This window comes from Streptacidiphilus sp. MAP12-20 (assembly GCF_041262525.1).
GTDB lineage: Bacteria > Actinomycetota > Actinomycetes > Streptomycetales > Streptomycetaceae > Streptacidiphilus.
In genome coordinates this window covers 224,842-281,958 of record NZ_JBGCCK010000003.1, presented here as the reverse complement: position 1 = coordinate 281,958, position 57,117 = coordinate 224,842, and the positions used below count along the sequence as shown (strand labels likewise).

Here is a 57,117-nt window from a genome sequence, read left to right as displayed (position 1 = left end):
CGAAGGTCAGCCCGAGCCCCAGCGCCAGCTCCGCGAAGACGACGACGTACGCCATCGGTTTCGGCCGCGGCGCGACGATCCGGTCGAAGGACGTGCGGACGAAGCCCCAGCGGTGCCGGGCGGCGACGCCCTTGGCCCAGTCGATGCCGGTGGAGCGCTGCAGCCAGCCCTTCTTGTCCTTGTGGCGCCAGCTCTCCAGCCACCAGAGCCCCAGGCCTATGCGGAGCACCGCGAACGACTCCCCCGCCGACAATCCGTAGGTGTGCACTGTCTGCACCCGCGGTCACTCCTCTCCAGCCCCCGTGCCGATTGACTGACGATGCGTCAGTTTTACGTCTTCCTGCCAAGCTGCCCCAACAGTAATCTGATGGTACGTCAGATTTTCTCGTCAGCAAGGATCGGAGGAGCAGCCATGCGGGACACGGACAGCGACACCGACACCGACGTGAGCGGCCGGCCCCTGCGCCCGCGCACGGTCGATCTGGACCGCTTCTTCCGCCCCGCCGCCGTGGCGGTGATCGGCGCCTCGGACACGGAAGGACGGCCCAACACCGGGATCACCCGCCAACTGCGGGCCTGGTCGGAGCGGGTCGGTGCGCGGATGCACGCGGTCAACCCCGGACGGCAGGAGGTCGACGGGCAGCCCTGCTACCCGGACCTGGCGTCCATCCCGACCGCGCCCGGCGAGGGCCCGATCGACCTGGCGGTGATCCTGCTGGCGGACCCGGCAGCGGTCGTGCCACAGCTGGTGGAGGCCAAGGTGAAGTTCGCCGTCGCCTTCGCCTCGGGGTTCGCCGAGACCGGCGACAGCGGGCGGGAGGCGCAGCGCAAGCTGGAGCGGCTGATCGCGGACGCGCCCACCGGGCTGCGGCTGCTCGGTCCCAACACCAACCTCAACGCCTTCGAGCGGTTCCGCGACGACCTGACCGGACCGGCCGTCGCGCTGATCACCCAGAGCGGCCACCAGGGCCGGCCCCTCTTCACCCTCCAGCAGCTCGGCATCCGGCTGAGCCACTGGGCGCCCACCGGCAACGAGGCCGACCTGGAGGTCGCCGACTTCGTCCAGTGGTTCGCCGACCAGCCCGAGATCGGCGCGATCGCCGCCTACATCGAGGGCATCAAGGACGGCCGCGGCTTCCTGCTCGCCGCCGACCACGCCGCGCGACGCGGCGTGCCCGTCGTCGCGGTGAAGGTCGGCCGCACCGACGAGGGCGCGCGGATGGCGCAGTCCCACACCGGCAAGCTGACCGGCTCGGACGACGTGGTCGACGCGGCCTTCCGGCAGTACGGCGTGATCCGCGTCGACGGCCTGGACGAACTGCAGGACACCGCCGCGCTGCTGGCGCGCGCCAAGCCGCCGCAGGCGAAGGGCGTCGTCGTCTACTCCATCTCCGGAGGGACCGGCGCGCATCTCGCGGACATGGCGTCCGCGGCCGGGCTCACCCTGCCCCGGCTGAGCCAGACCAAGCAGGACGAGCTGCACCAGTGGATCCCCGACTACCTGAGCGTCGCCAACCCGATCGACAACGGCGGGCACCCGGTGGGCGACTGGCGCGGTCGTAAGATCCTGGACGCGATCGTGGCCGACTCGAGCGTGGGCGTGCTGATCTGTCCGATCACCGGGCCGTTCCCGCCGATGAGCGACAAGCTGGCGCAGGACCTGGTCGAGGTCGCCGAGACCACGGACAAGCTGGTCTGCGTCATCTGGGGTTCGCCGCTCGGCACGGAGGACGCGTACCGGACGACGCTGCTGGGATCCTCCCGGGTCGCGGTCTTCCGCACCTTCGGCAACTGCGTGAAGGCGGTCGCCGCCTACCTGGAGCACCACGACTTCGTGCGCGGCTACCGCTCCCCCTTCGACGCGGCCCCGCGTGAGGCCTGCGCGGGCAAGGTGAAGGCGCAGCGGGTGCTGCGCGGCGGGGAGCAGCTGAGCGAGTTCGCGGCCAAGCAGCTGCTGCGCGCGTACGGGATCAGGGTGCCCAGGGAGCAGCTGGTCACCAGTGCGGCCGGCGCGGTGCGGGCGGCGGGCGTGGTCGGCTACCCGGTGGTGCTGAAGGGCTCGGCGCCGGGCGTCGCGCACAAGACGGAGCTGGGCCTGGTGAAGGTCGGGCTGACCAGCGCGAGCCAGGTACGGGACGCCTTCCGCGAGCTGACCGACAACGCGCGGGCGGCGGGCATCCCGCGGCTGGACGGCGTGCTGGTCTGCCAGATGGTGGAGGCAGGGGTCGAAATGGTCGTCGGCATCGGCCAGGACGTCACCTTCGGGCCGACGGTGACGGTGGGGATGGGCGGCATCTTCGTGGAGGTGCTGCGCGACTCGGCGGTCCGGGTGCCGCCGTTCGGACAGGACGAGGTACGCGGGATGCTGCGCGAACTGCGCTGCTGGCCGCTGCTGGAGGGCGTGCGGGGACTGCCTCCGATGGATGTGGAGGCCTTGGTCGACGTGGTGCTGAAGGTGCAGCGGATGGCGCTGGAACTGGGCGACGAGCTGGCGGAGCTGGACATCAACCCGCTGGTGGTGCTGGAACGCGGCAAGGGCGTGGTCGCGCTGGACGCACTGGCGGTGTGTCAGTGAGCGCGTCGTTGCTGGTGGAGCGCGGGGACGCCGGCCTGCTGCGGCTGACGCTGAACCGGCCGGAGGCGTTGAACGCCGTGACGGCGGAGCTGCGGGAGCGGCTGATCGCGGAGCTGGAGGCCGCCTCGGCGGACCCGCAGATCCGGGTCGTCGTGCTGACGGGCGCCGGGCGGGCGTTCTGCTCGGGCGCGGATCTCAGCGGCGGCGCGGGCGGGGAGAGGGCCGCGGGCGACGTGGCGCGGATGCTGCGGCGCGGCGTGCAGCGGATGGTGGCGGCGGTGCTGGACTGCGAGAAGCCGGTGCTCTGCGCGCTCAACGGGGTGGCGGCCGGGGTCGGCGTGCAGCTGGCGCTGGCCTGCGACCTGGTGGTGGCCGCCGAGAGCGCGTCGTTGGTGCAGGTCTTCGCGAAGCGCGGTCTGGTGCCGGACGGCGGCGCGGCCTGGCTGCTGCCCAGGCTGGTCGGACCGCAGCGGGCCAAGGAGCTGCTCTTCTTCGGCGAGAAGGTGCGCGCGCCGGACGCGGAGCGGCTGGGCCTGGTGAACCGGGTCGTGCCGGCGGACGAGTTGGAGAAGACCGTCGCGGACTGGGCGGAGCGGCTCGCTGCCGGCCCGACGCGGGCCTACGCGCTGACGAAGGCGCTGGTGAACGCGTCGCTGGACGTCGACCGGGCGACGGCCTTCGAGGCGGAGGCGACCGCGCAGGAGATCAACATGACGACGCGGGACGCCCAGGAGGGCGTCCGCGCCTTCGTCGAACGCCGCGAGGCCCGCTTCGACGGGCGATGATCCGACGGGCGGTGATCCGTTCGGCGGTGATCCGTTTGGCTCGACCATCGCTCTTCCGCTCTGAAGAAGTGTCATCTTCAATGGAAAACACGACGACCGGAGGACTCCATGGGTCACGAGGGAATGGCCGTGGCGGCCGTCCGCTACCTGCGGGAGAGCGGCGCGACGCCCGCGGTGCTGCGTGCGGTGGAACAGTCGGTCGAGCGCGCGGATCTCACCGTCGGCCCGGAGGAGGGGAACGCGCCCGCGCTGCGGGACGCGCTCGGGCACTTCGCGACCGGGGTGACCGTGATCACCGCCGCCGGGGAGGACGGGCGACCGGTCGGCTTCGCCTGCCAGTCCTTCGCGTCGCTGTCGCTGGATCCACCGCTGATCTGCTTCAACGTGGCGAGGACCTCCGCCAGTTGGCCGCGGATCGCGCGAGCGGGGGCGTTCTGCGTCAATGTGCTCGCGGACGACCAGGGCCCGCTCTGCCGCTCCTTCGCCGTCAGCAGCTCGACCGGTGCGGACAAGTTCGCCGGGGTCGACTGGCAGCCCGCGCCCGCGACCGGCTCGCCACGGCTGGCGGACGCGCTGGCCTGGGTCGACTGCACCATCCACGCCGTGCACACCGGCGGGGACCACCTGATCGTGCTCGGCCGGGTCCGCGAGCTGGCCGCCCCGCGCGGGGGCGAGGCGGGGCCGCTCGTCTTCTACCGCAGTTCGTTCAGGCAGTTGCTGGAAGGCTGACCCCGGCGGGCGGCTGCTGCTTCGGACGGCGCAGCAGCACCGAGCAGGTCGCCGCGACCGCGCAGAGCGCGCCCGCGCCGTACCAGGCGAGGTCGTAGCTGCCGAGCTGGTCGCGGATCACGCCGGCTGCGGCGGCGACGATCGCCGCGCCCGCCTGGTGGCCGCAGAGGACCCAGCCGAAGACGATGGGTGCGTCCTCGCCGAACCACTCCCGGCACAGGGCGACGGTGGGCGGCACGGTGGCGACCCAGTCAAGGCCGTAGAAGATGATGAAGACCACCATGCTCGGGTGCACGGTATGCGCGAAGAGCACCGGCAGGAACAGCAGCGAGATGCCGCGCAGCAGGTAGTAGACGCCGAGCAGCTTGCGCGAGTCCATCCGGTCGGTGAGCCAGCCGGAGAAGACCGTGCCGACGACGTCGAAGACCCCGACCAGCGCGAGCAGGCTCGCAGCGGCCGTCTCCGCCATGCCGTGGTCTCCGGCGGCGGGGATGAAGTGGGTGCCGACCAGGCCGTTGGTGCTCGCGCCGCAGATCGCGAACGAGGCGGTCAGCAGCCAGAAGGCCTTGGTGCGCGACGCCTCGCGCAGCACGCGGAGGGCGCGCAGGCCCTTGCCGGTGTCGACGGCGGGCTCGGCGTAGTCCTCGGGCGCGCCGTAGGGCAGCAGGCCGAGGTCGGAGGGGCGCTCGCGCATCAGCAGGGCGACGATCGGGACGACGGCGACGGCGCAGATCGCGACGGTCATCGAGGCGCTGCGCCAGCCGTACTGCTGCACCAGCCAGGCCAGCACCGGCAGGAAGACCAGGTTGCCGGCGGCACTCGCGGCGGTCAGCACGCCGGTGACCAGCCCGCGCCTGGCGACGAACCAGCGGCCGGTGACGGTGGCGCTGAAGGCGAGCGCCATCGATCCTGAGCCGAGGCCGACCAGGACGCCCCAGGAGAGCAGCAGTTGCCACGGCTGCGTCATCAGCAGGGTGGCCCCGGAGCCGAGGGCCATCATGCCGAGCGCTGCGGAGACGACGCGGCGCACCCCGAAGCGGTCCATCAGCGCGGCGGCGAAGGGCGCGGCGAGGCCGTTGAGCAGCATGTTGATCGAGACGGCCGCCCCGACCAGGCCGTGCGACCAGCCGAACTCGTGGTGCAGCGGCTCCATCAGCAGCGCGGGGGTCGACCGGAACCCGGCCGCGCCGACCAGCACGAGCAGGGCGACGACGGCGACGATCCACGCGTAGTGCAGGCGCGGACCGCGGGCAGCCGGGGGTGCTTGAGGGGTGGCGGTGGTGGCGGCGGGGGTCAGCTGATCGGTCACGACAGGAGCATGGCGGAGCGACGACCGGACCATCGAGTGGCTGGATGGCCACCTTGCGCAAGGATCGGGCCAGGGGGAGAGTGGAGGCATGACGCACGCAACCGCCCCCGCACCGCCGCACGAGGTCGCGATCCTCGCGCTGGAGGGCGTGGTCGCCTTCGAGCTGGCGACGCCTTCGCGCATCTTCGAGTCGGCCCACGAGCGCGGCGCCGCACCCCTTTACCGGGTGCGCACCTGCACTCTGGACGGCGGTCCGGTGCGCACCGGCAGCGACTTCCGGATCAGCGTGGACCACGGCCCGGAGCTGCTGGCCGAGGCCGACACGGTGGTCATCCCGGCCTCCTTCGAACTGGGCCCGGTCTTCACGGAGGGTCGACTCTCACCCGAGCTGGAGTGGGCGTTGGGCCACATCCGGCCGGGGACGCGGCTGGTCTCCATCTGCACCGGCTCCTTCGTGCTCGGCGCGGCCGGGCTGCTCGACGGCCGCCGGGCCACCACGCACTGGCGCTACACCGAGCAGTTCCGGCAGCTCTTCCCGAAGGCGCAGCTGGACCCGGACGTGCTCTTCGTCGACGACGGCGACCTGCTCAGCTCCGGCGGCGTCGCGGCGGGCGTGGACCTCTGCCTGCACATCGTCCGCCGCGACCACGGCTCGGCGGTCGCCAACTACGTCGCCCGCCGCTGCGTCGTCGCCCCCTGGCGCGAGGGCGGCCAGGCGCAGTACGTGGACGCCGCCGTCCCCCAACCCGGCGTCGAGGGCACTGCCCCGGCCCGGAGCTGGGCGCTGGAGCGATTGGAGCAGCCGCTGACACTCGGTCAACTGGCGGAACAGTGCTCGATGAGCGTGCGCACCTTCACCCGCAGGTTCCGCGACGAGACGGGCCAGAGCCCGGTGCAGTGGCTGCTGGTGCAGCGGGTCCAGCGGGCCCGGCAGCTGCTGGAGCACGGCGACCTGACGGTGGACCGGGTCGCCCACGAGGTGGGCTTCGGCAGCGCGGCGTCGCTGCGCCAGCACATGCAGACGGTGCTGGGCGTCTCCCCGACCGCCTACCGCCGGACCTTCCACGGTTCGCCGTAGGTCGCCGGCTTCGGTCCCCGGCTTCGGACCCCGACTTCAGGCCCCCGCCGCGCCCGGCGCCGGGGCCGCCGGGGCGCCGGTGGCGTCCGTGCTGTTGCGGGCGTCGGGTCCCTGGGACAGCACCTGGGCCTGCTGGTCGACCAGCCGCGTGAACGCCTGCTGGACGAAGCCGAAGACCACGGCGTAGAGGGCGTCGCGGCTGTCCGAGACGGCGACGCCGCCGGAGCCGTCGATCACCTTGACCGCCAGGACTGCAGTGGCCGCTCCGGCGACGAGCTTCAGAAGCCCCTGGGCGGGGACGAGGTTGTAGACGCCGGTGCCCCCGGACTGCTTGTCGGCCAGCACCACCACCGAAAGCGCCCCGGACAGCGCGCCCAGGCCGACAACCGGCCCGCCGGTCACCCCGGTGACCCAGAGCGCGACGACCAGCGCGGCGCAGACTCCGAGCAGCGCGTAGAGCGCGTTGCGCGTCCGGCGCACCTGCTGGTGGCGGGCGTCGGAGACGGCGTGGTGCGCCGCCAGGATGCGCTGGGCGACCAGCGGGTCGGGCGCGACGGCGGGGTCGCGCCACGAATCGAGGGTCTGGATCTCGGACTTGGCCCGGTCCGGCGCGAAGGTCGACCGGGCGATCTCCTCCAGGCGCGGGACCTGGGCCCGCAGGCTCTCGGCGGGCTGGACGGTGACCAGGGCACGCTGCGCACGGTGCAGCGCTCCCCAGGCAATCTCGACGCTCGCGCCGGTGGCCCAGTCCATGAACCGGCTCCACCAGCCCCCGCCTCCGGCCGCCGCATCGCGGGCCACGGTGAGGTCCCCCTCGACCTGCGCGCGCGGGGCCGCCGTCGCGGGCGTCTGCGCGACACGCCCGAGCTCGGCCTCCAACTGCTGTGCCTGGCGCAGGACTCCCACCGTGAACGACGTCTGCCCCATGGCCGGGCTCCCTTCTACGCGCGGCACCCTAGTGGCGTGAGCCGTACGCGTCACCCGGTCGGATGGGTTCCGCTTCCGGGTCAGAAGGTCAGCACCGCCCGCGCCACACCGCCCGTCTCGGTGGCCTTCGCCGCCTCCTCGAACTGGTCGATCGGGAAGGTGCAGGTCACCAGCTCGTCGAGGAGCAGGCGGCCTTCGGCGTAGAGCTGCGCGTAGCGGGCGATGTCCAGCTGCGGGCGGCTGGAGCCGTAGCGGCAGCCCAGGATGGACTTGTCGAGGAACAGCTCCACCGGGCGGAAGGACGCCTCCGCGTCCGCCGCCGGCATGCCGAGCAGGACGGCCTGGCCGTGGCGGTCGAGCATGTCGATCGCCTGCCGGGTGAGCTTGGTCGGACCGACGCACTCGAAGGCGTGGTCCACTCCGTTCGGCAGCAGCTCGCGGACGGCCTCGACGGTGTCCGCGACGGCGCGTGCGTCGATGAAGTCCGTCGCGCCGAAGGTCCGGGCGATCGACTCCTTCTCCGCCACGGCGTCGATCGCGATGATGCGCGAGGCGCCCGCGATCCGTGCGCCCTGGATGACGTTGAGGCCGATGCCGCCGCAGCCGATGACGGCGACGGTGTCGCCGATGTCGACCCTGGCCCGGTTCAGCGCCGCGCCGACGCCGGTGAGCACCCCGCAGCCGATCAGTGCCGCCGAGGTGAACGGGATGGCCGGGTCGATCGGGACGACCTGGACCGCCTTGACGACCGTCCGCTCCGCGAAGACGGAGGTGGAGGCGAAGTTGTAGAGCGGCTGGTCGCCCCGGGTGAACGGCTTGCCGGGGAACCCGATCGCCTTGCGGCACATGGTCGGCCGCCCGCGTCCGCACTCGCGGCAGGTGCCGCAGCTGGCCAGGGTGGAGAGCGCGACGTGGTCGCCGGGCTTGACGTGGCTGACGCCCGCGCCGACCGACTCCACCGTCCCCGCGCCCTCGTGCCCCAACACCACAGGCACGGGGAACGGGATGGTCCCGTCGATGACGGAGAGGTCGCTGTGGCAGAGGCCAGCCGCCGCGATCTTCACCATCACCTCGCCCGGCCCCGCTTCACGGACCGTCAGGTCGTCGACCACCTGAGGGGACTTGCCGTCGAAGATGACGCCCTTCATTGTGTGTTCTCCCAACTCCGGTGGTGCTCAGGACTGCCAGACGAGGGCCTGCTGCTCGCTGTACGCGTGCAGGCCGAAGGAGCCGCCGTCGCGGCCGACGCCGCTCTGCTTGAAGCCGCCGAAGGGCGTCTCCGGGTGCCGCTGGGCGGTGTTGATGCCGACGTTGCCGGTGCGCAGGCGCGCGGCGAGCGCGTAGGCGCGGGCGGTGTCGCCGGTGAAGAGGTAGTCGTAGAGCCCGAATTCGGTCGAGTTGGCGATGGCGATCGCCTCCTCGTCGTCCTCGAACGGAATCACCACCACGACCGGCCCGAAGACCTCCTCGCGAGCGATCGTCATCGCGGGGGTGACGTCGGCCAACAGTGTGGGCGCGACGAAGAAGCCCGCACCGGGCAGCTCCGGCGAGTCCGCGGTGTGCTCCTTGCGGGTGCCGCCGAAGACCAGACGGGCGCCCTCGCTGATCGCGCCGGAGATGTAGCCCTCGACGCGGTCGCGGTGGGCCGAGGAGATGACCGGCCCGACGACGGTCGTCGGCAGCAGCGGGTTGCCGACGGACAACCGGGACGCGTAGCGCGCGAGCCCGGCGACGACGTCGTCGTAGCGGGAGCGGTGCACCAGCGCGCGGGTGGGCGCGGTGCAGATCTGCCCGGAGTGGAACGCCCAGGTCGAACCGATCGCCTGGATCGCCTTGCCCAGGTCCGCGTCCTCCAGGACGATCGCCGCGCCCTTGCCGCCGAGCTCCATGAGGAGGCGCTTCATGGTCGCGCCGCCGTCGGTGGCGATCCGGCGGCCGACGGTGGTCGAGCCGGTGAAGCTGATCATGTCGACGTCGGGCGAGGCGACGAGCGTGGCGCCGGCGGCCGCGCCGGAGTCGGTGACCACGTTGAAGATCCCGGCGGGCGCGCCCGCCTCCAGGAAGATCTCGCCGAGCTTGAGACAGGCGAGCGGGTCCTGCGGAGCCGGCTTGGCGACGACGGTGTTGCCCATCGCCAGCGCGGGCGCGAGCTTGCCGGCGAGGTTGACGATGGGGAAGTTGTAGGAGGTGATGCAACCGACCACCCCGACCGGCCGCCGCGCGGCGGCGGCATTGGTCAGCCCGCCCGCGGCCAGCGCGGTCGCCGCGACGGGCAAGGCGGGGAACGGCTCGACGGTGGACTCGAACGCGCCGCGCGCGTAACGGCGGAAGCGGTCGGCGACGACGGGCAGCTGCATGGTCGACGCGACACGGATGGTGGCCCCGGTCTCCGCCTGCAGGAGCGGCACGAAGTCTGCCGCGCGCTCCAGGACCAGGTCGGCGATCCGGTCGAGCAGGGCCGCTCGGGCGGACGGCGAGGCGCCCGCCCATTCCGCTTGCGCGGAGCGCGCGGCGGCGATGGCGTCGGCGACGTCGGAGGGGGAGGCCTCGGGCGCGGCGCCGACGAGGGCTTCGGTGCCGGGGTTGACGACGTCGTAGGTTCCTGCGGCGCCGTCACGGTATTCGTTGTTGATGAAGAGGCGATGTGCGGTCATAACGTGCACGTCCTTCAAAAGAGTTGGTTGCAACACCTCAGGGGCGCGAGGAACTGCGCGACAAGCCACCCACGCAGGTACTGATCCGAACGAGCAGGGCCATCCGCACGCCGGTGGTTTCTCGCGCAGTTCCCCGCGCCCCTCAAGCCGCTAGCGCGGCAGCCCGAGGACCCGTTCGGCGATGATGTTGCGTTGGATCTGGTCGCTGCCGCCGTAGATCGTGTCCGCGCGGGAGAAGAGCAAGGTGTGCTGCGCGACGGTGAGTGGGTAATCGTCCACACCATGCGCCGCTCCGTCGGCGAACGCACCCGCCAGGCCCCGCACCTGGACGGCCAGTTCACCCAGCCGCTGGTGCCAGCCTGCCCAGACCAGCTTCGCCACCGCCGCAGTCCCCGGCTCCGCCGTGCCCAGCGTGCGGAGCGCGTTCGCGCGCATGACCTGCAGCGAGGCCCACTGCTGGAGCAACGCCTCGCGCAGGACCGGATCCCGGTCCGCGCCCGAGTTGGCCGCCGCGCGCAGCACCGCGTCCAGCTCGCGTTCGTAGCCGATCTGGCGACCCAGCATGCCCGCTCCGCGCTCGAAGGACAGCAGCGTCATCGCCACCGACCAGCCCTCCCCGACTTCCCCCAGCACGTCGACCGCCCGTGCCTCGTCGAAGAAGACCTCGCTGAACTCGCTCACGCCGTTCAGCTGCCGGATCGGACGGACCTCGATCCGCCCCGCCTCCTGCTCCATCGGCAGCAGCAGCAGACTCAGGCCCGCGTGCCGCTGCGAGCCCGGCTCCGTGCGGGCCAGCACGAAGCACCAGTCCGCCCACTGCGACAGCGAGGTCCACGTCTTCTGCCCGCTGACCAGCCAGCCGTCTCCGTCTGCAGCAGGAACCGCCACCGTCCGGACCGCCGCCAGATCCGATCCCGCGCCGGGCTCGCTGTAGCCCTGGCACCAGATCACCTCCCCCGAGGCGATGCCCGGCAGGTACCGCTCCAGCTGCGTGACGCTGCCGCGCAGCAGCAGTGTCGGGGCGAGCAGCTGCTCGCCCACGATGCCGAGCGGGTCCGGGGCCTGGGCGCGGGCGTACTCCTCGAACCAGACGACCTGGCGGGTCAGGCTGCCCTCCGGCCAGCCAAGTCCGATCCAGCCGCCCGCTCCCAGCTCCCGCTCCCACGCGCGGCGACGCTGCGCGTCGTCGGGGGCCTTGACCCCGCGAAGGTCGGCGAAGGCCCCGCCCGGGCCGAGCCGGGCCGTGAGCCATTCCCGCGCCCGCGCGCGGAACTCCTCGTCCGCCGCGTCGAACCCAAAGTCCATGAGACCTGTCCCGCCTACGCGTTCGGACGCTCGTTGGCGGCGGCGGCCTTGGCCATCGCCTCCAGTTGGACCAGCATCGGCATCGGGTCGACGCCGACCGTGCCGGGGAGGAAGTCGGCGATCTTCTCCGGCGTCCAGGAGCCCGACTCCGCGTACATCGCGCGCAGCTCACGAGGCTGCGCCCAGACCGCGATCTTGGGTCCGGCGACCGTGTAGACCTGGCCGGTGATCTCCTTTGCGGCCTCCGAGAGCAGGTAGACCACGAGGGCCGCCACGTCCTCCGGCTCGCCGATCTCCTTGAGCTCCATCGGCACGTTCGCCGACATCCGCGTCCGCGCCACCGGCGCGACCGCGTTGGCCGTCACCCCGTACTTGTTCAGGCCCAGCGCCGCGCTGCGCACCAGCGAGATGATGCCGCCCTTGGCCGCGCTGTAGTTGGCCTGACTGGCGGAGCCCTGGTGGTTGCCGCTGGTGAAGCCGATCAGCGTGCCGCCGCCCTGCTTGCGCATGAGCGCGGACGCCGCCCGGAAGACGGTGAAGGTGCCCTTGAGATGGGTGGCGATGACCGGGTCCCACTCCTCCTCGGACATGTTGAACAGCATCCGCTCGCGCAGGATCCCGGCCACGCAGACGACCCCGTCGAGCCGGCCGAAGGCGGAGACCGCCGCGCCGACCACGCGTTCGCCGCCTGCCATGGTGGCGATGTCGTCGGCGACGGCGATGGCCTCGCCGCCTGCAGCCTCGATCTCCTTGACGACCTCGTCCGCGACCTCGCTCGCGGGGGCGGAGCCGTCGATGCCCACGCCGTAGTCGTTGACCACGACCTTCGCGCCCTCGGCGGCGCAGGCGAGCGCCACCGCACGCCCGATGCCGCGTCCGGCCCCGGTGACCGCGATCACTTTGCCGCGCAGGAACTCAGCCACGCCGTACCCCTCCTCAAGAATCTGACGGACCGTTAGATTCTAGGCAGGCCACCAGACGGACGGGAAGAGGAGGCGGAGCTCGTGCCCGCACCCAGCGACTTCGACGAGTTCAGGGACATCGCCAAACGCGTGAACAACTGGGGGCGTTGGGGCGCCCAGGACGAGATCGGGACGCTGAACCTGATCACGCCCGAGGTGGTCCGCGCCGCCGCGGCCTGCGTCCGTACCGGCAAGCGGTTCAACCTCGCACTGCCGCTGCAGCAGTACGGCGTACAGACCGGCATGATCCCCGGCCGGGTCAACCCGCTGCACACGATGGTCGCGCTCAACTACGAGATGTTCGGGCCCGGCGCCATCGCCACCAGCGACGACGTGGCGACCCTCGGCCTGCAGGCGGCCACCCACTGGGACGGCCTGGGCCACGTCAGCCACGGGGGCCGGATCTACAACAACCGCCCCGCCGACAGCATCAACGCCCACGAGGGCGCGACCCGCTCCGGCGTCGAGAAGGCGACGCCGCTGGTCACCCGCGGCGCGCTGCTGGACGTCGCACGCGCCCGCGGCGTCGGACGACTGCCCGGCGACCACGCCGTCACCCCCGAGGACCTGGAGGCAGCCGAGGAGCAGGCCGGAACCAAGGTACGCGCCGGTGACGTGGTGCTGGTCCGCACCGGACAGATGCAGCTCTACCTCGGCGGGGACCGCGACGCCTACGCCTTCCCCTCCCCCGGCCTCGGGCTGCGCTGCCCGGAGTGGTTCCACGCCCGCGACGTGGTGGCTGTGGCGAACGACACACTGACCTTCGAGATCTTCCCGCCCGAAATCGACGGTTTGTACCTCCCGGTCCACGCCCTCGACTTGGTCGAGATGGGCATGATGCAGGGCCAGAACTGGAACCTGGAGACGCTGGCCGCCGACTGCGCCGAGGACGGCGTGCACGAGTTCCTGCTGTCCGCCCCGCCCGAGCCCTTCGTCGGCGGCGTGGGCGCGCCGGTGGCGCCGATCGCGGTGAAATAACGGTGAAATAGTCCGACTTGATGTGACAAAGCAGGTGGCACAACCCGTGACAAAGCAGGTGGCGCGGCGCCGTGCGCGGTTCTTCTCCACGCGGCACGGCGCCCCGCCATCTGCTCTCGGCGCGTGGGCCCTGACCCGCACCGAAGCGATCCGCACTCGCCAAGGAAGCAGGCAGCACGACGACCGGGCGCCCTTGGCGTCCCCTCGCAACGAATCGCTGAATCCAAGCGTGATCAGGCGGACACGTCACGTCAATGGCTTGTCCGGAATTCGGATTGGTTGCGCAGCGTTTGAGCCTTCATCTGTTTGTTGCCGTATCCCTCGTCGACACGACTCCTCGGCGACGGCGTAGCGCCGGCCCATCTCCTGCTGATGCTCGGCGTCCGGGTGCAGACCGTCGGGCAGCACGCCGCGCGCAGCGTCCGCGGCCGAGCAGAGATCGCGGCCGTCGATCCAGGTCAACGCGGTGTCGCCACGCTTGCGATGGAGTTCAACCGCGTCGTGCAACTGCTCCCTGAGCTGGTCCAGCGTCAGGTCGCCGAAGGCCTCGGACATTCCGTCCGTGAGTTCGGTCTCCCGTTCGCCACCGAACACCGGTCCGAGGACGGTGACCGGAACTTCGGGCTGACGGGAGCGAATTTCAGCCAACAGGCCGTGCACGGCGGGCAGGAAGGTCCGCTCGCGCAATGCGGCGGAGTTGTAGACATTGATACCGAGTTCCAGGGTTATGAAATCGGCCGGGCGGTTTGCCAGCATTCGCCCGACCAAGGGGTCGAGCAGACAGGCGCCGCCGTACCCGAGGTTGGTGAGATTGCGGCCCATCAGCCGGGCTGCCGTGGCCGGCCAGGTCCGGGTGGGCGTGGCGGCGAAGCCGTGGCTGATGCTGCTGCCGTAGACGCTCCAGCAGGGACGCGCATCGGGCAGCGGGAGCAGCGTCTCGCCGTCGAGCGCGCGCAGGCCGCGCAGCCGGACGGCGGGCAGGATCGGCAGGGCGATCTCGATGTCCTTCACCTCGGCGGGCAGCCCGCCGAAGACGACTCCGGCGACGCCCAGCGCGGTGGAACGGACCAGCTCTCCGTCGACGGAGAGATCGCACCAGGCCTCGAAGACCGGCCCGCCCTGGAGCTGCACGGAGACGGCGTCCAGCAGCAGCCGCGTGGACGCGGTGCGCACCCGGATCCGCACCCCGCTCGGGCACATGGCCGGCAGCACGAGGTCGCGGTGGTGCAGGTCGAGGTCGGCGACCGGGAGCCGCCAGGGCATCGCCCAGGAGCGGTCAGGGGCCCACTCGATGTCGACGACGCCTTCCAGGGCCCGGACGGTCCCGGCCGCATCCCAGGCCGCACTCCAGGGTGCATGCGAGGCCGGGGGAGAAACGTTCATGCAGAAGAGGGTTCCCCCTCGGGCGGACGATCAACCGGCAACCCCCGCGTGCGCCGTCAGCCGTCCATGGCGTGCAGCGCGGCGGCCGGGGCCTCGGCGACGACGGCAGGCTCCTCCGGCGCCAGCTCGCACCAGACGCGCTTGCCGCTCCCGTCGGGGAACCACCCCCAGCGATCCGTCAGAAAGCTCACCAGCTCAAGCCCACGGCCGTTGGTGTCCTCGTCCGGCGCGACTCTGGGCGCGGGCGGGGCGTCGCTGGCGTCGGCGACCTCGACCCGGACCGGGCGGCGCTCCGCGTCGTGGCCGACCGGGAAGAGCAGCCGCAGCACCGCCGGGGAGCCGGTGTGCACGACCGCGTTGGTGACCAGTTCGGAGACGACCAGGACCAAGGTCTCCCCCAGCGCCGCGTCCGGGTCGAAGCCGCAGCCGGTGAGCCGGCTGCGCGCCCAGCGGCGGGCGCGGCCCACTTCCGCCGGGTCGGCCTGAACCGCCGTCTGGACCTGAAGCACCTGTGCCTGAACCTGCACCTGTCACACCACCCGTGCTTGCGGGATCAGCCGGGCCGCGCGACCGCGCGAGCCGCGTACCGGCGCGTATGTGTTCAAGGATGATCCGGAGCCAGGCCGACGAGCATGGTCTTCGGGCATATTCCAGCCGAGGGGCCACCCACAGGTGCATACTGCCCCGGCCGCTCCGCCGCCAACGACGGACTGCTTGCTGCGCACCCCCGTGAGCGTAACCGAAGCGGGCCGCGACGCCGGGAATCCCAGCGGCGTCGCGACAAAAACACCCTTGCTACAAGTGTCCAGCGAGCTGGTCGAGGCAGTGTTCGCGGTCCGCCACGGCCCGTTCCCAGGCCCAGGCGCGCTTCAGCAGCAGGTGCACCGGGGCCTCCCAGGTGAAGCCCATTCCGCCGTGAACCTGCAGGCAGTCGCGGGCGTTGTGGACGGCGGCCTCGTCCGCGAGCAGCTTCGCGCCCGCGATCTCCTCGGAATCGGCGGAGACCGCCGCCGCGTACACGGCGACCCGCGCGAGCTCGGCGCGGGCGAGCATGTCCGCGCACAGGTGTTGCACTGCCTGGAACGCACCGATCGGCTGTCCGAACTGCTCGCGCGTGCGGGCGTAGTCGACGGCGTCGGCGAGGGCGCGGGCCGCGAGCCCGCACTGGAGCGCGGCCGTCAGCAGCGTCGCCTCGGCGGCGAGCCGGTCCGCGTCCGCTGCGGTGCAGAGCTCCCCGTCGGGCAGCGGACCGGTGATCTCCCACAGCGGCATCCGCGGGTCCACGGCCTGCGCGGGCCGCGCGTCGAGGCCGGCGCTGGGGACGATGCGGAGCGAGCCGTCGAGGTCGAGCAGCAGCACCCAGGTCAGCTCGGGCAGGTACGGCACGAGCACCGGCCCACGCGCGGGCACCCGGACGACTTCCGCCGTGTCCCGCCCCAGCGTGGCCGCCAGCTCCGAGCCGACCAGCGGCCCGCGCACCAGCGCCCGCCCCGCCTCCTCGAAGGCGAGCACGGCCTCCGCCAGCCCCAGCCCGAGCCCGTCCTGCGCCTCCGGCACCCGCAGCGTGAAGAGGCCGACGTCGTGCAGTCGCTCCCAGCCCGGCTCGCCGCGCGTCAGCAGCTCGCGCATGCCCTGCTGGAGCGCGCGTTGATCCTCCGTCAGTTGGAAGTGCACCGGTCAGCGCCCCTTCGGCAGGCCCAGGATGCGCTGGGCGACGATATTGCGCTGGATCTGCGAGGTCCCTGCGGCGATGGTGTAGGAGAGGCCCTGCAGCCGCTGCGCCGTCCACGGGCCCTCGATGAGCGCCTCGTCCCCGATGACGCGGGCGGCCAGGTCGTAGAGGTGCTGCCGCGCCTCGCTGAAGCGGAGCTTGAAGACGCTGCCCCCGGCCCCCGGCACGCCGCGCGAGGCGGCCTCGGAGACGTTCCACTGCACGAGCCGCCAGAGCGCGGCGAACTCGGCGGAGAGGGTCGCGAGTGCGCGGCGCAGCTCCAGATCGTCCCAGGCTCCGTTGGCCCGCGCGACGCGCGCGAGTTCGCGCACCTCGCGTCGGCAGGCCACAGCCTCACTGGCGAAGGCGGTGCCGCGCTCGAAGGACAGCGTCACCATGGTGACGCGCCAGCCGTCGTTCTCCTCGCCGACCCGGTTCGCCGCGGGCACGCGGACCTCGTCGAGGAAGAGCTCGGCGAACTCGGTCGTCCCGGCGAGCGTCCGCAACGGCCGGACGGTGACGCCGGGGGCGTCCATGTTCATGGCCAGCCAGGTGATGCCCTGGTGCTTGGGCGCGTCGGGATCGGTCCGGACGAGCAGTTCGCACCAGTCGGCGACTTCGGCGTGGGAGGTCCAGATCTTGCTGCCGGTGACGACGTAGCTGTCCCCGTCGCGGACCGCACGGGTACGGAGGGCGGCGAGGTCGCTGCCGGCGCCGGGTTCGCTGAAGCCCTGGCACCATATCTCGTCACCCCGGAGGATCGGCGGGAGGAGGCGGGCGCGCTGGGCGGGGGTCCCTTCGGCGGCGATGGTCGGGCCGGCGTGCAGCAGCCCGACGAAGCTCGCGCCGACGTAGGGAGCGCCGGCGCGCTCGGTCTCTTCGAGGAAGATGAGGTGTTCGGACGGACTAGCGCCCTTGCCTCCGGCGTCGACGGGCCAGTGGATCCCTGCGTAACCCGCGTCGAACAGCCGCCGCTGCCAGGCCGTGTCGTAGTCGCGGCGACCGGGCCAGTCGGAGGGATCGGGCGCGGCAGGAAGCTCGGGGAGAGTCTTGCCGAGCCATTCGCGCAGCCGATGACGGAAGTCGGCCTCGGCGGGGGTATCACTCAACAGCACGATGCAACTCCCTAAAGGGGCGCGGGGAACGGCGCGAGCAACCACCCGGGTCGGATGGCCCTGCGCGCTCGGGGCACACCACCTCAGTGGCTTGTCGCGCAGTTCCCCGCGCCCCTGGATAGTGCAACTAACGCTTCAGCTTTCCGTTCAGGTCCAAGTGACGGTCCAGATCCAGTTCCAACATCCTGATCGCATTGCCGCGCATGATCTTGTAGATCACCTCCGGTGACAGCCCCGCCATGTGATCGAGCGCCACCGCCTTCGTCTCCGGCCAGGTCGAGTCCACGTGCGGATAGTCCGTCTCGAAGGTCACGTTGTCCACGCCCACCGCGTCCAGCGAGGCGACCCCGTGCTTGTCACGGAAGAAGCACGCGAAGATCTGCCGGTAGTAGTACGTCGACGGCGGCTCGGGGATCAGGTCCCGCACGCCGCCCCAGGCGCGGTGCTCGCGCCAGACGTCGTCCGCCCGTTCCAGCGCGTAGGGGATCCAGCCCATCTGGCCCTCGCTGTACGCGAGCTTCAGCCGCGGAAAGCGGACCAGGACCCCGCTGAAGAGGAAGTCCGTCATCGACGCCATCGCGTTGTTGAAGCTCAACGTCGCCTGCACCGCCGGAGGCGCGTCCGGGGAGGCGGCCGGCATCTGCGAGGAGGAGCCGATGTGCATGCAGACGACCGTCCCGGTCGCCTCGCACTCGGCGAAGAACGGATCCCAGTAGCCGCTGTGAATGCTCGGCAGCCCGAGATACGTCGGGATCTCGCTGAAGCAGACCGCCCGGACGCCCCGCGCCGCGTTCCGCTTGATCTCCGCGACCGCCAACTGCACGTCCCAGAGCGGGATCAGGCACAGTGGGATCAGCCGCCCGCCGCTGTCCCCGCACCACTCCTCGACCATCCAGTCGTTGTAGGCCCGCACGCAGGCCAGCGCGACCTCCTTGTCGTGCGCCTCGGCGAAGGTCTGCCCGCAGAAGCGCGGGAAGGTCGGGAAGCACAGGGACGCCTCGACATGGTTGTTCTCCATGTCCTCGATCCGCGCCTTCGGGTCCCAGCAGCCGCGGCGCATCTCGTCGCGGGTGATGCCCTCCAGTGTCATCTCGTCGCGGTCGAAGCCGACCGCCGCGATGTTGCGCTTGTAAGGGAACTGCAGGTCCTCGTAGATCCACCAGTCGGTGGGCGGGCCGGCCGGGTCCATGCTGATGCGGTACTTGCCGCCGATGTACTCCAGCTGCCCGATGCCCGCGCGCAGCGCCTGGGGGCCGCGCTCCCGGTACTTGGCGGGCAGCCAGGTCTCGAAGAGATGCGCCGGTTCGATCACGTGATCGTCGACGCTCACCACCATCGGCAGTTCGGCGGAGCTATCGCTGTCCATGCGCGGCACCCTCTCCACAACCCTTTACCTGACGGTCCGTCAGATTCAGACTAGTGACGGACAGCGTCAGCGGCAAGCGAGCGAGGACCGGATGGGTGTAGAGCTCAAAGATCTGCTCGACCCGGCACATACGGCCGTGGTCACCTGCGAGTGCCAGCAAGGCGTGCTCGGCGAACCCGCGGTCTTCCCCGCACTCGCCGAGGCCGCCGCCCAATCCGGGCTGGTCGAGAACGTGCGGCTGCTCTGCGAGAGCGCCCGCCTCGTCGGCGTCCCGGTCGTGCACTGCACCGCCGAGCGGCGCGCGGACGGACTCGGGGCCAACACCAACGCCCGCCTCTTCGCCGCCGCCGCGCGGACGCCGCACACCGCGTTCGACCCGGCGCTGCATCCCGGCATCGGCGCGGACCCGGACCGCGACCTGGTCCTCCCCCGGCTGCACGGGCTCGGGCCCTTCCAGGACACCGGGCTGGCCTCGGTGCTGCGCAACCTCAAGGCGACGACCGTGATCGTCACGGGCGTCTCGGTCAACGTCGCCCTGCTGGAGCTGACCATGGGCGCGGTCGACGCCGGACTCCAGGTCGTCATGCCCGTCGACGCCGTCGCCGGGACCCCGCCGGAGTACGCCGAGGCGGTGCTCCGCCACACGCTCGCCCTGATCGCCACCCTCAGCGACACCCCGACCGTCGTCGCCGCACTCGCCACCACCGCCCCGAGGAGAGACTCGTGACCATCACCGACGCCGGTTCGGTCTGGGAACTTCTGGAACAACGCGTCGCGGCGACCCCGGACGCGCCGATGCTGATCCAGGCGGGTGACACCGAGGCGGACCCGGACCGCAGGCTCAGCTACCGCCAGGTCCGCGACCGGGCCGAGCGGGTCGCGGCAGGCCTGCGCGCCGAGCACGGCATCGGCGAGGGCACGCCCGTCGCCTGGCAGCTGCCGACGCGGATCGAGACCGTGATCGTCTCGCTCGCGCTCTCGCGCCTCGGCGCGGTGCAGACGCCGATCATCGCGATCTACCGGGGCGCCGAGGTCGGCCACATCCTGGGAGAGTCCGGCGCGCGGCTGTACCTCGTGCCCGGCGTCTGGCGTGGCTTCGACTACGTCAAGCTGGGCGAGGAGCTGACTCGGGGCTGGGCCGAGCCGCCCGCCGTCCGGGTCCTGTACACCGACGCCGACCTGCCCGACGGCGACCCTGCCACGCTGCCGCCCGCCCCGCGCGCGGACCTGGACGACGAGCACGCGCCGGTCCGCTGGATCTACTACACCTCCGGCATGACCTCCGCCCCCAAGGGCGCCCGGCACACCGACCGGACGCTGATCGCCGGCGGAAGCGGCTTCGCGCTGGCGCTGGACATGGGCCCCGACGACGTCGGTTCGATCGCCTTCCCCTACGCACACATCGGCGGGCCCGACTACCTGGTCGCGGTGCTGGTGCACGGCTTCCCCGCGCTGCTGCTGGAGGTCTTCGCGCTACCGGACGTGCTGCCCGCGTACCGGCGCAACGGGGTGACGATGGCGGGGGGCAGCACGGCGTTCTACTCGGCGTTCCTGGCCGAGCAGCGCAAGCTGCCCGCCGGGGAGCGGCTGATCCCCAGCCTGCGGATCATCTCCGGCGGCGGCGCGCCGATGCCGCCCGAGCTATACCGGGAGGTCACGGCCGAGATGGGCGTCGTGCTGGCGCACGGCTACGGCATGACCGAGGCCCCGGCGATCTGCATGGGCTCGCCGCGCGACACCCCCGAGCAGCTCGCCTACACCGAGGGCCACCCGGTGCGCGGCTGCGAGGTGCGGGTAGAGGAAGTAGCTGCGGCGCGAAGCGCCTCGGACAAGGGTGGTGGTGGGCGACGGGAGGGCGAAGTCTGGCTCCGCGGGCCGATGGTGTGCCGCGGCTACACCGACCCGGCGCTCACCGCCGAGGCATTCACCGCGGACGGCTGGTTCCGCACCGGCGACCTGGGCCACGTTCGCGAGGACGGCCACGTCCGGCTGACCGGGCGACTCAAGGACATCATCATCCGCAAGGGCGAGAACATCTCCGCCAAGGAGATCGAGGACCTGCTCTACCAGGACCCGCGCGTCGGCGACGTCGCCGTCATCGGCCTGCCCGACCCGGTGCGCGGCGAGCGCGTCTGCGCGGTGGTCGAGCGGAAGCCGGGCGTCGAGCCGCCGACGCTGGCCGAGGTGGCGGCGATGCTGAAGGCGGCCGGGCTGATGACGCAGAAGATCCCGGAGCAGCTGGAGGTCGTGGACGCACTGCCGCGCAACGAGACCTTGCGCAAGGTGCTCAAGCACCGCTTGAGGGACATGTTCGCGGCGTTGCCGTGGCAGGAGTCCTCCTGAAGGATCCCTTAGGGGAGTACCCCGCCGTCCGACTGTTCGGGGTTCATCCGTTGGTATGAAGAGGTTCCCTTTCCCCTGGGTAGCCTCGAAGGAGGTCTGATTTTCACCCGGTTGTCGCACCCGGAGACGGCGGGAGTTTCCTGAAGGGTCGGCGATGAGTCTCACCGGTACACCGTTCTTCGTGCTGACCATCTTCCTGATGATCGGCGCGCTGACGGCCCTGTTCCTGCTCTGGAACCGAATACCCGGGCCCACGACCCTCCGGGTGGCGGGCAGATTCGGGCTGGCGCTGTTCAGCCAGATCACGGCCGTGCTGATGGTGCTGGTCTACGTGAACAACAGCATGGGTCCGTTCTACGAGAGCTGGAGCGACCTCTTCGGCGGGAGCACCGCGCCCGTCACGACCGCCGTCGGCGGCAACCACGCCGCCCATGACGGCCGGCCGACCGACGGCAAGCTGCACTTCAGCTCGTACAGCCCCGGCGTGATGAAGGCGCACGCGGTCGGCGCGCGCTCCGGCGTCGAGGGCAGCCTGTACGTCTGGCTGCCGCCGCAGTACAACGACCCGGCCTTCGCGAACACGGACTTCCCCGTCGTCGTCCTGCTGCCCGGCACCCCGGGCACGCCGCAGACCTGGTTCGGGACCATGAAGGTCCAGGAGGAGATGCAGAAGCTGATGGCCAAGGGGCAGGCCCAGCCGATGATCATGGTCTCGGCGAAGCTGAACGTGCTCGGCGGCAACACCGATCCCGGCTGCGCCGACATCCCGGGCGTCGCGAAGACGGCGACCTGGCTGTCGAAGGACGTGCCGGAGCTGATCCGCAGCAACTTCCGCGCCGCGAAGGACCCGTCCCACTGGGGGATCATGGGCTACTCGGCGGGCGCGTACTGCGCGGTCAACCTCACGGTCCAGCATCCCGAGGCGTTCCACGCGGCGGTCAGCCTGTCGGGCTACAACGCACCCGAATCCCCGCTCGTCACCCGCGACCTCGCACTGTCCCGGGCGAACGACCCGCTGCTGCGCCTGAAGTACGCGAAGCAGCAGCCGCCGATCTCCCTGCTGATGGCCGGCAGCCTGCAGGACCCCGGTACGGTCCCGGCCGCGAAGGCCCTCCTGGGCGTCCTCCACCAGCCGGGCGCGAGCCGACTCCTGACCGTGGCGACAGGCGGCCACACCCCGGACGTCTGGCGCTCGATGCTCCCGGACGCGCTGACCTGGCTGTCGACGCAGACGAAGTAGTCCCGACGCCTCGCGAAGTGCGGCGAGCCGTCATGCCGACGTTGATGCACATGCGTCAGCTCCGGTCAAATGTGCATGACTTGTGGCGATTTGATCCCCATCCTGAGAGAGGTCTGGCCGATCCGGGGCGCCGTGTGGGCAGAATCTGATCGGCCGTGGCGGCCTGCGGGGGATGTCATGCGAAGCTGATCCGATCGGGAGCATTCCGCCGTGTTGTTCCACCCCCGCCAGTCCGGAGTCACCCCCCGGACCGACACCCCGGACAGCGCCCCGGACAGCACCCCCGACGGCGGTCTGACGAGCCGTGACATCGCCCTGGTGCGGGCGAGTCTGGCGGTGGTCGAGCCGTTCGCCGCGGATCTGGCGGTCTACTTCTACTCCATCTTGTTCACCCGATACCCGCAGGTCAGAGACATGTTCCCGGCGGGGATGGACGTCCAACGCGGGCGCCTGCTGCGGGCGCTGCTGCACATCGTCGACCTGGTCGACGACCCGGAGAGCCTGCAGCGCTTCTGCGCGCATCTGGGACGTGACCACCGCAAGTTCGGCACCGAGAACGCCCACTACGACGCCGTCGGGGAGTGCCTGTTGGCCTCCCTCGCCCGATACGCCGGCCCGGCGTGGAGCCCCGAGGTGGCTCACGCGTGGACGCTCGCCTACACCGCCGTGGCCCAGGTCATGATGCAGGCGGCGGACCAGGACGCCGGGGTGCGACCTGCCGTGTGGGGCGCCAGGATCGTGCACCGCCAGGACTTCTCGCACGGCATCGCGGCGATCACCGTGCAGCCCGACCAGCCCTACCGGTACGCCGCCGGACAGTACGTCAGCATGGAGACGCCGTGGTGGCCCAGAGAGTGGCGCTACTACTCCCCCGCCAACGCCCCGCGCGCCGACGGCACGATCACGTTCCACGTCCGCGCCCTTCCGAGCGGCTGGGTGAGCAACGCCCTGGTCCGGCGGTCCACGGTCGGCGACATGGTGCGGCTCGGACCTCCTCTGGGGGACATGGTGCTCGATCCCACCTCGAACCGCTCCCTCCTGTGTGTGGCCGGGGGCACCGGGCTGGCACCGATCCGCGCCCTCGTCGAGGAGGGCGCGCGCAGCGGCAACCCGCGCCAGATGGACGTCTTCGTCGGCGCCCGGACCGCCGACGAGCTCTACGGGCTCGACGACATGCTGCGCTTCGCTCAGCGCAACCACTGGCTCACGGTCCGGGCCGCCGTCTCCCACGAGGACATCCCCGGCCTCAGCGGGTCACTGCCCCAGGTACTCACAAAGTTCGGGCCCTGGTACCGGCACGACGCCTACCTGAGCGGACCCGCCCTCATGGTCACCGCCGCTGCCGACGCCCTGACCCGAACCGGGGTCCCACGCTCGCGCATCCGCCACGACCCGCTCGACGTGCCCGCCCTGTCCGTGACCTGAACCGGCCCGTCCCCCTTGACCCGACGAGGGGGCGCCAGCCCTGCGCTAGCCCTTCTGCCCGAGGAAGACCCTTCGGACCACGCGCTCCGCCGCGCCGCCGTCGTCCCAGGGGCAGAACTTGGCACGGAACGCCGCCCTCAGCTTGGCCGCCTCCGGGGACTCCCGCTCGCGGAGGACCGCGGCGAGCTCCTCCGGCGTGTGCGCGACCGCGCCCGGGGGTTCTGCCATCAGGTCGAAGTAGACGCCGCGGACGCGCTGGTAGTCCTCCCAGTCCGGGGCGAAGACCACGATCGGGCGGTCCAGGACGGCGTAGTCGAACATCGCCGACGAGTAGTCGGTGACCAGCACGTCCGCCGCGAGGTAGAGGTCCTCGACGGACGGGTGGCCGGAGACGTCCAGCACGCCCGCGTGCGTGGGGAGGCCCGCGTCGGCGTAGAAGTAGTGGGCGCGCATGAGCACCGTCGTCCGGGGACCGAGGCTGCGGGCCAGGGTGACGATGTCCAGCGGCGGGACGAAGGAGTCCTGCTGTTCGCGGTGGGTCGGGGTGTAGAGGACGACCCGGTGGTCCGCCGGAATGCCCAGGCTCTCGCGGACTGACGCGATCTCCGCCGGGGTCGCGTTCGCCAGGCGGTCGTTGCGCGGGTAGCCCGCCTCCAGCACCTCGTAGCGGCCCGGGTAGGCGCGGCCGAAGGCCTCGGTGGAGTGGGGGTTGGGCGAGACCAGGAAGTCCCAGCGGGCGACGTGCTCCAGCAGACGCTCGAAGTCCATGCCGTCGGCGGCCAGCGGGCGCTTCTTCAGGTCCAGGCCCAGGTACTTGAGCGGCGTGCCGTGTTGCGTCTGCACGTGCACGGAGCCAGGCCGCTTGGTCATCGTGTGCGGGAAGTTGACGTTGTTGACCAGGTACTTCGCGGTCGCCATGGCCTTCAGGTACGCGGGGGTGTTCGCCAGCACGTACGGCACGCCGGCCGGCAGCGCCGCGGCCGCGGCGCGGGTCTCCACCACCCAGACGCCCTTCACGCCCGGCGCCAGCTCCCGCATCCGCTCGTAGATGGCGGCCGGGTTGCAGGCGTAGCCGCGGTACCAGTAGGCCGCGTAGACCGCGAGGTTCTCGTTGAGCGGCAGGCGGCGGTAGCTCTCGAAGAGCCCGCGTCGGCCCGCGCCCCGGATCGCGCGCTTGAGCGTGCCCGGGAGCGTGCGCGGCAACGCGCGCAGTGGCCGCAGGCGCTGGTAGGCCCCCCACGCGCCGCGCTCGACCAGCCGGTACTGGACGCCGCGCAGGCCCTTCGGGAAGGCGTAGCCCGTCGGCCGGTGCCGGTGGAAGTGCTCGGTGGCGCGTTGGAAGAAGGACTCCCGCAGCCGGTCGGGGACCAGGCCCGGGGTGTCCAGGACGGTGACGGCCTGCTTGACCGTGCGGTCGAAGACGAGGCGGCGCAGCCGCGCCGGGATCTCCGGGTGACGGCCGAGGAAGTCGAAGATCGCGTCGTACTGCGCGAAGGCGTCCGCGTGCTTGGGCGAGGCGGTGTTGGTGATCGCCCCGGCGCGCCGGCGGCGGTAGAAGTAGACGTCGCGGTCCAGGTAGCTCAGCCGTTGGGCGGCCAGCAGCAGCGGATAGGTCACCGAGATGTCCTCGTAGTAGCCGCCGCCGAAGTGCACGTCGAGCGAGGTCAGGAACTCCCTGCGGACGACCTTGTTCCAGACCGCCATGATCATCTGCAGCAGTCCGGGGCGTTCCGCGAGCGTGAAGGTCTCCGGCAGCGGGGGCTCGACCAGCAGTCGGCGCCAGGTGTCGGGCTCGGTGCTGCCGTCGGGGTAGGTCCGGGCGAAGCCAGTGATCAGCACGTCGGGACGGACGGCGGCGAGCCGTGCGGCGATCTCGTCCACCGCGCCCTCGGCGAGCCAGTCGTCGGAGTCGACGAACCACACGTACTCGCCGGTGGCCTCGCGCAGCCCCACCTCGCGGGCGCCGCCCAGACCCCGGTTGACGGCCAGGTGCCGGACCCGCAGCCGGGAGTCGCGCGCGGCGTAGGCGTCGAGGATCTCGCCGCTGCGGTCGGGCGAGCAGTCGTCGACGGCGATGACCTCGAGGGTCGGCAGCTCGGCGGCGAGGATCGAGTCGAGGCAGCGCGGGAGGTAGTCGGCGACGCCGTACACAGGCAGCACGATGCTGAGGGAGACTCCCCTCTCTGCGGCGGCGGGGTTCAAGGCGGTCGCGCTCCCTGGTCGTGCAGTGGTGCGTACGTGCTGGGCACCCCGACTCTACTGGGCGGCAGCGGCGTCCACCGAGGTCGCTCGGCTCACCGAGGTCGCTCGTCGTCCACGGTGAAGAGGCGGTGCACGCCGAGCGCGGCGAAGACGCGGTGCACCTGGGAGGGGACGGCGCCCGCCGCGCGGTCCACCTCCGGCAGCACCAGGCGCAGCTCACCACCGCAGGAGCGCAGCAGCCGACGCGCGGCGATCAGCACGCCGACGCCGGTCGAGTCGCAGAAGCGGACCTCCGCGAGGTCGACCACGATGCGTCGCGAGCCGGTCGCGACCGCCTCCCTGACCGCCTCACGAACCTTCGAGCCGGTCCCGAGATCCAGGTCTCCGGCGACGTGCAGCAGTACCCAGCCGTCGTGCTCTTCCCGTTCCACCCTCAGCGTCGTCGTCATGGAGCCACGATTCCCTAGCATGTTCATGATGGTGATTCAGATTAGCCGCGGTCTGCGGAATCTGACACTCCGTGCCATCTTGCCTGTCCGGCGATTCTTCAAACACTCGGACGACGGGACCCGTCCGCGCTAGATTCGGCTTAAGGATTCCTTGGTCGTAGCTTGTGAAGCTCGTGAGGCGAAGCGGTGGTGCCGATGTCGAGTCCCGCGCCGATCCGCTGGGACCGGCAGATCCAGCGACGGCTGGCCCGCGGCGAGGAGTCCGCGCTGGGCGAGCTCTACGACCAGTTCGCGCCCCTGGTGCACGGCCTCGCCCATCGCGTGCTCGCCGACCAGGCCGCAGCCGAGCAGATCACCCGCGACGTGTTCACCCACGTCTGGGAGCACGCCGACAGCTTCGACCCCGGGCAGGGCTCCATGCGCTCCTGGATCGGCACGCTCACCCACCGCCGCGCGGTGGAGCGCCTGCGCCGCGAGCACGCGCTGGCCGCGGGCGACGGGGCGGAGGCGGCGGAGGGCGCGCCGCTGGAGCCGCCCAGCGTCGAGGAGGAGGTGCTGGCCGCGGCGACGGCCGCGCGGGTGCAGTACGTGGTGGCCTCGCTGCCGCAGGCACTGCGGGAAACGTTGCTGCTCACCTACTTCGGCGGGCGCACCTACGGGCAGGCCGCGAAGGAACTCGGCATCACGCCCGCGACCGCGAAACACCGGATGCGGCTCGGCCTGCAACTGCTGGCCACCGCCCTGTCCACGGAGCCGACCCGATGACCGCCACCGCGCCAGGCGCGCGAGACGCGCTGGAGCCACCCGCGCACGAGGCCCTGCGCGGGCTGCTGGGCGCGTGGGCGCTGGACGCCTGCCCGCCGGAGGAAGCCGCCCGACTGGAGGCCCACCTCGCCAACTGCCCCTCCTGCGCCGAGGAGGGCCACCGGCTGCGGGACGCCGCGGGCTGGCTCTCGGCGGACGAACCCCTCGACCCCGAGCCGAGCCTGCGGCGAGCGGTCCTCGACGGCTGCCTCGGCCGCCGCGACGCGACGTTCCACGTGCCCGCGTACGCGGAGCCCTACGTCGCCGAGACGGCCAGGCTGGACGCGCTGCTGCGCGACCTCGGCGAGCTGGACTGGCTGGAGCAGGCCGCGCTCACCTGGCACGGCGGCACGGAGCTGCGCCGCCCGGCGGAGGTCCTGTGCCACTTGGCCGCCGTCGACGGCGTCCTCGCCCGCGCGCTCGGCCTGCCGGATCCGGCCTCGGGCGACGACCTCCTGACCCGCACGGAAGAGGTGCGCTCCGCGCAGTCCCGGCGCTCCCCGGAGGCGGTCCGCGCCTTCTGGCGCGCGCAGACGCGCGCGGTGGTGGAGACCGCGGCGCTGGCCCCGCCGGAGACGGCGGGCGAGCGGGTGAACTACGGCGCGTTCCAGATCCCGGTCCGCGACGCGTTCCTTGACCGCGCGTTCGAGTGCTGGATCCACGCGGACGACATCGCGGAGGCTGTCGGCTACCCCTACCACCCACCGCGCGGCGCGCATCTGCGCCAGCTGATCGGCTTGGCAGCGAAGCTGTTGCCCTTGGCGCTGGCGAGTCTGCGGGAGGCGGGGCTGGCGACGTCGCCGGCGGTTGCCGAGCAGCCGCGCGTCCTGAAGCTGATCATCGAGGGCCGCGGCGAGAGTGAATGGCTGGTCCCGGTCGACGACCCCTCCTGGACCCCACCGCCCGGCACGGAGCCGACCTCGACGCTGGCGATCGACGGCGCCGAATTCTGCTTCCTCTGCGCCGCGCGGAGGGACCCGCGGCGGGTCCCCGTCGGCATCACCGGCGACCCAACCCTGGCCCGCGACCTCCTCTCGGCCGCGCCGCTCCTTTCACGTCCGTAGGACGTGAATAGGGGCGCGAGGAACTGCGCGAGCAACCACCCTGTGCGGATGGCCCTGCTCGTTCGGTGCTCTACGTGCGTGGGTGGCTTGTCGCGCAGTTCCCCGCGCCCCTAGAGGTGCAACCGACCCTCCGTCGTGACCTGTCGCGCCCACGATTGGCCCAAGAGTAAAAGTCAGGCAAAGACGACCGTGCGGGAGCCGTTCAGGAGCACGCGGTGTTCCGCGTGCCACTTCACCGCGCGGGCAAGCGCCTGGCACTCCGCGTCGCGCCCCAGCGCGACCAGCTTCTGCGGGGTGACGTCGTGCGCCACCCGCACGACCTCCTGCTCGATGATCGGGCCCTCGTCCAGCGCCGCAGTCACATAGTGCGCGGTCGCGCCGATCAGCTTCACGCCGCGTGCGTGCGCCTGGTGGTACGGCTTCGCGCCCTTGAAGCTCGGCAGGAAGGAGTGGTGGATGTTGATCGCTCGCCCGGTAAGGGCCTTGCACAGGTCGTCCGAGAGCACCTGCATGTAGCGGGCCAGGACCACCAGGTCCACCCGCTCCTCGTCCACCAGGCGCAGCAGCGCCGCCTCCGCCTCCGGCTTTGTGTCCGCCGTCACGGGGATGTAGTGGAACGGGACGCCGTACGAGCCGGCCAGCTCCTCGAAGTCGCGGTGGTTCGAGACCACGCCCGCGATCTCCACCGGCAGCGCGCCCGAGCTCGCGCGGAACAGCAGGTCGTTCAGGCAGTGACCGAACTTGCTGACCAGCAGCAGCACCCGCATCTTCGCCTCGGCCGGACTGATCTGCCAGTCCATGTGGAACGCGTCACCCGTCGCGGCGAAGCTGGCCCGCAGCTTCTCCAGGGTGACCGGCGGCTCCGCCGAGAAGTGGACCCGCATGAAGAACAGCTCGCTGTCCGCGTCGCCGAACTGCTGGCTGTCCACGATGTTGCAGCCGGTGAGGAAGAGATAGCTGGACACCGCGTGCACGATGCCCTGCTTGTCAGGGCAGGACAGGGTCAGGATGTACTGCTCGGCGGCGGCCACGGGGTGATTCCTCCCGGTTCTCGGTGTAGGCGAACCTTCGCACAGCGTGCCACAACCGCATGCCGCAACGGCGGCCCGTCTCACGCCGCGTGCTAGGCCCCGGCGTGCGTCAGGATCTCCAGCATGGCCAGCGAGCGCGGCGCGACGTCCGGGTCCTCCCCGTCCGCGAGCGCGAGCCGCACGTGTGCGTCGTGGCAGGCGCGGACGGCCTCGGGCCAGGCGTGGTGCTGGAAGTACGCGGAGGCGGGCGCGTCCGGGCCGACCTGGTGCATGATCCGCAGGACCCGCAGCACCGCCGTGTCGACCGCCGTCGCCTCCGCCGAGTCGCGGAAGATCGTGCCGACGTACTTCTCCGCCGACCAGCGGTCCAGCCAGGTGTCCTCGACCAGCCGGTAGACGGCGTCGGTGACGTCGCCGTAGCCCTCGCGTCCGGCGTACCAGCAGTCCTGCTGGAAGCGCGGGTCGCCGAGCATGTGCAACGCGGAACGGACCCGGGCCCGCCAGCGCCACCAGGGGATGTCAGTGAGCGGCATGCCGCCCATCCTCCTGGAGCGGGTGCCCGTTCGAGAAGACTTCTGGGGAGCCTCTTGGGAGACCTGTACCGCCTGCATGAGTCCCGATCCTACGTTCTACGCGTGTCCTCACCTCCTGTTCACCCTGCGGTGACCTTGCGTTACCCCTACGGCTCCCGGCTCGTCCGGATTCGTGGCAAGGGTGGCGACCTGACGGTTTTGACGCGGGAGGGGAACGCGCTCATGAGGTCCAAGGTGACCGAACGCGGTGCAAGGCGAAAGAAACTGGCCGCGGCGATCGCCGCAACGGCCATGTTGGGCTCCGGCGCGGCGGGCTGCGGGGGCAGCGCGAGCGCCGACAGCGCCAACGCGATCACGGTGATGACCTGGGCGCCGATGGACGGGCGGGCCGGCTCGGAGCCCGGCATGCCCGCGCTGGCGGAGGCCATCGGCAAGTACTTCGACGACAACGGCGGGGTGGCCGGGCACCCGGTCCGGGTCATCACCTGCGACGAGCACGGCACCTCCGACGGCGCGATCGCCTGCGCGAACCAGGCGGCCGCGGCGAAGGTCGTGGCGGTGGTCGGCTCGTCGAGCCAGTTCGGCGACCAGTTCCTGCCGATCCTGGAATCCGCGGGCATCAGCTACGTCGGCGGCTCGGGTTCCTCCACCGCGGAGTTCACCTCGCCGTACTCGTACCCGGTGAACGGCGGCTACCAGACCCTGCTGGTCGGCAACGGCGAGCAGCTCGCGACGGCCGGCTGCCGCAGGATCGCGATCGTCCGGCCGGACACCGCGGTGGGCGACAGCATGTACGCCTACTTCAGCAACGGCCTGGCCCCGTATCACCTCTCCGCCGTCGACGTCCGGGCGGTGCCCGGCCGGACCAACTACCAGGGCGAGATCGAGGCGGCCGTCGGCTCGGACCGAGCGCACGACTGCGTCACCAGCGCGATGGACGCGGCCTCGACGCAGACCCTCTTCGACGGCTGGCGCCGCTTCGCCCCCTCGCACGCGCGCCTCTCGGCGCTGATCGGAAGCTTCCAGCAGTCGCTGGTGGACTCGATGGGCGGCGCGGACAGCCCCCTGGAGGGCGCGCTGGCGACCGGCTGGTACCCGCCGGACAGCAGCCCGGTCTGGAAGAACCTGCACACGGTGGTGAAGCAGTACGCCTTCACCGACAACAGCATCAGCGCGGCGGACCCGGGCGTGGAGACGACCTGGATCGCCTACCAGGTCTTCAAGAAGGTCGCCGACCAGATCCAGGGCCCGGTGACGGCCCTCACGGTCCACGCGGCGTTCGACGCGACGGGTCCGGTCGACACGGGCGGCGCGACGCCGCCGCTGGCCTGGCAGGGCGGCAACCTGGTGGCCCTCCAGTCGGCGCCCCGCACGGTCAACACCTGGGTCAGCTTCCAGCAGGTCCGCAGCGGTGTCCTCACGGAGTCCCACACCGGCCTGATCAACGTCTCCACCGAACTCACCAGCTGACGCGACAGGTCACTACGAGGGTCAGTTGCACCTCCAGGGGCGCGAGGAACTGCGCGACAAGCCACCCACGCAGGTAGAGCCCCGAACGGACAGGGCTATCCGCACAGGGCGGTTGTTCGCGCACGCAGTGAATCAAGCAGAGCCCCGCGCCCCCGGAGGGCTAGAGCTGGCTGTAGGTCTTCGCGGGGAGGCTGTTGGCCGCGGCGATCGCGTTCCAGAGGGCGGAGGCCTGCTTCTTCGCCGAGGTCGCGTCGCCACTGGCGTTGTTGCCCGCCGCGCCCTCGCCGCCGGCCTGGGGGTGGTGGTGCTTCTGGCAGGGGCCCACAGAGGCCGCGGCCCAAGCCGCATAGTGCTCGTCGGCCTGCTGGGACGCCTGCCAGCCCCGGGTGAGCGCGTCGACCAGCGCCGCGCCCTGCTGGAGCTGGTCCACCTTCAGCGCGGCCAACTGCGTCACCAGGTTCGCCCGCGCCTGCGAGGCGGCGGTCAGCGTCTGCTGGTCCTGCGGCAGCCCCGAGCACGCCTTGATGTTCTCCACGGCGGCGACCACCGACTGGCGGTTGTTGGCCGCCGTGTCCAGCAGCGCGCTCAGCGCCTGGGCCTGGGGGGAGATGCCCTTCGCCGCGCCGCCGTCCTTGGCCGCCGTCGGCTGGGACACGGCCGATCCGGACGCCTGCGGGGACGCCGACGAGGTGCCACCGCCCAGCATCGCGCCCATGCCGATGCCGACCACCGCGCACGCCGCGACGACGCCGATCGCGATCGCCCGCATCGACGGCCCGCTGCGCGGGGGCTCCTGCTCCTCCTCGTAGCCGCCCCCGGCGTAGCCACCGTCCGAGTAGCCGCCGTCTGCGTAGCTGCCGCTGTCCTGGTAGCCGCCCTGCTGCTGCGCGTACGGCGAGTAGGGCTGCTCGTACCCCTGCTGTGGCTGCCCGTAGGGCGCCTGCGGCGCAGCCGGCATCGGGGGCAGGAACTGGGTCGCAGCGGCCTGCGGCTCGGGCGCGAGGTGGTGCGGCTGCTGCTCGGCGTAGGCCGCCGTCGGCTCGGACTCCGGACGGAAGAGGTCATCCGGAGTGAGCTCGCCGGGGTTGGGACGACGATGGTTCACGCGCTTCCTCACCTATGGACCGAGCCGGTCCCCGTAGGCCGTACTCACAACGGCCACACGCTACCCGCTCACCCCGACGAGTGACCATCCTGATGGACGCCGTCTCACCCTTCCCCTACGCGGCCGCCTCCGCCATCGCCCTGGCCTGGAACTCCTGGACCGCCCGCTGGTTGCGGAACGGCTCCAACTTGCGGCGGAAGTCGTCCAGGTACTCCGAACCGCGCGCCGATCGCAGGCAGGACATCAGCTCCATCGCCCGTGCCCCCGTCTCGCACGCCTGGTCGACCTCACGCAGTTGCAGCTGCGCCGTCGCCAGCAGCACCAGATCCACGGCGCGCCGCCGCACCCGCGTCTCCGGGTGGCCCCGCAGCGCCTCCTGGGCCTGCCGCGCGCTCTGCCTCGGCTGATCCAAGTCGCGATGGCAGTGCGCGAGTTCGTCGGCCAGGTAGGCGCCGTCGAAGTGGCCGATCCACTCCGGGTCCTCCTCCGGGCGGCTGTGCTCCAGCGACTGCATCGCACGGCCCGCCGCCGCGTCGCAGGAGCGGCTGTCGCCGAGCAGCGCGTGGCCGCGGGCCTCCGCCGCGTAGAACATCGCCATCGCCGTGGGCGTCGCCGCGCCCCGCGCGCCCTCCTGGGCGGCGCGGGCCAACTGCGCGATCTCACGCGGGTTGCCGAGCGCGGCAGCGAGATGGCTCATCGAGGAGGCCAGCACGTAGCCGCCGTAGGCGCGGTCGCCCGCCGCCTGGGAGAGCCGCAGCGCCTGGATGTAGTAGCGCTGGGCCAGGCCCGGCTGGCCGGTGTCGATGGCCATGTAGCCGGCCAGCTCGGTCAGCCGCGCCACCGCGGTGAACAGTTGGCGTCCGGTCTCCTCGCGGTAGGAGCCGGAGAGCAGGCCGGAGACCACGGAGTTGAGGTAGTGCACCACGACCGGCCGGACGTGCCCGCTGCCGAAGCGATGGTCCAGGTCGACCAGCATCTGCGTCGTCGCCCGGACGGCCTCCACGTCCGCCGGGCCGACGCGTGGCCCGCCGGTGCGCGCCACCGACGGGTCGGGGCCGGTGATCAGCCAGTCACGGCTCGGCTCGACCAGCGCGGAGGCGGCGACCTGGGCCCCGGTCAGGAAGTCGCGCCGCCCGACGTCGCTGCGCCACAGCTCGCAGACCTGCTCGACGGCCCCGGCCAAGGTCGCGGAGAACTGCAGGCCGATGCCGGAGGAGAGGTTCTTGCCGTCGGCCATGCCGATCTCGTCGACCGTCACCTGCCGGCCCAGCTTGCGCCCGATCGCCTCCGCGATCACGGACGGGGCCTGCCCGCGCGGCTGCTGGCCCCGCAGCCAGCGCGCGACGGACGTCTTGTCGTACCGCAGGTCGAGCGAGTGCTCGGCCCCGCAGAGGTTGACCCGGCGGGCCAGGCCCGCGTTGGAGCAGCCGGCCTCCTGAATCAGGGCCTGGAGCCGTTCGTTGGGCTGTCGTGCGACGAGCGGTCTGGCGGCCATGGACGTCACTGCCTCCCCTTTGAGGTCGGAGGTCGCAGGACAGGAGCATGCCCCTGATGCGTTCCGGTGATGCGTCACGAGGTGTCAATCGCGGGCAATGGCTTGGAATATCAGGACATTCGGTGCGGGAACTCCAGCGTATCGAAGTGACAAGGAGTACACATACCCGCCGCCGGGGGGCTCACCACATGTGCGCCCCCTGTTGTGCAACCGCGCGCCCCGCGTGTCGCGTCCCGGATGGCCGAGTTTTCTCAGAAGCCCGTAACCCCTGCCCCTGCCGCGAGTTGTGCAGCACGTGGAAGACACCCTGGGAGCCACCCAGCAGGACGAACTCGCGGACACCGGCAGGGGTGCCGCGCGTGACGCCCTGTTGACGGCGGCGGTCACGTACGCGGAGGAGCGGCACTGGGAGGTCTCCCCCGGCGCCTGGCTGTTGGAGGACGACGGCCCGCCGCGCTGCTCCTGCGGCGACCCGGCCTGCCCGATGCCGGGCGCGCACCCGGCCACCCGCGACTGGACGCGTCGCGCGAGCTCGGGCCCCGGCGTCGTCCGCCGCTGGTGGACGGAGAACCCGCAGGCGTCGATCCTGCTGCCGACGGGCCGGTCCTTCGACGCGATCGACGTGCCCGAGGTGGCCGGCTGCCTGGCGCTGGCGCGGATGGAGCGGATGGGTCTGCAGCTGGGCCCCGTGCTGGCGATGCCGGGCGGCCCGGGGCGTGGCCGCAGGCTGGTCTTCCTGGTCCTGCCGGGCGCGCTTCCGAAACTGCCGGACATGCTGCGACGCCTCGGCTGGGGCCCGGGCCGGCTGGACCTGGTCGGCCACGGCGAGGGCGGCTGGGTCGTCGCCCCGCCGACGCGGATCGGCGCGCTGGGCTACGCGCAGTGGGCCCGGGAGCCGACAGCGCTGAACCGCTGGTTGCCGGAGGCGGCCGAGGTCATCAACCCCATTGCTTACGCCTGCGGCCGAGAGGCGCCGCTGCCCGCACACGCGGGGCAGTAGCACAAGCCCGGCAATCCCCTGTGCCCCCGAGTCACGCGGTGTTCGCTCCCGCGGCGGACCGGGGGCGCAGTCACGCCGTGCGGCGGGCTGGCTGACTGCGGAATCTACCCACTCGGGAGGCTGGAAAAGCCCCACCTTCGAGTGATGGGGCTCAAGGATTGTCCGGAGATGCCGAGGGGATCTATCTCCTCGTAAGGGTCAGCGCAGCGGCAGCACCGGAACGGAAGGAGAGACCGCTTCGTCAGGGGGCGCCCGGAGGGGAAGCCGGGCTCGGCGGGGGAAGCGGGGAGGGAAGATCGGGGGATCGCGAGGGGCCTCGGCGCTCGGGGAAAGTCAGCCGAGGCCCCTCGCCTTTTGGCCCGCAGGGCCATCAGGGGCGCGAGGCTCTACCGATTTGCGGCTCCGCCGCGCGGGCGCGAGCGGTCACGACGGAGGGCCCGTTGCAGCACCCAGGGGCGCGAGGAACTGCGCGACAAGCCACCCAGTGAGGTGAGTCCCCGATCGAGCAGGGCCATCCGCACAGGGTGGTTTCTCGCGCATGTAGTTCATCGAGCAGAGCCCCGCGCCCCTGAGGTAGTGCAACGTCCCGTTCTGCAGAAGTGCTACGCCCGGGCGACGAAGACGTGGGCGGCGATGTCCTTGCCCAGTTCCGCGGCTTCGCCGCCGCTGCCGACGAGTACGCCGCCCGTGGACTCCGTCACGTTGACGACCGCGCCCGGCTGCACGCCGGCCCGGCGCAGGGTGTACATCAGCTGGGCGTCCGTCTGGATCGGCTCACCGATACGGCGGATGATCACCGCCCTGCTCTCCGAGCCCGGCGCCAGCTCGTCCAGGGCGATCAGCGTCTCCGCCTCGTCCGCCGGGGTCTCCCCCAGCTCCTCCAGCCCGGGGATCGGGTTGCCGTACGGCGACTCCGTCGGGTGGCGCAGCAGCTCGAGGACGCGCCGCTCCACCGCCTCGCTCATCACGTGCTCCCAACGGCACGCCTCCGCGTGCACCTGCTCCCACTCCAGGCCGATCACGTCGACCAGCAGGCACTCCGCGATCCTGTGCTTCCGCATCACCCGCGTCGCGAGCTTGCGGCCCTCCGCCGTCAGCTCCAGGTGGCGGTCGTCCGCGACGGTCACCAGGCCGTCACGTTCCATCCGGGCGACGGTCTGGCTGACCGTGGGCCCGCTCTGCTCCAGGCGCTCCGCGATACGGGCGCGCATGGGGACGACGCCCTCTTCCTCCAGCTCGAAGATCGTCCGCAAGTACATCTCGGTGGTGTCGATCAGGTGGCCTGACATCGGACAGCGGGCTCCGTTCCTCAAAAGTGCTCCGGTCGCGCTCCCGGGTGCTCCTCAATTCTTGCGCATGCCGCCGACAATCGGCTGCGGCCTGCAACGCGGGCCGCCGATGCTTCGTGCCCGCGCGGTGTTGACAGCGCCCCCGCGCACCCAGCACCGTGCCTGTCACCACCCACCTACGCAGGGGAGTCACGAGTCCCGATGAGCGATCTCGCCGGTCAGTATCTCGACGCCGCCATCGCCCACCTCCAGCGGATCAGGGCGGAGGAGTCCGCCGGCGTCGAGGCCGCCGCCGAGGCGCTCGCCCGGACGATCAAGGAAGGCGGGCGCGTCTTCACCTTCGGCGCCGGCCACTCCTCGCTGCCCGCGCAGGACGTCGTCTACCGGGCCGGCGGACTCGTTCTGATGAACCTGCTCGCCGTCCCCGGCGTGATCGGCGTCGATGTCATGCCGGCCCACCTGGGCAGCGCGCTGGAGCGGGTTCCCGGGCTGGCCACCGCGACGCTGGACGCCGGGCCCGCCCGCGCCGGCGACCTGCTCTTCGTGATCTCGCTCTCCGGCCGCCAGGTCATGCCCGTCGAGCTGGCCAGGCACGCGCGCGAGCGCGGGTTGACCGTCGTCGGCGTCACCTCGCTGGCGTATCCGGCCGCGGTCACCTCGCAGCACCCGAGCGGGCTCTACCTCAAGGACGTCTGCGACATCGTCCTGGACAGCAAGATCGCGGTGGGCGACGGCGAGCTGACCGCCCCCGGCGCGGAGACCACCTTCGGGCCGGTCTCGACGGTGACCACGGTCGCGCTGATGCAGTCCGTCGTGGCCGTGGCCGTCGGCAAGCTCGTCGAGGCCGGGATCACCCCGCCGCTGTTCCGCTCCGGCAACGTCGACGGCGGCACCGACTGGAACGCCAAGCTGATGGCCGAGCACAAGGACCGCATCTTCTACGCCTTCTAGAAGCGTTCCGGCTCAGCGGGACGCGGCGTCCAGGTCCACCGCCGCCGCGACCCGCGCCGCGACGTCCTCGGCGAAGTCGGCGTCGGCGCGGTCGAAGCGCTGACGCCCCGCCCCGCGCAGGAAGGTGAGCACGCCGTGGTTCTGGCCGCGGCTGCGCAGCGGCGTGGCGAGGCCGTGGACCGTGCCGACCGGCCACTGCCGCAGCGCGGCCCAGCCGGGGACGACGGGCAGTCCGCCCGTCGTGCCCGGCGGCGCGCCGGTGTCGGAGACGCAGACGGTGCCCGCGCGCTCCAGCGCCCGCAGCGCCGGGTGGACCTCGCCGTACCGCGCGGGCAGCCCGAGCGGGGTGAGGCCGCCGCCGGGACGGAACGCCCCGGTCGGCGCGGCGGCGACGCGGATCAGCGACTCCCCGCGCACCACGTCCAGCAGGGCGTGGTCGGCGAAACCGGCCAGCACGAAGTCCAGGTAGCCGACGGCCGCCTCCAGGCCGTCCGCGCACTCGGCCGCGGCGAGCCCGGCCCGGCGCAGCTGGTTGGCGCGGAAGCGGAGCACCGCGTTGTCCTGGTCGGCGCGCTCCTGGAGGGTGACGTCCTCGAAGAGCCAGACCACCCCGAGCGGCACCGGCTCCTCCCCCATCGGTGAGCCGATCCTGACGAACTCGCTGCGCAGGCAGCGACGCCGGGCCGGGTCGGCGCGCAGCGCGATCCAGAGCTTGACGCCGCCGAGCGGCTTTCCCGTGGAGAGGGTGTGCAGCAGCGCGGACTCCAGCTCCTGGACGCCCTCGCCGAGCACCTCACCGAGCGGGTGGCCGAGCAGGGCCGCGCGCTCGCGGTCGAGCCAGCGGGCGGCGGTGTCGCTGACCGTGGCCGGACGCAGGTCCGCGTCGACGAGGACGATGCCCGTCGGGGCGTCGTCCAGCAGCGACTGGGCCAGGCCCAGCGAGCGTTCCAGCTCGATCTGCGCCCCCGCCTCGGAGAAGGCGAAGTAGTGCCCGAGGGTGGTGCCGTGTTCCGAGCGGACGGAGCTGACCTGCGCGCGGACCAGCACCCTGCGGCCGTCGCTGGTCAGCAGCGGGAACTCGTGCAGCGCGCGGACGCCCTCGCGGGTGCCCTGCAGCTGCGCGCGTACCGCCTCGGCGTCGGCCGGGCGCACCGCCCAGCCCTCAAGACCGCGTCTGCCGACGGCTTCGGCGGCGGTCCAGCCGAGCAGTCGGCCGGCCTCGCGGTTCCAATGCGTCACGACGCCGTCCGCGTCGAGCGCGGCGAGGCCCACCTCCATGCTTTCCAGCAGGGCAGTGAGCAGTCGGTCGTCGTTCTCGATGGGCATGCTGGGCGCACCTCCCCCTGCGGACCCGTCCATTCAACTCGCCCCGTACGTTCCGTACACCGTGTTCCCGGATATTTCGGGAAGTCGGGGGTCCGTCGGATTCAGCGAATACGTGTGCTGTGCAAGGACGGTGGGCAGGGTGACACTGATTCAGGACGCACGGGCGAGGGTGAGGGGGAGTCGACCATGGTCCAGGTCTCTGCGCGGGAGTTCCACGAGAGAGAGCTCATCCCGGATCCGTACGGGCAGGTGGACCAGATCTCGGTGATGGAGCAACGCCGGGCCACTCGGTGGTACGGCGGTCAGATCCTGGCCCTCTTCCTCGCCTCCGCGCTGGGGATCTGGGACCTGCACGCAGGGAGTCTCGACATCTCCCCCGGGCTCTCCATCGCGGCCTTTCTGGCGGCGTTCTACTACTGGAGCCGGCTGCGCGCCAAACGCCCGCAGACGGCGTGGTTCGAGAGCCGGGCCGCGGCCGAGGCGATCAAGGGCCTGGTCTGGCGGTACTCGATCCGCTCGCGCCCGTTCGAGGGGGACGCCCGTTCTCCGGACGCGGCCGAGCAGTTCCTCGACCAGATCAGCGAGATCTTCGAGATCTACCGGGGCCTGGGCGTCATCGACAAGGAGTCGCAGCCGGGGATCACCGCGGAGATGGTCCGGCTGCGCCACGAGGGCCTCGCGGTACGGCGCGAGGTGTACCTGCGCGAGCGGGTGCGCGCGCAGCGGGTCTGGTACACGACCAAGGCGGACGCCTTCGACAACAAGAGCACGGGCTGGTCGCTGGCCACGCTGATCGCCATCTGCTTCGGCGGGGCGCTGGCCCTGCTGCAGATGTTCGGCGCGACGCACGTCCACGCGCTGGGCACGCTGGCGACGCTGGGCGCGGCGATCACCGCGTGGACGCAGCTGAAGCAGTTCCGCCCGCTGGCGGCCGCCTACCGGGTGGCGGCCAGGGAGTTGGAGCAGATCGAGAACCGCTTGACCAGGCTGAATCCGGCCGAACCCGGCGCGGAGGAGCTCTGGTCCCGACTGGCCCGCGAGGCCGAGTCGACGCTCGCGAAGGAGCAGGCGGTCTGGCGGGCGAGGAGCGACCGCCGGATCTGAGCTTGATCTTGAGGCCGACCGACCGGCCGTTGGGGCACGCAAGCGACGAGGGGACACGGGGTGACGGAGCTACAGGTCAAGGCGGCCGACGGCAGGACACTGGCAGCAGCGACCTGGGGCAGACCGGACGGCAGGCCCGTCTTCCTGCTGCACGGCACCCCCGGCAGCAGGCTCCACCAGACGCCCCGGCCCAGCCTGCTCTCGCGGCTGGGCCTGCGCGTGATCACCTTCGACCGCCCGGGCTACGGCGACTCGGACCGCCGCCCCGGCCGCAGGGTCGCCGACGCGGCGGAGGACGTCCGCACCATCGCGGACCACCTCGGCCTGACCCGCTTCTCGGTGGTCGGCCGCTCCGGCGGCGCCCCGCACGCGCTCGCCTGCGCGGCGTTGCTCGCGGACCGCGTGATCCGCACGGCGGCGCTGGTCAGCCTGGCCCCGTGGGACGCGCGGGACCTGGACTGGCAGGCGGGCATGGGCTCGGGCAACGCGCGCAGCTACCGCAAGGAGGACCCTGGCGAGCGCCGGCTGGCGACCTCGTTGCGGATCAAGTCCCGTGACATCAGGGAGGATCCGCAACGCCTGCTGGAAGAGTTCCGCGGCGAGCTGCCGGCCTCCGACCGCTGGGTCCTGGCCAGCGGCACGATGACGAGCCTGCTGCGCGCCAACTACCGCGAGGCGCTGCGCCGCGACGGCGGCGGCTGGATCGACGACGCGCTGGCCTTCCGGCAGCCGTGGGGCTTCGACGTCTCCGACATCCCGGGCGAGGTCCTGCTCTGGCACGGCGAGGACGACGTCTTCTCCCCGGTGGAACACACCCTCTGGCTCGGCGAACGCATCCCCCACTCGCGGGTCGTGGTCCGCCCCTTCGAGGGCCACTTCGGCGCGATGCGCGTGATGCCGGAGGTCCTCCACTGGGCGTCCAGGGACTCCCCCGAGGCACCGAGCTCAGCCATTTAGTAACGGGCCAGTTGCAACTCCCCAGGGGCGCGGGGAGTTGCAACTACCTGTCAGACGGGAAGCAGTTCCAGGTCACGGCCCAAGCGGCGCCAGCCGCGCGCGCTCTGGACGGCGGAGTGTTCGTCGCCGAGCTGGCGGACCAGTTCCTCCAGGGCCTCCGAGCGCAACTCCGTTGCTTCCGTGCGGCGGCCCTGGTCCCGGAGCGTGATCGCCAGGTTCACCTGGCAGACCACCGCGTCCGGGTGCTTCGCGCCGTAGCGGGTCGAGAGACCCGAGAACGCGGCGAGGCCCAGTTCCTCGGCGCGGTTCAGGGCGCCGCTGTCGCCGTAGGAGTTGGCCAGGTTGATCATCGCGCAGAGCGTGTACGGGTGTTCGTCGCCCAGCGTCGAGTGCAGTTGCGTCAGCGTCCGCTCGCCCAGGACCAGTGCCTCCTGGACCCGGCCGCTGTCGCGCTGGTAGATGCTCAGGTTGTTCGCGCAGATCAGCGCGAACGGGTGGCTCTCGCCCAGCGTCTTGGCGTAGTGGTCGTAGATCTCCAGCGCCGTCTCCGTCGCCGCTTCCTTGTCGCCGGAGGCCGAGTACTCCGCCGCCAGGTTCAGCGCGCAGGACAGCGCGTCCGGCACCAGTTCGTTGTAGCGCTCCAGGTAGCGGTTGTAGGTGTCCATGGTGAGGCGTCGCGCCTCACTCTGCTGGCCGGCCTTGCGCAGGGCGACCGCCAGCGACTTGGTGTAGCGCAGCGAGGCCAGGTCGGGAACCGGGATCGAGTACTCGTCGCGGAACTCGCTCAGCAGGTTGACCGAGCCCTTGTAGTCGCCCAGCGCGCGCAGGTCCTCCGCCAGCGCCGCCTTCGAGGTCAGCGTGTACGGGTGGAGCGGGCCCAGCACCTCCGCGCGGATCGTGTAGACCTCCTCGTCCAGCACGCGGGCCGCGTCGTAGTCGCCGTTGAAGCGGTAGTCGATGGCCAGGTTGTTGGCGATGCGCAGGGTCGCCGGGTCGTCCTCGCCGAGGACCTCCTTCATCCGCAGGTACGTCTGCTGGTCCAGGTCCAGCGCCTCGCGGAAGCGGCCCAGCGCGCGCTGGTCGGCGGCCAGCGAGCCGGCCGTCTGCAGCGTCTGCGGGTGGTCGGGGTGGAGCACCAGGCGCTGACGGCTCAGCGTCTCGGAGTCGAGTTCCAGGCACTCCGCGAAACGGCCCTGGCTGCGCAGCACGTTGCCGAGCTGGAACCGCAGTTGCAGGGTCTGCCGGTCGTCCTCGCCCAGCTTGTCGAGCCAGGCGGCGTCCAGGCGGCGGCCCAGTTCCTCGGCACGGTCCAGGTCGCCCCGCTTCCACAGGTAGCGGACGCGGTCGATGAGCAGCTGCCGGGTGTCGGGCTCGTCGCAGTTCTCCGCGTTGGACGGGCCGAGGTGCGGCCAGATCAGCTGGAACACGGGCCAGTTGGCCGGGTCGTCGGTGTCGCCGACGTCGGGTCGGGCGCTGACCAGCACGCGGTGCACCTCGTGGATCGCCTGGTCCTCCTCCAGCTGCGTCAGCTCGGCGCGGATCACCGCCTGGACCATCCGGTGCACCTGGAAGGTCTTGCTGACGTTGTCGACCTTCGCCAGCCCGTACCTGCCGATGGCCCGGATGACGGTGCCCATCATGTTCTTGTCGCGCAGATCGTCGCTGTACTGGACCAGCGACTCGATCATCTGGTCGCTGTAGAAGAGGCTCATCGCGATCGAGTCCGGCGAGAAGAACGCGCACAGCTGCAGCAGTCGGGCCGCGGCCGGCTTCTCCTCGCGCAGTCGGGCGATCGAGACGTTCCAGGTCGCGCCGAAGGTGGTCGGGTAGTCCGCCGGGCGGTTGGAGGCCAGCGCGTTGACGGCCTGGCTCTTCAGCTGGGTGACGTAGGCCTGCACCGGGACGCCGGTGGTCTCCAGCCAGGCGGCCGCGATCTCGACGGCCAGCGGCAGGTCACCGACGGCCTCGGCGACCAGGTCCGCGTCCTCGCGGGAGAGGCCGTGGTTGCGTCGGCACAGGTGTTCCACCGACTCCTCGCGGCGGAAGACGTCGACCTCCAGCGCCTCGGCGTGGCCGGACCAGGCCTGGTTGCGCGAGGTCACCAGCACGTCGCCGGGGCCGCCGGGGAAGTAGCGGACGATGTTCTGCGGGTCGTCCGCGTTGTCGAAGATCAGCAGCCAGCGCCGCGCCTTGGGGTGGTTGCCCAGCCGCAGCGTCTCCTTGACCAGCTCCGCTGTCTCCGCCGCGTTCTCGCTGACGCGCAGCTCCAGGCGGCGGCCCAGGTCGGCCAGTGAGGTGGCGACCTGCTCGGGCTGCTCGGCCTCGATCCACCAGACCAGGTCGTAGTCCGCCATGAAGCGGTAGGCGTACTCCAGCGCCACCTGCGTCTTGCCGACGCCGCCGAGGCCGTAGAGGGTCTGCGGGGTCGGCAGCACGACCGTGGAGCGGCGGTCGCGCTGCTTGTCGCGCAGCTGGTCGCGGAGCCGGTCCAGTACCGCCGCGCGGCCGGTGAAGGCGGGGTTGCGCAGCCGCAGGTTCCACACCGCCGGGCGCAGGCCCGGATAGCGCGGGCCCTCGCCTGGCACCGACTCGGGCGGCGTGCTCTCACTGCGGCTCAGCGCGCGCAGCAGCGCGGTGATCGCGCCCGACTCGTCCAGGCGCTGCAGGTCGACCGCGTTGGCGTTGCTGAAGATCCCCGTCGGCCGGGCCTCGCCGACGCGGACCGGGACCAGGTCGCGGGCGTCCTCGGACGGGTTGCCGACCAGGATGTCGCGGGCGGCGCGGGCCTGGACGGCGCGCGCGTAGGAGGCGGACCAGACGGCGACGGTCCGGGTCACCGCGTCGCGCACGCGCTCGCTGTCGGTGCGCGGGGCGGCGCCCAGCTCACGCGGGACGACCCGCAGCCCGGCGCGGGTGAGCACCCACTCGATCCACTCGGCCCACATCCGGTCCTCGGACGCGTAGGAGAGCACGACGTCCTCGCGGGCGGCCGGGTGCGGCCGGGTGAAGCGGTCGCGGTAGTGCAGCCGGATGTCCTCCTCCATCGGCGGCAGGCCGGTGACCCGGTCCTGGGTGATCTGGCCGACCAGGCGCTCGCAGGCGGCCAGCAGGCTGTTGGGCTGCCCGGAGCGGTCGCCGAAGGTGGCCAGGATCTCCTCGTAGGCGTAGAAGCGGACGTAGGGGATCTCCACCGCGTCCCAGAACCGGTCGCGGGCCACCGAGCCCATGTTCTGCGGAAGTTGGCCGAAGCGCTTGCGGGCCAGCGCGCGACCCGCCTCGGCCTTGCTCTTCTCGCCGTCGTCGACGCGCATCGGCACCGGCAGGATGCGGATGCCCCGGTTGGAGTGCCGCTCCACGATCCGGCGGGTGATCTCGGAGGCGCCCTCGATGCTCTGGCTGCTCAGCGTGAAGCAGACGACCAGGTCGTCGGGCATCTCCACGGTGCAGATCTCGGCGATGTCGGAGAGGCCGGTACGGCTGTCGATCAGCACGTAGTCGTAGTGGCGGCGCATCTCCTCGCGCAGCGCCTGGAAGAAGCGGGCGCCGTCGACGTGCTCGTAGAACTCGTCCCAGTTCAGGTTGGCCACGGTCGCGCCGTAGTCGCTGTGGGCCTGGCCGGCCGGGAGGAAGTCGAGGCAGCCCTCGCGAGGGAAGCCCTTCCAGTTGAGCGAGAGCGCGTGCGGGCGCACCCGCACGATCCGGCGCAGCCACTCGTCACTGCGGTCCTCGCGCTCCAGCGCCTGCTCGCGGTACTCGTGGATCAGGTCCACGACGCCGGTACTGGCGTCCAGCAAGGTCTGGTCGAGGAAGGGGTGGAAGAACCGGGAGAGACCCGGGGCCTCCAGGTCCCAGTCGACGGTGAGCACCCGGTGGCCGTTGGCGGCCAGGATCCAGGCGGTGTTGGCCAGCGCCATCGTGCGGCCGGTGCCGCCCTTGTAGCTGTAGAAGGTGATGATCCGGCCGTCCCGGCCGGCACTTGGTCCGGCGCCCGCCTCGGTCGGCTCACTCAGCTCACTCAGCTCACTCGACTCACTCGGCTCCGGGCTCACGGCCACGTGTCGGTCCCCTTCTGGTGTCGGCTCGACGGACGCGTGCACGTGCTCACTCATGGGAGTCCTCCCCCGGACCTGGCTCTTGCGGCGGCTGTTGCTGCGGTGGCTCTGGCTGGGGCGTCCCGTACGAGGGCGGGTCGACGCCCGAGCGGAGGTTCGGCTTGCCGGAGCCGCCCTGGCGTGGGCGGGACTCTTCGCGTTGCTGGTCGAAGGCGTGCTGCGCTGCCATGGCCGCGCCGGGCAGGGCGTCCTCGAAGTCGTCCAGGGTGCCGAGTACCCCGCCGTTCGGCTCCCTGAACTTGCGCCGGTCCACCCGCATGTGGGTGAGCGTCTCGTCCGCGAGGCGCGTCAACTGCTCGTTCCTGCGCTCGCATTCGGGATCGTCGGCGGGCCACGGCTCCAGCACGCTCACCCAGGTGGGGTTCTGCGCGTCGAAGCGCTTGAGCAGCTCGCGCCGGTCCTTGTCCAGCAGGCTCCAGCGGTCCAGCAGCAGCACGCCGGGCGCGGCTGGGGCCTCGCCGCGCAGCAGCAGTTGGGCCTCCTCCTCGAACTCGTGGATGCTCGGGTGGAACTCGGACTGCCGGGCGACGAAGGCCGCGCGCTTGGCCAGGGTGTCGCCGCCGTCGTTGTAGGGCTTCCAGTCCACGGCGCTGATGCCGTACGCGTCGGCGGAGCGGCCGACCGGCAGATTCCGCACGTCCGGGGCGAGGACCGCGATCCGCAGCCTGCGGCGCTGGTCGGGTGGCTGGAAGGCGCTGGGCCGGTCCTGGAAGTCGCGCCGTCTGCCCACCGTGATGGTGGTCTGCTGGGCGACCCTGACGATCGTCTGCGCGAGCCGCAGCACGGCAATCTCGTACTGCTGCCGAAAGTAGCCGAGCCTCGACAGGGTCAGCAGCCCCTCGGTGACGTAGTCGGCGCCGAAGTCCCGGTGCGCGTACTGGAGCGGGCGGGCCACCTCGGGCATGTCGTCCTGGCCGACCACCACCCACTGCACCGGCACCACCCCGCTGATCTGCGAGGCGTGCATGCCGGGCCGGTTGATCAGCACCTGCCGGGAGGCGAACGCGTTCCACTCCTGGCCGCAGGCCTGCGAACGGAAGTAGCGCGGCGAGTAGAGCGGCACGAAGACCCGGCAGTGCGCGATCGCCTCGGTGATCCGCTCGGACCAGCCCTCGCCCAGGTGCATGCCGGTGTCCATGAAGCCGGCCGGCTCGTCGTCGTCCAGGCCCGCCAGTTCGGCGACGGTTCCGCACAGGTCGCGGAAGAGCTGTTCCTCCCAGTGGGTCTTGGCGTTTCCCGGTCCACCGGCCGAGCGCGGCACGCGCGGGGCATGGGCATAGGAGAGGAAGAAGAACGGACGTGGGACGTCCTCGGGCCAACTTCCCTTGTCGATCACGCGCCACTCCCCCAGCGACCGGACACCGTACGTAGGAACGATGGAACCCGGTAGCAGACGGAGCGTCAACACCACGCCCGGGGAAGACTGTTAGTTCAGCACGGCATTCTGCATGTCCATGGGGACCAGATGACGCGCGGCGGCGTCGACCGCGGTGCGGACGGAGACCAGCGTTGCGGACGCGGCGCCGACGCGGCCGCGTCGGACCGGGATCCGCCGCTCGACCCGGCGGCCGAGCTCGGCGAAGTGGAGGTCGTCGAGATCCAGCCCGGTGAACCTGCGCCAGCGCGCCTCGCCGGAGTCGGTGAGCAGTTTGGCGCTGTAGAGCTTGCGGGGGTGGTCGGGCCGTTGGTAGTCGACCAGGTGGTAGGGCGTGAAGGTGTCGTGGCCGGTGCCGAGGAGCAGCGCCCGGGCGTCGAGAGCGTAGAGGCGGCCGAGCGGCGAGTCGGGGCCCAGGTGCTGGTCGAGCGGGTGCTCCCAGGTGATCGCGGCGGCCTGGGGGCCGAGGGCCGCGAACGACGTCTGCGGGTGCGCGCTGCGCAGCGCGCCCGGTGTGCGGCGCAGCTCCTCGGAGAGGCGGCCCATCGAGGGTGAACAGGGCGTGTTCGCCGGGTCGAAGGGCGGCATGGCCGCCTGGTAGGCGTGCAGCGCGGCGGCGTCCAGGCCGGCGGTGGCCTCGCGATAGAGCCGGGAGGTGAGGGAGTTCTCCGGGGTGGCCGTGTAGGCGACGAGCGTGCCCTGCGCGCCGAGGACCTCGCGCAGCACCCCGAGCAGGGTGCGGGCTCCGCCCAGGACCGGGCCGAGGCTGCGCAGCGAGGCCTGGACGAAGACCACGCCGCCCGGCTCGACGCCGAGCTTCTTGAGCCCGAGACGCAGGTCTTCCTCGGTCCACTCAGACACGGTCGCCCTCCACGGCAGCCACGGCAGCGCACTCCCCGAGCCAGGGCTCCACGGTAGCCCGCATCCCGGCGACGAAGCGCTCCCCGCGCGCCGTGAGGACCCCGGAACCGGCCATCACCTCGATGGCTCGGTAGGTGTGGTCGAGCCAGCGGCCGAACTCCTCGCGCGCCTGCTCGCGCTCCTGCTCGCTGCTGGGCGCTCGCCAACGGGAGAGCCAGAACTCGACGACGGCGATGTGCGCGTACGTCCCCTGGAAGAGGCCCTCGAACGGGCGCGGGTCGGGCCGCCACGGGGCGTGGTAGGTGCGGGTGTCGGCGCGGTCGAAGAGGTCGTCCACGTCGAAGACGGCGCCCAGTTTGACGTGCTGGAACTCGTGGATCATGAGCAGCGCCAGCACCTCGGGCGAGCCCGGTCTCGCGATCCCCACCGCGCCGAAGACGTCCCTGGCCGCCCCGCTGACGAAGCTGCCCGCCGGATCGGGCCGCAGCGGGACGACGGCGGAGAGGCCGGCGCGCAGGCCGGGGGCGTAGTCGGGGAGCGTCGCGTCGATCAGCTGCCAGGCCTCGGTGAGCTCGGCCTGCCACATCTCGGCCTCGGCCGCGCTCATCGGATCGGCCGGATCCCAGTGGTGCGCGCGGCGCTGCGGGTCGGTGTCGTCGAGGATCAGCGCCGTCGCGCCGAGCACGACCGGCCGGACCCGGTGCCAGCGCGGGTTGCCCGTCGGCTCCGGCCGGTCCAGCTCCAGCCCGAACGTCTCGCCGTCGTTGGTGACGGTGATGCGGCGGCCGGGACCCGTCTTCACCAGCGCCGAACCCGGCCGAAGCGAGGTGAGCACGCCGTGGCCCGGCAGTCGCAGCTCGCCGTCCTCGTGGACCGGGAGTTGCAGCTTCTCCTCCCAGCCGGCGGTCAGCGCCCCCGCGGCGGCGAGCTCCGCGACCCCGCCGAAGCGCCGGGCGGCGCCGCTGCTGTCCCGCAGGCAGGCGAGGGCCCAGGAGCGGGTGAACGGGTGCGCCAGCGCGGCGTCCAGCGCCAGCGGCGCGGACTCGTCGAGCCGAGCGATCAGGGCCCAGGCGTCGGCGTAGGGGAGCTCGACGTCGGGGGCGGCGGCCCAGTGCTCGGCGACCTGGTCCAGCAGCATGCGGTTGAGGGTCAACTGGGCCTGGCGCAGGGCATCCACCGCCGCGCTGCCGCCGTGCCCCGAGGCCAGCTCGTCGAACTGGTCATCCGTCAGCAGGCTGTCGGACATGCCTGGTTGCTCCTTGCTGGGGGCCGACACGGCGGCCTCGGTAACAGGCGAGGCTGCCGAGGCGGCGTCGCGGACCTTGGTGATGAGGCTGAGCAGATCGGGGCAGAAGACGCTGGGGTTGTCGAAGCCGCCCACGGCGGAGTGCACCGCGCCGCCCGCGCTGCGGTAGCGGTGGGCGTAGAGACCGGCCCCGCAGGACTCGACCACCGGGCAGGCCCGGCACTCGGCGCAGAGGCCGGCCAGGCCGTGCCGGCGGTCCATCATGCCGGGGTGGTGGGCGGCGGTGTCGAAGTCGTGGTCGAAGACGTCGAAGCCGGTGGCGGCGGCGCCGTCGAAGGCGGTCTTGAGCGAGTCGGCCTGCTCCAGCGTCCCGTCGGTCTCGACGACGACGAGATCGGCGGGCGCGAGCCCGAGCGACTCGGTCAGGCTGCTCTCCCCGCGCAGCGTGCGGTGCAGCGAGTCGAACATGCGGACGGGCATCGGGCGGCCTTGGCCGTTCCAGCGCTCGTAGATCCGCCACAGCCAGTCGGCGTAGGGGGTGCTCTCCGGCCCGTCGGGACGCAGCGGCGGCTCGTCCCAGGTGGCGTGGGGCAGCAGGAAGTCGATCCGCGGCGGATCGAGGGCGCGCAGCGCGTCGTAGACGGCGATCGGGTCGCTGCGCACGTCGATGGTGCAGAGGAGGCCGGCGTACAGATGCCGCCAGCGGGGCTGTCGCAGCAGGTTCACGGCCTTGACGACCTGGTCATGGCTGCTGCGCCCGTCGGCGTAGCGTCGGTGCAGGTCGTTTGCGGCGCGGTCGCCGTCGAGGGAGATGCCGACGCGGATGTCGAACTCGTCGAAAAGCTTGAGGAATCGCTCGTTGAGCGTCACGCCGTTGGTGTGGATCCGCAGGTCCAGGCGGCAGACCCCACGCAGGGCGTCGGTGAGCTCCTGTGCCGCGCGGCGCAGCCGCAACGGCCCTGCCAGCAGAGGCTCCCCGCCGTGCAGCACCACGTGGACCGTGTCGAGCCGGTGCGCCCGCGCGTGCTCCGCGATCCTGACGGCCGTCTGCTTGAGGACGTCGTCGAGCGCCGCCTTGGGGCGACTGCGCCAACTGGTGTCCGCGTGTTCATACACGTAGCAGTGATCGCAGGAAAGATCGCACCGACTGTGCACCTTGAGCACAAATTGTCGAAATGCGAGAGGAGCTCGGGCTGAATTCTCGACCATGGTCTGTTGGCGTGCGGACAGAAAGCCTCTACGCCTCGTCAGATCGAGGAATTGAAAGCCGCGACGTCCAGTCGCGAGACGCCGCTGTCGGGCAGCACGCGGCTCAGCATCATGCTGTGCGCGGCCTCACCCCGCTTGGCCAGACGGACGGGGACGTTGCGGGTGGTGGGGGCGACCGCGGTCGCCTCCGCCGGACGGGACTTGGTGTCGCGGGATACGGACATGTGAGGACCCCTCGGGGTTAGTCGGGACGTGAAGCGGGTAAATGCCCTGCGCCGTGGCCCGAGGCCCGATGGCTTGATCCCGATGGTTCGATGGTCTGCATCGCCAGGGGGCCCAGTACCGTCGTCGCAAACCATTCACTCAGGCGGAAACTTACCCCCTGACACAAGATCACGAGACCTGTCCGCGAAGGCATCGCGCCAGGTGAGGCGACCCGCCGCACAAAATGCGCAGCTCAGAGCCGACGCCCTTGACAACCCCTCGAGCGAGAATCACCCCGACGAGTGATCGACTACGCCAGTCGCAGTACACCCGATAGACGGAACCTGCCCGTCCCGCACGCCCCACCTGCCCCGACACGCGCACTGGTCATCAACACCCGTGCCGTGCCGGGAAGTTGCCGAAAGCCTCAGGGGCAGAGCCGCTCCACGTGCCAGCCCGTCGGGGCCGCCGGGTCGGCGTCGTAGCGGAGGCGGTCGTGGAGGCGGTTCTCGCGGCCCTGCCAGAACTCGACGGAGGTCGGGGAGACCCGGTAGCCACCCCAGAACGGCGGGACGGGGACGCCCTCGCCCACGGGATAGCGGGTCGCCAGATCCGCGTAGCGGCGTTCGAGGTCCTCGCGGGAGGCGACCGGGCGGGACTGCTCGCTGGCCCAGGCGCCGAGCTGGGAGCCGTGCGGCCGGCTACGGAAGTACGCCGCAGTCTCGTCGCGGCCCACCTTGGCCGCCGTGCCGGTGACGATCACCTGCCGGGCGATCGGATGCCACGGGAAGAGCAGCCCGACGTGCGGGTTACCCGCAAGATCGCGGGCCTTGCGGGACTCGTAGTTGGTGTAGAAGGTGAAGCCCCGCTCGTCGTACCCCTTGAGCAGGACCGTACGCAGGCTCGGACGGCCGGCCTCGTCCACCGTGGAGACCACCATCGCGTTGGGCTCGTCAAGACCCGCCTGCTGCGCGTCCACGAACCAGCGGGTGAACTGCTGGATCGGGTCCGCGGCGAGCTCCGCCTCCAGGAGGCCGGTCGCCCGGTACTGGCGGCGCATGTCAGCGGGGTCGACCGGGTCGGCGTGGTCGAGCGGCGCGAGGGGAGCTTGATCCGATGCGTGCACGCCGACATCATCCCAGGATCGGCTGAACAGACCGGGAAGCTCATCCGACCAACAGGCGCATGGATTATCTCGACATCGAGAGAGTATCGTTGCGGGGCTCCGGTCGATGACGCCCGGAGGTGCAGGTCCTGTGCGAATACGACGCGTGTGCACGGCATCACCGTCGTGGGATCTGGCGCAATGCACCCAGTGCCTGCCAATCTGACACTGCGTGCCACGCGCGCGTAGAAACCTCCGCGCAACCGCGCGGTCACAAACAGCAGAGACGACTTGGCCACACCCCAAAGTCATCCGCCGATCCGACCGATCAGAGGAGCCGCCTGATGTCCGACTTCGTACCCGGACTCGAAGGAGTCGTTGCGTTCGAGACGGAGATCGCCGAACCCGACAAGGAGGGCGGCTCCCTCCGCTACCGCGGTGTCGACATCGAGGAACTGGTCGGGAAGGTCTCCTTCGGCAACACCTGGGGCCTGCTGGTCGACGGTAAGTTCAACCCCGGCCTGCCCCCCGCCGAGCCGTTCCCGATCCCGGTCCACTCCGGTGACATCCGCGTCGACGTCCAGTCCGCGCTGGCGATGCTCGCCCCGGTCTGGGGCCTGCGCCCGCTGCTCGACATCAGCGCCGAGCAGGCGCGCGACGACCTGGCCCGCGCCGCGGTGATGGCGCTCTCCTACGTGGCGCAGTCCGCCCGTGGCCAGGGCCACCCGATGGTGCCGCAGAGCGAGATCGACAAGGCCGAGACCATCGTCGAGCGCTTCATGATCCGCTGGCGCGGCGAGCCCGACCCGAAGCACGTCAAGGCGGTCGACGCGTACTGGACCTCCGCGGCGGAGCACGGCATGAACGCCTCGACGTTCACCGCCCGCGTCATCGCCTCCACCGGCGCGGACGTGGCGGCGGCGCTGTCCGGCGCCGTGGGCGCCATGTCCGGCCCGCTGCACGGTGGCGCGCCCTCGCGCGTGCTCGGCATGATCGAGGACATCGAGCGGACCGGCGACGCGGTCGCGTACGTCAAGAACGCCCTGGACAAGGGCGAGCGCCTGATGGGCTTCGGCCACCGCGTCTACCGCGCGGAGGACCCGCGCGCCCGCGTCCTGCGCCGTACGGCGCAGGAGCTGGACGCTCCGCGCTTCGAGGTGGCGGCGGCGCTGGAGAAGGCCGCGCTGGAGGAGCTGCACGCGCGTCGGCCCGACCGGGTGCTGGCGACGAACGTGGAGTTCTGGGCGGCGATCGTGCTGGACTTCGCCGAGGTTCCGGCGCACATGTTCACCTCGATGTTCACCTGCGCGCGGACGGCGGGCTGGTCGGCGCACATCCTTGAGCAGAAGCGCACGGGGCGCCTGGTGCGCCCGTCCGCGCTCTACATCGGCCCGGGCACGCGCAGCGTTTCCGAGGTCGAGGGCTTCTCGGCCATCTCGCACTGAGCAACTGTTTGCAGCCGAGGTAGTTGCACTCTCCAGGGGCGCGGGGAACTGCGCGACAAGCCACCCTGTGTGGTGAGTCGCCTAACGAGCAGGGCCATCCGCACCGGGTGGTTGCTCGCGCAGTTCCTCGCGCCCCTGACGTGCTGCAACTGGATCGTCTCACTCGGCGGACCCTGTGTGGGCGGTGTGGCGGCAGCCGATAGGCTTGCGGCGTGGCTGAGATCCAGATCCCCGCTGACATCAGGCCCGCTGACGGCCGTTTCGGCGCAGGTCCCTCCAAGGTCCGTGCGGAGGCGCTCGACGCCCTCGCCGCGACCGGTAGCTCGCTGCTCGGTACCTCCCACCGCCAAGCCCCGGTCAAGAACCTGGTGAAGCGCGTGCGTGAGGGCGTCGGCAGCCTCTTCTCCCTGCCCGAGGGCTACGAGGTCGTCCTCGGCAACGGCGGGTCCACCGCCTTCTGGGACATCGCGGCCTTCGGGCTCGTCGAGAACAAGTCGCAGCACCTCAACTTCGGCGAGTTCTCCTCCAAGTTCGCGGGAAGCGTCAAGGCCGCTCCGTGGCTGGCGGAGCCCACGGTCATCAAGTCGGAGCCGGGCACGCACCCGCTGCCGCAGGCCGAGGCCGGCGTCGACGTCTACGCGCTGACCCACAACGAGACCTCCACCGGCGTGGCAATGCCGATCCGCCGCGTCGAGGGCGCCGACGCGGGCGCGCTCGTGCTGGTGGACGCCACCTCCGGCGCGGGTGGCCTGCCGGTCGACATCGCCGAGACGGACGTCTACTACTTCGCCCCGCAGAAGTGCTTCGCCTCCGACGGCGGCCTGTGGATCGCGGTCTTCTCCCCCGCCGCGCTGGAGCGCGCCGCGCGCATCGCCGCGAGCGGCCGCTACATCCCGCCGTTCTTCGACCTGCCGACGGCGATCGACAACTCGTCCAAGGACCAGACCTACAACACCCCGTCGCTGACCACGCTGTTCCTGCTCGCGGACCAGCTGGACTGGATGAACGGCAACGGCGGTCTCCCCTGGACCACGGCCCGCACCGCGGACTCCTCCTCGCGCCTGTACAACTGGGCCGAGAAGTCCTCCTACGCGACGCCGTTCGTGGCGAACCCGGCCGAGCGTTCGCAGGTCATCGGCACCATCGACTTCGACGAGTCGATCGACGCCGCGGCGATCGCCAAGGCGCTGCGCGCCAACGGCATCGTGGACACCGAGCCCTACCGCAAGCTGGGCCGCAACCAGCTGCGCGTGGCGATGTTCCCGGCGATCGACCCGGCCGACGTCGAGGCGCTGACGAACTGCATCGACTACGTCATCGAGAAGCTGTAGTCACATTCGCGACGCAGGACAGGCCCGGCCGCAAGGCCGGGCCTGTCCTGCGTCCGGACGTCAGCGGTGCGCGACCGGAAGCGGAAGGCTGAGGCCGAGGCTCGCGACCGTCTGGGTGACCACCGCCAGCAGGTCCGTCACGGTCGAGGTGAGCGCCGCGGTGATCTTCGCCGGGTCGGCCGAGGTGATCGCCGCGACCAGCGCGGTGACGTCGCTCTGCAGCTTGGTCAGCGCGTCACCGAGCGGGTTCGGGATCGGCAACGGCGGCAGGCCGGAGGGCCCGGACTTTCCGCTGCCCACCGGCAGCGGCGACGCCGGGAGGGACGCCTTGAGGTCGGTGATCGCGGCGGTCAACTTGTCCACCAGGGCCTGTAGGTCGGCGGGGCTGGGCGCGGGCTTCGCCGAGGCCATGGCGGTGAGCTGGCCGATGAGCGACTGGACGGCGCCGAGCTTGCCCAGTACGCCGAGCGCGGTGGATGGATCGGCGGCGGGCACGAGCGCGTGGTGGGCGCTGCCACCACTGGGCTTTTGAGCCGCTTCCGCGGTCGCGACGAACGTCCCGCTGGCAACGGTCGCAGCAAGAGCGATACCGGCGATCACAGAGTGGGTGCGACTGACACGCATGAGCTGGGGTCCCTAACTTCCGGGTTGGCAAGACTCACTCACCGTCACCCGGCAAGTCACTGTCCGCAACCTGGGAACTCCGAACGGTTACCGCAGCAGCGCGCCGATCACGACGGCGACCAGGAGCAGCACCAGCGCGCCGGAGACGATACGGGTTCGGGTTTTGGGATCCACGCCGATGAGCCTATCTGTCGGTGTTGGGCGCGGTGGAACCGCGCACGATCAGGGCCGTGGGCAGCGGCTGGGGCTGCGCCGGCCGGGCCTGCGCCTCGTCCGCGGCGAGTGCGGCCAGCAGCCGCACGCCGGCTGCGCCGAGGCGTTCGCCCGGCAGGTCCACGGTGGTCAGCGCCGGGGCGAAGAGCGCTGCGGCGACGATGTTGTCGATCCCGACGACGGAGAGCTCCTCCGGGATGCGCAGGCCCAGCTCGGCGGCGACGTGATAGACCCCGGCCGCGACCACGTCGTCGTCGCAGACCACGGCGCGCGGCCGGTCCTGCTGTGACACCGACGCCAGCAGGGCCCGCGCGGCGGCGCGAGCGGCCTCCAGGCCGCCGTTGACCGAGACGCCGACCTCCGTGACCTCCGCGCCCGCGGCGGCCGCCTCGAAGCCCGCCTGGCGCGCCCGGAAGGTGTGCGCGGACTCGACGGAGCGCAAGTGGCCGAGGCGGGTGTGCCCGAGCCCCCGCAGGTGCGAGACGGCTGCCGCCATGCCGCCGCCGACGTCCAGCTCCTGCGTCCTGCGGCGGGCGTGGCCGGCGCTGAGCGCGGGGTCGGCGTCCAGGAAGACGGTGGGGAGGGCGTCGGGCAGGTCGTCGCCGAGCTGACTGTCGTCGGGCGAGCAGATCAGCAGCCCGTCGTACTGTCCGCTGCGCGCCGCGCGGGCAAGCGTGGCGTGGTCCCACCCGGAGGAGACGACGACGGCGAGCCCGTCCAGCTCCGCCTCCGCCTGCGCGCCCGCGAGGACACGGGCGAAGAAGGGTCCGAGGATGTTCGGCACGGCGAGCAGCAGCAGACCCGTCCGGCCGAGCCGCAGTTGCCTGCCGGCGGCTTGCGGCGCGTACCCGAGCTCACTCGCCGCGGCGAGCACGCGCTCCCTCGTCGGCCCGGACACCCGCGCGGCGGCGGCACCGGAGAACACCAACGAGACGGTCGCCTGCGACACCCCGGCGACCCGAGCGACATCCTTGCCCGTGGGCCGACCCGTCACCTGGAGATCCCTTCGGACGCTGGGCCAGTTGCACTACTCAGGGGCGCGGGGAACTGCGCGACAAGCCACCGAGGTGGTGAGTCCCCGAACGTGCAGGGCCATCCGCACACGGTGGTTTCTCGCGCAGTTCCTCGCGCCCCTTCCGCGCTGCGCGCTCAGCGCTCCGCGCGGACAGCGTCGTCGAGGGCGTCTTCCGCAGCGTTCTGCGCGGCGACGCGGCCGCGCAGGCTCTGCTTGCCCGCCTTGCGGGCGTCAAGCCCCGTGGTGATCTGCTGCGACACCGCGTCCCGCTGCTTGCTCAGCACCACGTAGCTGATCGGCGCGGACACCACCCCCGCGATGATCAGCAGCAGGAAGACCCCGGACGCGCCCGCCGTCACCGGCAGCACACCGGCGCGGGCCAGCACCAGGGCGACCAGGAAGCAGGCCAGGAAGAGGCTCGCCCGCATCGCGGAGTAGCGGAGGGTGGCATGTGACTTGGTGCTCACGGCGCGGATTCTCTTTCCTTCGTCCATGGAATACGAGGACCAGTCCAGTGAAGCACGCCGAAACAGGCGATCTTCACCGGGTCAGCGAAGCTCCAGCCACATGAAGATCTCGTCCCGGTCGTCGCCCGGTGCCACCCGGATCACTCCGGGAATCCGCCCGACTTCCTTGTAGCCGCAGCGCTCGTAGAAGCGCTCCAGCCCCAGCCCACCGCGACACGTCAACCGGAGGCCGGCCAGACCCCAGGCGCGGGCGACCCGCTCCGCCTCGGCCAGCAGTGCAGCGCCGTAGCCGCGGCCCTGGAAGTCCGGGTGGACGACGACGCGCTTGAGGGTGCGCCAATGAGCCATCAGCTCGAAGCGCTGGTCCTCGAAGAAGAGGAACCCGGCCAGGCGACCGGTCTCCTCGTCGTGGGCGACCAGTAGCCGGTCCGGGCCCTCCGCCGCCCCAGCGAAGGCCCGGTCCGCCGTCGGGCGGACCTGGGCCGGTGTCACCGGCGCGACGAAGCCGATCGCGCCGCCCGCATTGCTGGCCTCGGTCCAGAGTGCGACCGCAGTCTCGCGGAGCTGCAGCGTCGGTTCCGGATCGAGGGTGTAGCGCAGTGCCATGACCCGTCAGAACCTCATCGCCTGCGGAACCTCGCGGCGGGACGCGTCCGGGCCGGGGTACTCGCGGATGATCTGGTAGCGGGTGTTCCGCTCGACCGGGCGGAAGCCCGCGTCGCGGATCAGGTCGAGCAGGTCGTCGCGGGTGAGCTTGTTCGGCGTGCCGAAGCCGTCCGCGTCGTGGGTGATCTTGTACTCGACGACCGAGCCGTCCATGTCGTCCGCGCCGTGGTTCAGCATCAGCTGGGCGCCGGCCAGGCCGTGCATCACCCAGAAGACCTTGACGTGCGGCACGTTGTCGAAGAGCAGCCGGGAGACGGCGAAGGTACGGATCATGTCCGCGCCGGTGGCCATCGTCGTGCGCGCCTGCAGCGTGTTGCGGATCTTGCCGTCGCGAGAGTCGTGGAAGTCGTGCTGGTAGCGCAGCGGGATGAAGACCTGGAAGCCACCGGTCTCGTCCTGCAGCTCACGCAGCCGCAGCACGTGGTCCACGCGGTGGCGGGGCTCCTCGATGTGGCCGTAGAGCATCGTCGCCGGGGTCTTCAGGCCCTTGGAGTGCGCCAGGCGGTGGATCCGCGACCAGTCCTCCCAGTGGGTGTCGTGGTCGACGATGTGCTGCCGGATCTCCCAGTCGAAGATCTC

The 57,117-nt window shown here is 71.5% G+C and carries 49 protein-coding genes (2 of these 49 cut by a window edge); 18 read left to right on the top strand and 31 right to left on the bottom strand.

The genetic code is table 11. The features are described from left to right. Positions 1-268, bottom strand: the 5' portion of a protein-coding gene (locus ABIA32_RS05710) for a DoxX family protein (RefSeq protein ID WP_370092816.1). It extends 188 nt beyond the left edge of the window; only the first 268 of its 456 coding nucleotides appear in the window; its start codon is at positions 266-268; its stop codon lies beyond the left edge, outside the window. Positions 269-412: 144 nt separating this feature from the next. Here ABIA32_RS05710 and ABIA32_RS05705 point away from each other — a divergent pair, with 144 nt between their 5' ends. The 3 genes from ABIA32_RS05705 to ABIA32_RS05695 all read left to right on the top strand — a co-directional run bounded on the left by ABIA32_RS05705 (position 413) and on the right by ABIA32_RS05695 (position 4,089). Beyond that, entirely contained in the window at positions 413-2,575 is a 2,163-nt protein-coding gene (locus ABIA32_RS05705; RefSeq protein WP_370092724.1) for an acetate--CoA ligase family protein, read from the top strand. Then, on the top strand, positions 2,566-3,360 hold the full coding sequence (locus tag ABIA32_RS05700) for an enoyl-CoA hydratase/isomerase family protein (RefSeq protein ID WP_370092723.1): 795 nt from the start codon (positions 2,566-2,568) through the stop codon (positions 3,358-3,360). The genes ABIA32_RS05705 and ABIA32_RS05700 overlap by 10 nt, the downstream gene beginning before the upstream one ends. Positions 3,361-3,468: 108 nt before the next feature. Further along, a complete protein-coding gene (locus ABIA32_RS05695; RefSeq protein WP_370092722.1) occupies positions 3,469-4,089 on the top strand; it encodes a flavin reductase family protein in 621 nt (206 codons plus the stop codon). Here the strand turns inward: ABIA32_RS05695 and ABIA32_RS05690 are convergent. Next, positions 4,067-5,431 carry an MFS transporter gene (locus ABIA32_RS05690; protein ID WP_370092721.1) on the bottom strand — a complete coding sequence of 455 codons (1,365 nt, stop codon included), beginning with the start codon at positions 5,429-5,431 and terminating at the stop codon, positions 4,067-4,069. The two genes, ABIA32_RS05695 and ABIA32_RS05690, sit on opposite strands and share 23 nt — an antisense overlap. A gap of 55 nt (positions 5,432-5,486) precedes the next feature. On the opposite strand from ABIA32_RS05690, the gene ABIA32_RS05685 reads away from it, so the two are divergent. After that, a complete protein-coding gene (locus ABIA32_RS05685) occupies positions 5,487-6,476 on the top strand; it encodes a GlxA family transcriptional regulator (RefSeq protein ID WP_370092720.1) in 990 nt (329 codons plus the stop codon). Between the two features lie 36 nt (positions 6,477-6,512). On the opposite strand, the gene ABIA32_RS05680 is transcribed toward ABIA32_RS05685, so the two are convergent. From ABIA32_RS05680 to ABIA32_RS05660, 5 genes are all read right to left on the bottom strand, one after another. Then, on the bottom strand, positions 6,513-7,403 hold the full coding sequence (locus ABIA32_RS05680) for a hypothetical protein (protein ID WP_370092719.1): 891 nt from the start codon (positions 7,401-7,403) through the stop codon (positions 6,513-6,515). A gap of 80 nt (positions 7,404-7,483) precedes the next feature. After that, on the bottom strand, positions 7,484-8,551 hold the full coding sequence (locus ABIA32_RS05675; protein ID WP_370092718.1) for a Zn-dependent alcohol dehydrogenase: 1,068 nt from the start codon (positions 8,549-8,551) through the stop codon (positions 7,484-7,486). A gap of 27 nt (positions 8,552-8,578) precedes the next feature. Then, positions 8,579-10,057, bottom strand: coding sequence for an aldehyde dehydrogenase (locus tag ABIA32_RS05670; RefSeq protein WP_370092717.1), 1,479 nt, complete (start codon positions 10,055-10,057; stop codon positions 8,579-8,581). 150 nt (positions 10,058-10,207) lie between these two features. Then, positions 10,208-11,362, bottom strand: a complete 1,155-nt coding sequence (locus ABIA32_RS05665) for an acyl-CoA dehydrogenase family protein (protein ID WP_370092716.1) — start codon at positions 11,360-11,362, stop codon at positions 10,208-10,210. A gap of 14 nt (positions 11,363-11,376) precedes the next feature. Further along, positions 11,377-12,285, bottom strand: a complete 909-nt coding sequence (locus tag ABIA32_RS05660) for an SDR family oxidoreductase (protein WP_370092715.1) — start codon at positions 12,283-12,285, stop codon at positions 11,377-11,379. 81 nt (positions 12,286-12,366) lie between these two features. Between ABIA32_RS05660 and ABIA32_RS05655 the strand changes: the two genes are divergently transcribed. Then, a complete protein-coding gene (locus ABIA32_RS05655) occupies positions 12,367-13,302 on the top strand; it encodes a cyclase family protein (RefSeq protein ID WP_370092714.1) in 936 nt (311 codons plus the stop codon). A gap of 246 nt (positions 13,303-13,548) precedes the next feature. On the opposite strand, the gene ABIA32_RS05650 is transcribed toward ABIA32_RS05655, so the two are convergent. From ABIA32_RS05650 to ABIA32_RS05630, 5 genes are all read right to left on the bottom strand, one after another. After that, on the bottom strand, positions 13,549-14,565 hold the full coding sequence (locus ABIA32_RS05650) for a GDSL-type esterase/lipase family protein (protein WP_370092815.1): 1,017 nt from the start codon (positions 14,563-14,565) through the stop codon (positions 13,549-13,551). 176 nt (positions 14,566-14,741) lie between these two features. After that, on the bottom strand, positions 14,742-15,212 hold the full coding sequence (locus ABIA32_RS05645; RefSeq protein WP_370092713.1) for an ATP-binding protein: 471 nt from the start codon (positions 15,210-15,212) through the stop codon (positions 14,742-14,744). Positions 15,213-15,480: 268 nt separating this feature from the next. Next, positions 15,481-16,359: an acyl-CoA dehydrogenase family protein gene (locus ABIA32_RS05640; protein WP_370092712.1), complete on the bottom strand. Its 879-nt coding sequence runs from the start codon at positions 16,357-16,359 to the stop codon at positions 15,481-15,483. Positions 16,360-16,362: 3 nt separating this feature from the next. Further along, a complete protein-coding gene (locus ABIA32_RS05635; RefSeq protein WP_370092711.1) occupies positions 16,363-17,511 on the bottom strand; it encodes an acyl-CoA dehydrogenase family protein in 1,149 nt (382 codons plus the stop codon). Positions 17,512-17,638: 127 nt separating this feature from the next. Beyond that, positions 17,639-18,877: an amidohydrolase family protein gene (locus ABIA32_RS05630; RefSeq protein WP_370092710.1), complete on the bottom strand. Its 1,239-nt coding sequence runs from the start codon at positions 18,875-18,877 to the stop codon at positions 17,639-17,641. A 91-nt stretch (positions 18,878-18,968) separates the two neighbouring features. Here ABIA32_RS05630 and ABIA32_RS05625 point away from each other — a divergent pair, with 91 nt between their 5' ends. The 4 genes from ABIA32_RS05625 to ABIA32_RS05610 all read left to right on the top strand — a co-directional run bounded on the left by ABIA32_RS05625 (position 18,969) and on the right by ABIA32_RS05610 (position 23,885). After that, the gene (locus ABIA32_RS05625) at positions 18,969-19,604 is read left to right on the top strand and encodes an isochorismatase family protein (RefSeq protein WP_370092709.1); all 636 of its coding nucleotides are present in this window, start codon (positions 18,969-18,971) and stop codon (positions 19,602-19,604) included. Next, positions 19,601-21,220: a class I adenylate-forming enzyme family protein gene (locus tag ABIA32_RS05620; RefSeq protein WP_370092708.1), complete on the top strand. Its 1,620-nt coding sequence runs from the start codon at positions 19,601-19,603 to the stop codon at positions 21,218-21,220. The genes ABIA32_RS05625 and ABIA32_RS05620 overlap by 4 nt, the downstream gene beginning before the upstream one ends. A 154-nt stretch (positions 21,221-21,374) precedes the next feature. After that, positions 21,375-22,460: an alpha/beta hydrolase gene (locus ABIA32_RS05615; protein ID WP_370092707.1), complete on the top strand. Its 1,086-nt coding sequence runs from the start codon at positions 21,375-21,377 to the stop codon at positions 22,458-22,460. A 210-nt stretch (positions 22,461-22,670) separates the two neighbouring features. Next, on the top strand, positions 22,671-23,885 hold the full coding sequence (locus ABIA32_RS05610) for a globin domain-containing protein (protein WP_370092706.1): 1,215 nt from the start codon (positions 22,671-22,673) through the stop codon (positions 23,883-23,885). Positions 23,886-23,930: 45 nt separating this feature from the next. Here ABIA32_RS05610 and ABIA32_RS05605 read toward each other — a convergent pair whose 3' ends face one another. Together ABIA32_RS05605 and ABIA32_RS05600 are read right to left on the bottom strand one after the other, a co-directional pair. After that, entirely contained in the window at positions 23,931-26,045 is a 2,115-nt protein-coding gene (locus tag ABIA32_RS05605) for a CDP-glycerol glycerophosphotransferase family protein (protein WP_370092705.1), read from the bottom strand. 134 nt (positions 26,046-26,179) lie between these two features. Next, complete coding sequence (locus ABIA32_RS05600; protein ID WP_370092704.1) at positions 26,180-26,536, bottom strand: STAS domain-containing protein; 357 nt, start codon at positions 26,534-26,536, stop codon at positions 26,180-26,182. A gap of 195 nt (positions 26,537-26,731) precedes the next feature. Here ABIA32_RS05600 and ABIA32_RS05595 point away from each other — a divergent pair, with 195 nt between their 5' ends. Then, the gene (locus tag ABIA32_RS05595) at positions 26,732-27,301 is read left to right on the top strand and encodes a sigma-70 family RNA polymerase sigma factor (RefSeq protein ID WP_370092703.1); all 570 of its coding nucleotides are present in this window, start codon (positions 26,732-26,734) and stop codon (positions 27,299-27,301) included. Beyond that, positions 27,298-28,404 (top strand): zf-HC2 domain-containing protein, encoded by a 1,107-nt coding sequence (locus tag ABIA32_RS05590; RefSeq protein ID WP_370092702.1) that lies wholly within the window; start codon positions 27,298-27,300, stop codon positions 28,402-28,404. The genes ABIA32_RS05595 and ABIA32_RS05590 overlap by 4 nt, the downstream gene beginning before the upstream one ends. A gap of 173 nt (positions 28,405-28,577) precedes the next feature. On the opposite strand, the gene purU is transcribed toward ABIA32_RS05590, so the two are convergent. Together purU and ABIA32_RS05580 are read right to left on the bottom strand one after the other, a co-directional pair. After that, the gene (gene purU, locus ABIA32_RS05585; protein WP_370092701.1) at positions 28,578-29,435 is read right to left on the bottom strand and encodes a formyltetrahydrofolate deformylase; all 858 of its coding nucleotides are present in this window, start codon (positions 29,433-29,435) and stop codon (positions 28,578-28,580) included. 92 nt (positions 29,436-29,527) lie between these two features. After that, positions 29,528-30,046: a hypothetical protein gene (locus tag ABIA32_RS05580; RefSeq protein ID WP_370092700.1), complete on the bottom strand. Its 519-nt coding sequence runs from the start codon at positions 30,044-30,046 to the stop codon at positions 29,528-29,530. A 144-nt stretch (positions 30,047-30,190) separates the two neighbouring features. On the opposite strand from ABIA32_RS05580, the gene ABIA32_RS05575 reads away from it, so the two are divergent. Continuing rightward, on the top strand, positions 30,191-31,438 hold the full coding sequence (locus tag ABIA32_RS05575) for an ABC transporter substrate-binding protein (RefSeq protein ID WP_370092699.1): 1,248 nt from the start codon (positions 30,191-30,193) through the stop codon (positions 31,436-31,438). A gap of 160 nt (positions 31,439-31,598) precedes the next feature. Here ABIA32_RS05575 and ABIA32_RS05570 read toward each other — a convergent pair whose 3' ends face one another. Both ABIA32_RS05570 and ABIA32_RS05565 read right to left on the bottom strand, forming a co-directional pair. Then, positions 31,599-32,543, bottom strand: coding sequence for a hypothetical protein (locus ABIA32_RS05570; protein WP_370092698.1), 945 nt, complete (start codon positions 32,541-32,543; stop codon positions 31,599-31,601). Between the two features lie 115 nt (positions 32,544-32,658). Next, positions 32,659-34,038, bottom strand: a complete 1,380-nt coding sequence (locus tag ABIA32_RS05565; RefSeq protein WP_370092697.1) for a transcriptional regulator — start codon at positions 34,036-34,038, stop codon at positions 32,659-32,661. A gap of 295 nt (positions 34,039-34,333) precedes the next feature. Here ABIA32_RS05565 and ABIA32_RS05560 point away from each other — a divergent pair, with 295 nt between their 5' ends. Further along, on the top strand, positions 34,334-35,038 hold the full coding sequence (locus tag ABIA32_RS05560) for a bifunctional DNA primase/polymerase (RefSeq protein WP_370092696.1): 705 nt from the start codon (positions 34,334-34,336) through the stop codon (positions 35,036-35,038). Between the two features lie 602 nt (positions 35,039-35,640). On the opposite strand, the gene ABIA32_RS05555 is transcribed toward ABIA32_RS05560, so the two are convergent. Continuing rightward, positions 35,641-36,327 (bottom strand): metal-dependent transcriptional regulator, encoded by a 687-nt coding sequence (locus ABIA32_RS05555; RefSeq protein WP_370092695.1) that lies wholly within the window; start codon positions 36,325-36,327, stop codon positions 35,641-35,643. A gap of 201 nt (positions 36,328-36,528) precedes the next feature. On the opposite strand from ABIA32_RS05555, the gene ABIA32_RS05550 reads away from it, so the two are divergent. Continuing rightward, positions 36,529-37,278, top strand: a complete 750-nt coding sequence (locus ABIA32_RS05550) for a sugar isomerase domain-containing protein (RefSeq protein ID WP_370092694.1) — start codon at positions 36,529-36,531, stop codon at positions 37,276-37,278. Positions 37,279-37,290: 12 nt separating this feature from the next. Here the strand turns inward: ABIA32_RS05550 and ABIA32_RS05545 are convergent, their stop codons facing one another. Then, the gene (locus ABIA32_RS05545) at positions 37,291-38,604 is read right to left on the bottom strand and encodes a PAS domain-containing protein (RefSeq protein WP_370092692.1); all 1,314 of its coding nucleotides are present in this window, start codon (positions 38,602-38,604) and stop codon (positions 37,291-37,293) included. A gap of 186 nt (positions 38,605-38,790) precedes the next feature. On the opposite strand from ABIA32_RS05545, the gene ABIA32_RS05540 reads away from it, so the two are divergent. Beyond that, positions 38,791-39,708: a DUF4231 domain-containing protein gene (locus ABIA32_RS05540; protein ID WP_370092691.1), complete on the top strand. Its 918-nt coding sequence runs from the start codon at positions 38,791-38,793 to the stop codon at positions 39,706-39,708. 60 nt (positions 39,709-39,768) lie between these two features. After that, positions 39,769-40,665, top strand: coding sequence for an alpha/beta fold hydrolase (locus ABIA32_RS05535; RefSeq protein ID WP_370092690.1), 897 nt, complete (start codon positions 39,769-39,771; stop codon positions 40,663-40,665). Positions 40,666-40,715: 50 nt separating this feature from the next. Here ABIA32_RS05535 and fxsT read toward each other — a convergent pair whose 3' ends face one another. The 6 genes from fxsT to pdxH all read right to left on the bottom strand — a co-directional run bounded on the left by fxsT (position 40,716) and on the right by pdxH (position 50,732). After that, entirely contained in the window at positions 40,716-44,774 is a 4,059-nt protein-coding gene (fxsT, locus tag ABIA32_RS05530; protein ID WP_370092689.1) for an FxSxx-COOH system tetratricopeptide repeat protein, read from the bottom strand. Next, entirely contained in the window at positions 44,767-46,113 is a 1,347-nt protein-coding gene (locus ABIA32_RS05525) for a TIR-like protein FxsC (RefSeq protein WP_370092687.1), read from the bottom strand. The genes fxsT and ABIA32_RS05525 overlap by 8 nt, the downstream gene beginning before the upstream one ends. Before the next feature lie 90 nt (positions 46,114-46,203). Beyond that, complete coding sequence (locus tag ABIA32_RS05520) at positions 46,204-47,013, bottom strand: aminoglycoside N(3)-acetyltransferase (RefSeq protein WP_370092686.1); 810 nt, start codon at positions 47,011-47,013, stop codon at positions 46,204-46,206. Continuing rightward, the gene (locus ABIA32_RS05515; protein WP_370092685.1) at positions 47,006-49,468 is read right to left on the bottom strand and encodes an FxsB family cyclophane-forming radical SAM/SPASM peptide maturase; all 2,463 of its coding nucleotides are present in this window, start codon (positions 49,466-49,468) and stop codon (positions 47,006-47,008) included. The genes ABIA32_RS05520 and ABIA32_RS05515 overlap by 8 nt, the downstream gene beginning before the upstream one ends. A gap of 38 nt (positions 49,469-49,506) precedes the next feature. Next, the gene (sjiA, locus tag ABIA32_RS05510) at positions 49,507-49,692 is read right to left on the bottom strand and encodes an FXSXX-COOH family cyclophane-modified RiPP peptide SjiA (RefSeq protein ID WP_370092684.1); all 186 of its coding nucleotides are present in this window, start codon (positions 49,690-49,692) and stop codon (positions 49,507-49,509) included. 407 nt (positions 49,693-50,099) lie between these two features. Beyond that, on the bottom strand, positions 50,100-50,732 hold the full coding sequence (pdxH, locus tag ABIA32_RS05505) for a pyridoxamine 5'-phosphate oxidase (RefSeq protein ID WP_370092814.1): 633 nt from the start codon (positions 50,730-50,732) through the stop codon (positions 50,100-50,102). A 389-nt stretch (positions 50,733-51,121) separates the two neighbouring features. Between pdxH and ABIA32_RS05500 the strand changes: the two genes are divergently transcribed. Beyond that, complete coding sequence (locus tag ABIA32_RS05500; protein WP_370092683.1) at positions 51,122-52,222, top strand: citrate synthase 2; 1,101 nt, start codon at positions 51,122-51,124, stop codon at positions 52,220-52,222. A gap of 212 nt (positions 52,223-52,434) precedes the next feature. Next, positions 52,435-53,553, top strand: a complete 1,119-nt coding sequence (gene serC, locus ABIA32_RS05495; RefSeq protein ID WP_370092682.1) for a phosphoserine transaminase — start codon at positions 52,435-52,437, stop codon at positions 53,551-53,553. Between the two features lie 60 nt (positions 53,554-53,613). Here serC and ABIA32_RS05490 read toward each other — a convergent pair whose 3' ends face one another. The 5 genes from ABIA32_RS05490 to mqnE form a co-directional block, all read right to left on the bottom strand. Further along, positions 53,614-54,177: a hypothetical protein gene (locus tag ABIA32_RS05490; protein ID WP_370092681.1), complete on the bottom strand. Its 564-nt coding sequence runs from the start codon at positions 54,175-54,177 to the stop codon at positions 53,614-53,616. 184 nt (positions 54,178-54,361) lie between these two features. Then, positions 54,362-55,384 carry a LacI family DNA-binding transcriptional regulator gene (locus tag ABIA32_RS05485; RefSeq protein WP_370092680.1) on the bottom strand — a complete coding sequence of 341 codons (1,023 nt, stop codon included), beginning with the start codon at positions 55,382-55,384 and terminating at the stop codon, positions 54,362-54,364. Between the two features lie 155 nt (positions 55,385-55,539). Beyond that, the gene (locus ABIA32_RS05480; protein ID WP_370092679.1) at positions 55,540-55,872 is read right to left on the bottom strand and encodes a DUF4229 domain-containing protein; all 333 of its coding nucleotides are present in this window, start codon (positions 55,870-55,872) and stop codon (positions 55,540-55,542) included. Between the two features lie 81 nt (positions 55,873-55,953). Further along, entirely contained in the window at positions 55,954-56,478 is a 525-nt protein-coding gene (locus tag ABIA32_RS05475; RefSeq protein WP_370092678.1) for an N-acetyltransferase family protein, read from the bottom strand. A 6-nt stretch (positions 56,479-56,484) separates the two neighbouring features. After that, positions 56,485-57,117, bottom strand: the 3' portion of a protein-coding gene (mqnE, locus tag ABIA32_RS05470; protein WP_370092677.1) for an aminofutalosine synthase MqnE. Its footprint extends 531 nt past the window's final position; the window shows 633 of its 1,164 coding nt (coding positions 532-1,164); its start codon lies off the right edge, out of view; it ends in the stop codon at positions 56,485-56,487.

Bases quoted from the DNA above. Each gene is read 5' to 3' on its own strand.
- ABIA32_RS05705 (WP_370092724.1), top strand. From the start codon at position 413: ATGCGGGACACGGACAGCGACACCGACACCGACGTGAGCGGCCGGCCC.
- ABIA32_RS05695 (WP_370092722.1), top strand. From the start codon at position 3,469: ATGGGTCACGAGGGAATGGCCGTGGCGGCCGTCCGCTACCTGCGGGAG.
- ABIA32_RS05690 (WP_370092721.1), bottom strand. From the start codon at position 5,431: ATGGTCCGGTCGTCGCTCCGCCATGCTCCTGTCGTGACCGATCAGCTG.
- ABIA32_RS05685 (WP_370092720.1), top strand. From the start codon at position 5,487: ATGACGCACGCAACCGCCCCCGCACCGCCGCACGAGGTCGCGATCCTC.
- ABIA32_RS05680 (WP_370092719.1), bottom strand. From the start codon at position 7,403: ATGGGGCAGACGTCGTTCACGGTGGGAGTCCTGCGCCAGGCACAGCAG.
- ABIA32_RS05675 (WP_370092718.1), bottom strand. From the start codon at position 8,551: ATGAAGGGCGTCATCTTCGACGGCAAGTCCCCTCAGGTGGTCGACGAC.
- ABIA32_RS05670 (WP_370092717.1), bottom strand. From the start codon at position 10,057: ATGACCGCACATCGCCTCTTCATCAACAACGAATACCGTGACGGCGCC.
- ABIA32_RS05665 (WP_370092716.1), bottom strand. From the start codon at position 11,362: ATGGACTTTGGGTTCGACGCGGCGGACGAGGAGTTCCGCGCGCGGGCG.
- ABIA32_RS05650 (WP_370092815.1), bottom strand. From the start codon at position 14,565: ATGCCCTGGCGGCTCCCGGTCGCCGACCTCGACCTGCACCACCGCGAC.
- ABIA32_RS05630 (WP_370092710.1), bottom strand. From the start codon at position 18,877: ATGGACAGCGATAGCTCCGCCGAACTGCCGATGGTGGTGAGCGTCGAC.
- ABIA32_RS05625 (WP_370092709.1), top strand. From the start codon at position 18,969: ATGGGTGTAGAGCTCAAAGATCTGCTCGACCCGGCACATACGGCCGTG.
- ABIA32_RS05615 (WP_370092707.1), top strand. From the start codon at position 21,375: ATGAGTCTCACCGGTACACCGTTCTTCGTGCTGACCATCTTCCTGATG.
- ABIA32_RS05600 (WP_370092704.1), bottom strand. From the start codon at position 26,536: ATGACGACGACGCTGAGGGTGGAACGGGAAGAGCACGACGGCTGGGTA.
- ABIA32_RS05595 (WP_370092703.1), top strand. From the start codon at position 26,732: ATGTCGAGTCCCGCGCCGATCCGCTGGGACCGGCAGATCCAGCGACGG.
- ABIA32_RS05590 (WP_370092702.1), top strand. From the start codon at position 27,298: ATGACCGCCACCGCGCCAGGCGCGCGAGACGCGCTGGAGCCACCCGCG.
- ABIA32_RS05580 (WP_370092700.1), bottom strand. From the start codon at position 30,046: ATGCAGGCGGTACAGGTCTCCCAAGAGGCTCCCCAGAAGTCTTCTCGA.
- ABIA32_RS05575 (WP_370092699.1), top strand. From the start codon at position 30,191: ATGAGGTCCAAGGTGACCGAACGCGGTGCAAGGCGAAAGAAACTGGCC.
- ABIA32_RS05565 (WP_370092697.1), bottom strand. From the start codon at position 34,038: ATGGCCGCCAGACCGCTCGTCGCACGACAGCCCAACGAACGGCTCCAG.
- ABIA32_RS05555 (WP_370092695.1), bottom strand. From the start codon at position 36,327: ATGTCAGGCCACCTGATCGACACCACCGAGATGTACTTGCGGACGATC.
- ABIA32_RS05550 (WP_370092694.1), top strand. From the start codon at position 36,529: ATGAGCGATCTCGCCGGTCAGTATCTCGACGCCGCCATCGCCCACCTC.
- ABIA32_RS05545 (WP_370092692.1), bottom strand. From the start codon at position 38,604: ATGCCCATCGAGAACGACGACCGACTGCTCACTGCCCTGCTGGAAAGC.
- ABIA32_RS05540 (WP_370092691.1), top strand. From the start codon at position 38,791: ATGGTCCAGGTCTCTGCGCGGGAGTTCCACGAGAGAGAGCTCATCCCG.
- fxsT (WP_370092689.1), bottom strand. From the start codon at position 44,774: ATGAGTGAGCACGTGCACGCGTCCGTCGAGCCGACACCAGAAGGGGAC.
- ABIA32_RS05515 (WP_370092685.1), bottom strand. From the start codon at position 49,468: ATGGTCGAGAATTCAGCCCGAGCTCCTCTCGCATTTCGACAATTTGTG.
- sjiA (WP_370092684.1), bottom strand. From the start codon at position 49,692: ATGTCCGTATCCCGCGACACCAAGTCCCGTCCGGCGGAGGCGACCGCG.
- pdxH (WP_370092814.1), bottom strand. From the start codon at position 50,732: ATGCGCCGCCAGTACCGGGCGACCGGCCTCCTGGAGGCGGAGCTCGCC.
- ABIA32_RS05500 (WP_370092683.1), top strand. From the start codon at position 51,122: ATGTCCGACTTCGTACCCGGACTCGAAGGAGTCGTTGCGTTCGAGACG.
- ABIA32_RS05490 (WP_370092681.1), bottom strand. From the start codon at position 54,177: ATGCGTGTCAGTCGCACCCACTCTGTGATCGCCGGTATCGCTCTTGCT.
- ABIA32_RS05475 (WP_370092678.1), bottom strand. From the start codon at position 56,478: ATGGCACTGCGCTACACCCTCGATCCGGAACCGACGCTGCAGCTCCGC.